Below are 57,671 nucleotides of genomic sequence, written 5' to 3'. Positions count from 1 at the left end.
GTCATTTTAGGTGCTATGATCCGGCAGCATTGAGCTGACAATCAAAGATAACGTTTGCTTATATACCGCATAGGCTGATTGTACATCTCCCAAGTGCCCACCCATGTACAGATGAATAGCGCCGTGGAGCGAGGCCCAGCATATACGCACAACAGATTCGGCATCATAATGGACTGGAATCAGTCCTTGCTCTTGCGCTTTGCTAATCGCCATCATAAATTGCCTCATGGCTGTTAAGGTGCCATGCATGCTTTCTTCATCCGGTTTGAAATCGGCAAAGGCTCCTCCGAACATCAACTTATAATAGCCGGAGTAATGCTGCCCGAATTGCCAAAAGGCTTCGCCTAAATTCAGTAAGTGCTGTACGGGATCATTCGTCTGCGGCGTTCCCTCGAACTTGTTAGCGAGATGCTTACAACCTTCCAAATACAACTGCTGTGCCAAACCCTCTTTATTGACAAACAAGCTATAAATAATTTTTGTAGAGCAATCCATTTCCTGGGCTACTCTACGTACCGTAACGGCTTCCGGGCCCTCTTCTTGCAAGAGCGTAGCCGCCGCATCAACAACCAACTTGCGGAGATTTTCATTATTTTGCAAGCGAGCTTCTTTGTAGGTTTTCAATATTCGTGTGTTCGTATTGGAAGGGATATCTTGGTCGCTCATACTCATCACCTTAGGTTATCGTGTTTTTGTCAGGAAACAAAGTTTCTGACTCTCTTACCAGAAATTCTAAACAGTTGTTAGAGAGATGTCAATGAGACCGAGAATGTGGGAAAGCGCAGGTTGACTTTCCCAAAAAGGCAGGTTACAATGAATCTCAAATGAAACACTGTTACCGGAAAAGATATGGTGATTCTTGAATTCACTGGGAATTTGGGATTACTTCTGACTAATAGGTAACATTGTTTCTATATAATAACATAGTGACTAAAAGGAGAGTAAAGTTATGACAATTCAAGGGAAATGGGCGCTTGTCACGGGAGCTTCTTCCGGTATTGGAGAGCAATTCGCTAGACAACTGGCCAAACAAGGCAGCCACTTGATACTCGTGGCTCGATCAACGAGTAAGCTTGAGAGCCTGGCAGATGAGCTTAGAAATAAGTATGGCATCAAAGCCGAGGTAATCTCTATAGATCTTGCGAAAGAGGGTGCACCCAGCGAGTTATATCGGCAATGTGAACTTTTGAAAGTGGATATCGAACTGCTAATCAATAATGCAGGCTTTGCTACACATGGTTTGTTCGAGCAAGTGTCAGGTGAGCGTCAACATGAAGAAGTTATGCTCAATGTCGCTGCTGTTGTAGATATGACGCACTTGTTCTTGCCAAATATGTTGCGCAAAAACTCAGGAGCAGTTATTAATGTGGCTTCAACCGCCGGATTTCAACCGCTTCCCTTTATGGCCGTATATGGGGCGACGAAAGCTTTCGTCTTGTCGTTTACGCAAGCGTTATGGTGGGAAAACCGCGACCGCGGCGTGAAATTCTTCGCACTTTGTCCCGGTTCGACGGACACCAGCTTCTTTAATGTTGTAGGAACGGAAGAAGCCTCTGTCGGAAAGAAAGATACGCCGGAAAGAGTCGTAGAGGTTGCACTTCGTGCGTTGAAGGAAGGGAAAATATACGTCGTTCCGGGTGTGCAGAATTATATCGGGGCGCAGTTATCGCGATTCATAACACGCAAGCAAGGTCTTCGACTTGTTGGAGGCATGCTTCGTCCACGCGGAGGATCCGGCAATACTAATAATTATAAGAATACAGGTAATCAATCTGATCTTGCAGGGAGGACAATTCGATGAAAGCTATACAACTGACAAACGGCTTCGGCTTTGAGGAATTAAACTTAACGGAACTCGACATACCAACGCCAGGCCCCCGTGAGGTGCTGATCCGCATGAAGGCAGCTTCTCTCAATTACCGGGATCTAGTGATCCTCATCGGATTAATGCCGATTGAAATCAAATTCCCCTTCATTCCATTATCAGACGGAGCGGGAGAAATTGTAGCCGTTGGCCAAGGAGTAACAAGGTTTCAGGTCGGACACCGAGTAGCGGGTAATTTGCAACAGCGATTTACTGCCGGCAACCCAAGACCGGGGGTATTAGAAGACAGTCTGGGAGGTCCGCTGAACGGAGTAGCGGCGGAGTACGTCGTTCTACATGAAGACGGAATCGTCCATATTCCCGATCACCTCTCTTATGAGGAGGCCGCCACCTTGCCGATCGCGGCATTAACCGCATGGAGCATGCTAATCGAATACGGTGGTTTGCAAGCGGGGGATACCGTGCTGCTGCAAGGAACAGGCGGGGTTTCTATCTTCGGGCTTCAATTCGCTCTTATGGCTGGAGCACGAGCGATCATCACATCGAGCAGCAACGACAAGCTGGAACGAGCAAAAGCTCTCGGTGCATGGCAAACGATCAATTATTCGGAAGTTCCCGATTGGGATAAAGCAGTGTTAGAACTGACTGGCGGCGTCGATCATGTTCTAGATGTTGGAGGAGCGGCAACGATGGCTAAATCCATAAATGCGCTTCGCATTGGAGGGACCTTGAGTATGGTCGGGTTCTTATCGGGCTTGACCATTCCGGAATATGATGTCACGGGCATCTTGCAGAAAGCCGCAACGGTTCGCGGCAGTCAAGTCGGCAACCGGGATCACTTTGAAAAGATGAATCGAGCGATTGCCCATCATCGTTTACATCCCGTCGTCGACCGTGTATTCCCTCTGGATCGAATTGGCGAAGCATTCGCGCTCTTGGCTGAAGGAAAGCAATATTTCGGAAAAATCGTAGTCCAAATTTAAATCTCACTTAAAAGACATAGGAGGCACTCTAATGCCAAATACACAAGTTCGTTCTGTTAAATCTCCTGAAGGCGTGAATCGCCCTAAACGCTCACCGCGTAAAGTGCGCATATTGGGGCTATCGCTGCTTGCAGTGCTCCTTCTTGGAGTCATTATTTTCTTGCTTATTCCTTCACCGATCGAACCGGCAAAATGGTCCGCGCCGACGGCCCCCTCTTTTGAGGAAGCGGGCCCTTGGAAACAGAACAACAAACTCAGCTCTGCTCAGCTTGTTACTGATGCCCCTAAATCCCCTGAATTCATTACCTTCGATAAGGAAGGCCAGCTATACACAGGAGATTCAGACGGGAAAATTTACAAGGTTGCTTTCGATGCAGAGGGCAGTCCACAAAAGGCCAAAGTGTTTGCAGACACCAAAGGAACGCCTAATGGGCTTATATTCGATGCCAATGGCAATTTGATCGTTACTGATGTCAAGAAGGGACTGCTATCTATAAACCCATCGGGGAGCATAGAGGTATTGGCCAATCAAGTAGACGGCAAGCCGATCTATTTAGCTAACGAGCTTGATATTGCCAAGGATGGTTCGATTTATTTTTCCGACACCTCGAACTATGGCCGTGTGACTTTCAGAGAAATTGCCGAGAACAAACCGCATGGACGTTTGCTGAAGTACGATCCATTGACCAAACAGACGACTGTTCTGCTAGAAGGCCTCTATTTTGCGAACGGGGTTGCCTTGTCTGCGGATGAAGATTTTGTGCTTGTGGCAGAATCATATCATTATCAGTTGACCAGATACTGGCTCAAGGGTTCCAAGAAGGGGACATCTGATATTTTCGCAGACAATCTCGCAGGCTTTCCCGACAATATTACACGTGATGAACAAGGTCATTTCTGGGTCGGGATCTTCACGACTCGTATTTCTTTCATAGATCAGATGCATCGTAGCCCATGGTTGGCCGGTATTATGGCCAAATTACCGGAGTCGCTGCTAAGCGGTGCAAGCGCACCGGCGAAGCATGGGCTTGCTGTGGAGCTCAATCCGCAAGGACAGCTTATTGAAAGTTGGCACGATCCGGAAGGCTCACTGTATGGTGTAACTACGGCTGCGAGCGATAACGGATATTTATATATAGGAACAGCACCTGGAGGTAGCCGAGGTGTTCATCGCGTGCTTCTAACCAAATGACTAATGGCGAAGAGCATATCACAAAGGAAGTCAACAAGTGGTACAGTCCGTATCCCAATGGAATACCAAAAACGGTAGAAGAATTCTTTCTACCGTTTTTTATATGATCCTTTATATTTTTGATATTTGATCAAATATCAAAAATGACGTTTACATGTTTAGCTCAGATATGACATTATATCAAATATCAAATGAATACATTTAAGAGGAGAAAAAATGATGAATATAACGCCAGAATCAGCATTAAATGAAACAACTTATTCACGGGTTCGCGATAAATTGCGCCAAGATATTTTATCAGGTGAATTTAAACCTGGCGTACGCTTGCGGATCGGCGATTTATCCAATCGTTACGGCGTTAGTCAGCTGCCGATTCGGGAAGCTCTTCAGCAGCTTCAAGGGGAAGGGCTCGTCAGTTTGCTGCCTCATAAAGGAGCAAGTGTGCGGGAAGTGAATGAGAAGTTCGTATCTGACATGTACGATATTCGAATGGCGATTGGCGATTGAAACGATGTTGGTTCAGAGTGGCGTACCTCACATGAAGGATAGCGATTACAACAGACTTGTCACCATTGAAGAGCAATACGAAAAGGCAGCCGAGGAAGGTGACTTGTTATTATGTCTAAAGGTTAATGAGAGCTTTCACAAAATCATCAATAACCTAGCGCAAAATCCCGAAGCAATTCGCATTATTGATCGACATTGTGGACTGATTGATACCATGCGCCAAATATTTGGTTCGAACCGAGGGACCGATATTAGTAACGATCATCGGATGCTGCTGGAAGCTTTGAAAAATCGAGATGCGGAAGCTGCTGCAAACATTACCAGAGATCACGTCATCAAGGCCAAAGAGGATTTGATTGCTAGAATGAAAGCAACGGGGAAACCATCTAAAACTTAGATGGCGTTTCGCTCAATAATTAAAACGCTTAGAATAGAAGGGGGTTGAGCGTGTTGTATGATCAAACGGTGACGAATTCCATCTATATTTTTCCTTACTCTCAACTTTTTCATTTGCAAAAAATCCAAGGAGGTTGAATGGACTTGGTTAAAAAGAAAATAATTATTTAAATTATAAGCGCATTCAAGACGTTGAGCCTGGTGTTGCCTATTACAACTTTTTCCACTGATTTTCGAAATATTGCCCATACCAGCATAAATGCTGCGACACCAGCAAGCGGAAAACTATACTACGATGATGTGAAAGCGGAAGCGTCGAACCAATCGCTGGGACCGGTTGTTTTTACGTTGAAAAGCAATAAATTTGCTAGCTGGTGGAATCTGGGGGACCCTGTAGTGTATCAATTGAACGCCGGAGCAGTAGCGAGTTCCGTTAATACCATTATTGGCGACGCTTACAATTCTGACAATAAATTGGTAGCACAAGTACCTGTATCGAGACAGACATTTCTCGATACAGGCTGGAGCTGGACGCCTCCAGAGCCGGGGTATTACGAAATTGCTTTTGCGTATCAACAGAACGGTTCTATGGAATTAACTGATCTGCCCGTCAAATATACGTATTCACAGACGGATCTTACTACGTTTTCACGTGAGCGATATTACCTTCGAATTCGTCGATGCAGCAGGAAATCATGGAACGGCAACGGCAACTGTGAACAATATTGCGGCAAAAAGTAAAGCAAAACCGGGTACAGTGGTACTATCCGATGACAATGGGTATGATACCGGACTTCTGGACGGTACTTACAATGTAACGATGAAACTGTGGCACGGAGAGAATGGTAGAATTTACAAGCTTTACGAGAATGATGTTTTAATTGATACGCAAATCCTTACTGACAATTCACCAAACGCACAAACGGTAGTATCCGCAGTTTATGGCAAAATGAATGGGGCCTATCGTTACTATGCTGAGCTTACCAATTCGTTCGGCACAACAACGAGCGGTATACATGTGGTAACGGTAACAAAAGCAGCGCCAGATAAACCAGTTCTGTCGGGCGATAACTGGGATGGCGACGGCAACTTCAAAGTCAGCATGAACATGTGGTGGGGAACTAATGGCGGGGCGTATCATTTATATGAGAACGGTGTTCTCATCTATACAGAAGCACTGACCAATCATACATCGAATGCCCAATCATCAGTAATGACCGTGACAAATAGAGCAATAGGCAACTATGAGTATCGAGCTGAGCTTGTTAACTATGCGGGAGCCACATTTAGCGATAAGATGATTGTAAATGTAACGAAGTAAGCTTGGTATAGGAAAACTAAAAAAACGGAGAACGCTTAGCATACGCGGCTCCGTTTTTTCTTTCTGTTTTATGTGGCAGTAATAAGAGTCCGGGTAATCGATCTAATCTTATATTAAATATAACCATGTATAAACATTAAACAGCACCTAGTTATAAAAGTAATCTGTGAGTTATAATACTACCTATATAAATCATTATGGCAACCGTTCAGTGGACGGTTGCCATTGCACATTGTTTTCGAAGGGGAGAGAGGAATGACAGTAAACAAAAGGCAGTTATTTTTCTCGCTTCGACTCAAGTTTTTACTTGTATTTACGTTGTTTATTGTGGTTCCTATTTTGTTAATGTTGTATCTTTACTTCGTTCAATCTGACAAAATATTTATGAGACAAATGACCGACACACAAACTCAGGTTCTAAAGCGGGTTACGGATCGAGCCGACGATATGCTGAATCGGACGTTAAATGTTTCGAATTTGCTCACGAACGACTATGATGTTTTGCAATTGCTAAGAAGTTCGGGGCAGCCAGATTTAGATGATTATCCAACCTTCCAGAGGGTAATTGGTCTACAGAGCAAGATGGACAACCTGATTTCCTATATTTTGGACAACCATGCCATTGTTGCGGTTTATGGATTTAATGGCAGCATCTATGCGACCAATCAAACCGAAGAGATTCTTAAAGTGATGCCGGATTATGTGAAACAAGCCAAAGAAAAAAATGGTGCTCCTGCTTGGGATGTGAACCCTTCTTTGAAAGTGAAAGGCCTTGAAGGGAACCAAGAAGGTGGTTTTATTACCATGGTCCGGTTAATTAAAGGTGAGACGACAAAGGGATATGGTTTAGTCTTTATCGCATTTCCAATCAAGGAAATGTTTCTCGTTTCCAATAGCGCAGAGGAGGATTCCCCTGCCCAATTCCTGATATCCGATAAAAACCGTCTGCTTTGGGGACAGGAGGAATTGTGGAACAAGACTGAATCGGGAGAGGAACGATCCACATTTGCACAAACCTTAAAAGCAACCGGTTGGCAATTGCGATGGATCCCCATGCAAGAACAATGGATGCAGCAGTTGAAAAACGTACGTTCCACAACGACATGGAGTGTCATCGTTTTATTCGCATTCTTTCTTCTCATCTATGTCTTCTTTACCTTACGTTTGATGAAGCCAATTCGTTCGCTTGTGCAGGCAATGGGCAAAGCATCATCCGGAAATTTCGAAAAGCCTGCGTTGGCGGGAGGAAACGATGAAATTGGACTGCTGAGCCATCACTTCAACCGTATGCTGTCAAGCTTGAAGGAGATGGTTAAGACGCTTCGAGAAGAACAGCAGCTTAAAGAGGAAGCAAGATTTCATGCTCTCCAGGCCCAAATTTCTCCCCATTTCTTGTTTAATGCACTCAATTCTATTAAGTGGCTGGCTTTATTCTCGGGTGCTAAAAACGTTGGGGATATGATTACTTCCTTAGGTATTATGCTCAGCTACAGTATGAAGCAGGAGAGCGAAGTTGTCACACTGCGAGATGAGCTTGATTTTATACAGCACTATTTTTCACTGCAAAAAATTCGGTTTAACGATAATATAGATTTGTTCATTCAGGTCGATGAAAGTTTGTTGTCTGCGCGCATGCTTAAATTCACCCTTCAACCTATTGTGGAAAACAGCATTATCCATGGTAACCGTATGCCTTTAATCATCCATATTGGGGCTTATCAGGAAGACGGTTTATTGTTTGTCACGATTTCAGATAATGGTCAAGGGCTGTCTGAGAGAATGCTTGCAGACGATGCTCTTGAGAAATCCGATCCCATCAGGCAAGGGAAATATAGTGGAATCGGACTTGAAAATGTTCAAAGTCGAATTCGCATGCATTTCGGGGAACCTCATGGGCTATTTATGCACAATGGCATGGAAGCCGGCGTGGAGACGGTTATCAAGCTGCCTTGGAACAGGATGGAGGATCCAGCATGACCAAGCTTTTATTAGTGGAAGATGAATTTCTGGTGAGGCTCGGACTCAAGACGTTTATTCCTTGGGAGGAATTCGGTTTTGAATTGATTGGCGAGGCGGTGGATGGATTAGATGCCCTTACCATTCTTGCGGAAAAGCCATGTGACCTGTTGATCACCGACATTTCTATGCCGAATATGGATGGAATCACGCTAATGGAACGGGTGAGGGAGCTATATCCGCACATCAAAATTTTAATTTTATCCAATTATAATGATTTTGGGTATGTAAGGCGGGCCTTACAGCTTGGCGCTTCCGACTATATATTGAAGCTGACAATGAGACCGGAAGATCTTCAATCCAAGCTGCAGCAAATGCAAGCGGAAATCGAGAACGATCGTAAAAAGCAGGAGGAAACGATACTTCTTAATCGGAAATCTGTTCAATTTCGCCAAGAAATAACCATTGAAAAGCATTTGCATGATCTCTTAACCATGCAATACTCGAAGAGGGAAGCTGATGATCTCTCAGAGGAATATGCGGATCTGCTTCCGGCATTTCCATGGACGGTTTCTGTGATGAGAATCGACCGATACGAGTCTGTTGTAGATGAGAATCGCTTTAAGAGTGAAAAGCTGCTGCGCTTTTCCGTAATGAATATACTTAGGGAAATTATGCGCAAATATAAGGCAGGACATATTGTGGAATTGGGTGGGGGGCGTTTCGGTATGATATCCGGTACGGGGGAGGAGCCCATGCTTGAGGAGATGAGGGAATGTATACAACGCTATCTCAAAATGTCTGTCTATTTCGGTACTTATTCCCCTGTTGAACGAGCATACGACCTGCATGAAGCATGTAAGTTTGCTGAAGAAGCGCTTTTGGAGAGGTTTTACAATGACTCGAATCGTGTCATTCGCTATAGAGAACGACTGTTCGTGAATCATGCTTTGCCCATTTCGTCACAGGATGAATGGCTCGATTTGATGGCTCGGCAAGACAAAGAAGCGCTTCAGAATGCTGTAAGGAATATGGCTGGCACCTATTTAGAAAACGGAGTACCCAGACCTTATCCAGATCTAGCAAGAGAACGTTGGCTGCATATTGTGCATCAATTCGAGGTGTTTCTTCAACATAAAGGTGGGGACCTTTACTCGATTGAGCCCTACGAAGGGAAGTATCCTCATCATGTCGTGAGGACATCTGAGTCCATACAAGAAATAAGCGAGTGGTTGATTGGTTGGATTTCCGTCTTCTTCGAGCATTTGCGCGCAAGCACGGTTCATCAGCCTCGACCCGAAATTAGAGCCGTTCAAAGAATGATCGAAGAAAAGTACAGCACTTCCTTTAAAATGTCCGACTTAGCAAAAGAAGTTAATTTTACGGAACCGTATTTAAGCTCCTTATTCAAGAAAGAAACAGGCGAAACGATGATCGATTACATGATCCGTATACGAATGAAGAAAGCCAGGGAAATGCTCAAGGATCCCAATGTTAAAATTTATGAAGTCGCGGACGCGATCGGCTATTCGGACCCTAATTATTTCGCTAAGTTGTTTAAAAAAATTGAAGGCATATACCCGCAAGAATATCGTAAGCGCTATATTCACTAAAAGTGGATAAAATAAGACAGGTAAGATCTTAAATGAATTCATTACGCAGGAATGATCACTTTGCTATGCTAATGATGTTCCAAACGGATGAAAACAAGTAAGAGAGGGGTTTTACCTGTATGAAGAAATCGATATATTCCACACTATCACTAACAATGGCATTTAGTTTGATGCTTTCCGGCTGTGCAAAAGGCGACAACCCAACAAGCTCATCTCCCGCTGCGGTGAACGCAGCAAGCTCCGCTGTTCCTGCGAAAGCCGTCAAACTTAAGCTGTGGGGCGGCATTCCTGAAGAGAGCGGACCCAAGGATGTGGTCACGAAGTGGAATAGCTCACATCCCGATATCCAAGTGGAGTATACACGCTATGTTAACGACGATAGCGGTAACACGAAGCTCGATACGGCGCTTATCAGCAACTCCGATGCTCCGGACATTTTCTTTAGCTATGGAGAAACGAATTACAATCGCCGAGCGAACGCTGGCGTCACCTATCCGTTGGATGATTTGATTAGCAAATATAAGCTTAATGTAGATGATATTATTGGTAAAGATAATGTCGTCCCATTCAAAGGGAAAACGCATTATTTACCTGCCATGAAGCTGTTATCTTCCGTTTTGATTAATCAAACGGCCTTGGAGAAAACGGGAGAGAAGATTCCGGCTCAAGGATGGACATGGGATGACTACATGGCGCTTGCCGAGAAGCTGCATACACCGGATCAGAAGGGCAGTTTTATTCAGGCTCCACAGGATAATATGGTACGTTTTGCCATCCTGGAGAATAAGCCAGTGGATTCCTATTATACCGCGGATGGATTGTCCACCTTCGACAGTCCTGCCGTCAAGAAGGGCTTGGAATATCAAAAAGCGTTGCAGGACAAAGGATTATCGGTCAAGTGGCCGGAAATTATCGCCAACAAGCTGCTTCCTCCCAATGAGCTGCTGACCGGTAAATCGGCAATGATCTTCGGAGGCACACATTTGCTAAGGAATGTGAAGGATACCAAGAGCTTCCCGCATGAGTTCAAAACTATATTTGCCCCTGTGCCCCAGTTGGAGAAAGGCGGCAAAGTGAATACAGCAGGCTTCAACGATTTCATGTCGATTAATAATACGTCCTCGAACAAAGACGAAGCCTTTCAATTTATCTCGTGGTACTTAACTGAAGGCAATCTTCTCATGATTCCAGGTGGTCGTTTGCCATCTTCCAAGAAAATTGATGTGGATAAAGTGGCTGAGCTTATGGTCGGGGATGCAGCAAACCTAATAAACGTGGATTCTCTGAAATCGCTAATCAAGGGCGATTATACGTTCCCAGTTCAAACGATTTCCACCGCTTTACCGGAAATGACCAAAATTATTAATGAAGAAACAGAGAAATATGTCATGGGTGTGCAGCCTTTGGACAAAGCCATTCAGAATATGAAGACAAGAGCGGATCAAGCGATTAAGGCTGAGAAAAAATAACGGTTGTGTTAGAAAAGGGACCTGGCGGACTTCGAATTGAAGTCTGCTAGGTCCTTTTTATAGTCAAAACGTAATACGTCGATGCAGGATCTCCTTGAACGGAAATAACGGCCATGTGAGGCATGCTCCAACTCCTAAGAATTGTTATATGAATGTACAAGTTTTGAATCTACTGGCTCCGTCTTTTGGCGTGATACAATTGAATGAATGACCAAATTCAATAACCCAAAACCAGCCGTGGTTATGGGCAAAGCGCCTCTTGCTTATGATAGAGGCTTTTTTGCCTATTCGAGAAACTCGGCGATTCTTTCGGAGACCGTATACATGCCTCCGTCATGTTTTGTATATTGAAGACATCCGACTACGTTTGGGAGTGAATCATTACGATGAAAATTTGGCGCCGCTTGCTACCGAACACCTTGAAGATCAGGCTTATTATGGCTTACATTACCCTCCTGATGGTTCCTTTGTGCTTCGCTATTTTTTATTTATTTCAGCATTTCGAATCCATTCGCCAGAAAGACATGATGGACCAAATGTCCGAGCGTATGCAGCAGGTTCATGTATCTTTGACGGATATGATGGCATTCGCCTATAAGGCGAACATCATGTTGAGCCAGGACGAAAGTTTGATCCAGATTATGGACAATCCGGAGAAGTATGATCCCTTTGAACGTAAGAAAGTGATCGAAAGCAAAATGTTTGGGATCAACAACAGCTTTTTCTTTCATCAGACGGAGCTGTATTTCCGGTTTATCGATCGTAAGGGCAATGTATACACGTCCTATGCTCCCAATGGCCAGTTGACCAATCGGTTGAAAGAATTGCAAGATTGGCAGAAAGAGCTGCAAAGCGGGTCTCATCCCTATCGCTGGATGGCCGATGATTGGAATGATGTGAGCGGGAGCCAAGGGAGCAAGCTTCTGAGCCTGTACACCATTCTGGATGACCAGCTGCGTGGAAATTATGGACTGGCGCGCATCAGCATCAACATTCAAGAATGGTTCCGCAGTACGTTAAAGGATAGTCCGGCCAACAAGGATCTGACCATCTTTTCCGGCCAAGGGGAGATCGTCCTGCAAAGCAAAGAAACGGCTTTCAACAACGTTATGATGCAAAGGATCATGTCTGCACAGGCGAAGGAAGGACATTTCGAGGACGAAAGTGCCTTGTCTCTTGTCAATTACAGCTATCTGGAGGAATTGGACTGGTATGTGGTCAGTCAAATGCCTTTAAGCGAGCTGCAGCAGGAGATCCAGCGGTTAAGGCTACTTGCTTTCCTCTTTCTGACCATTCTGGTCATCGCCTTCGTGCTGGTTACTATCTTCCTGTCGACTCGCATGACAGGGCCGCTGTATGTTCTGAAGCGGAGCATGGAGGAAGCATCGGACAAGAAGCTGAATGTCAAAATTACCATCGGCAAGGGTGCAACGGACGAGGTGCGCTCCCTTGGCGAAAGCTTCAACCGGATGATTGATGATGTCGTTGTGCTCATAAACAAGCTTAAGCTGGAGGAGCGGCAAAAGCAGGCAGTTCGATTCCAAATGCTGCTTTCCCAGATGAACCCGCATTTCCTGTTGAACACCTTGAATACGGTCAAATGGATGGCCAGAAAAGAAAAGCAGGAGGCGATCGCGGGCATCTGTACCTCTTTGGGGTTCATCTTGGAGGCAAGCTTAGGTTCAGATATTGAGCTGGTTACCCTCAAAGAGGAAATAAAACTATTGCGCTCCTACGAATCCATACAGTCGTTTCGCTTCCGGGATCATTTCACCATCCATTATGAAATGGATGAATCGGTTCAATACGCTCTGGTTCCCAAGCTTAGCCTCCAGCCTCTTGTGGAGAATGCCATCGTTCATGGTTTTGACGAGGACAAAGGCTGCTGCGCCATCTGGGTCAGAGCTAAAGCGGAAGGAAGCGAACTTATTCTGGAGGTGGAAGATAACGGCGTCGGCATGGAAGTGGCTGCCCGCAGGCCAGTTCGGCGAAGCGGACACGGGATCGGACTAAGCAACCTGAGAGAAAGGCTGCAGCTGCTTTTTAAGCGGGAGGGCTCCATGGAATTTGTATCCGGCGCGGAAGGGACCCTGGTCCGCGTCCAGCTGCCATTGTTGATTGCAACGCCTTATTCACAGGAAGGAGATGGTGGGCATGTGGACGGTTTTACTAGTGGAAGATGAAGGTTTTGTGCGGGAGGCACTCAGGGAAACGGTAGACTGGGAATGCCACGGCTTTCGTGTTGCGGGCGAGGCGGGTAACGGAAGGGAGGCTTTGGCGGCTATCCTGGAGCTTAAACCTGATGTTGTGATTGCCGATATTGTCATGCCAGGCATGGACGGGATTGAACTGTTGAAGGAAACACGGAAGGCGGGAATCCGCAGCCGGTTTATTATGCTGACGGCCATGAGCCATTTTGATTACGTCCGGGATGCCCTTCAATACGGCGCCTTCAACTATCTGTTAAAGCTGTCTTTAAACGATGAGGTGCTGTTGGAAAATCTTGCGCGGATCAAGGGGGAATTGCTTGAAGAACTTCGAGGTGCGGGAGAGGCGCTTTATCCTCTGTATCACCGTACCTGGTCGGGTATTCGGGGAACAGGCGCAACGGTACATGAGGATCCGGCTGGAACGGTTACGGCAGCGGAGAAATTCCGTAGTTTGTGGCTTGATGTGATTGCCGTGCTAAGCGGAGCGGTTCCTGCTGACGCCGATCAGGCGGGTATTCGGACGGAAGAGTATCTCTTGGTCCAATCCTTCTATGAAGGGGGACAGACAACCTTCTTTTGCTGGAGCTTTCAGATGAAGGCAGACCATGCCCGCTGGAACAAGCCGAACCGTCCTGCTGGACTAGCTGCCGGCAGCAGTTTGGCTCGTCTATCTCAGGATTGGCGGCGGGCGCTGAATCAGTTGAACGGCGATTGGTACGGCCGTGAAGCAAGCCAAGTGAAGGAACGACACAAGTTGCCGCCCGTCGCGGAGCTGGAAGCCGAGCTGATCCGCTGCTTTGAAGAACGCAATGAAACCAAATGCGCCGAGGTGGTAACTCGTCTGTGGGATATTATGGAATATTCCTCATTCTCTCATATGGAAGTGAAAATGCTGGCGTCCCATCTTCTTCATATCGTGGCAATGCTGGTAGGACGGAAGTCGGAGGATCATGAAGGAATCAACTCGGCTATAAGCCATGAATCGTTGCTGGCGCATGTGCTGCAAACCATTCGGGAGCATATCCGGCATCTGAAAGAGGAGCATGTCAGCTTTACGGACCATCCCGAGGTGAACCGGGTAATTCAATATATGCTGGAGCATTACAAGGAAAATATCAGGGTTGCGGATTTAGCCAAACTGGTAGCTATCAATGTGGACTACTTAAGCACCGTGTTTGGCAAAAAAACCGGATTGACGCCTATCGCGTATTTGCAAAATATCCGGATCGAACAGGCGAAACGCTTGCTGCTGCATGCCAAGCTTAGTGTGGAGGAGATCGCCTTTCAAACGGGCTTTGCCGACGATGCTTATTTCATCAAGGTATTCAAGCGCATGGTTGGACAAACGCCGAGTTCCTTCAGGCGGGAGAACAATATCTAAGTTTTGTACTATTAACCTGCAAGTTTCGCCTCTTAGAAGCAAAGGCCTTGCTTGATATAGTTGAGATGAATCAAACATCCGATTACAGGGAGGTTACAGGTAAGATGAGAAACAGAAAATGGATGACAGCAGGGCTGGCAGCACTTGTGGCAGTGCCTTTGGCACTTGCAGGCTGCGGTGTAAACGGGGGCAGCAATCAAGCGGAGGGGACGGCCTCGCCTACGGCAAGCACGGCGCCTAGTGCTGCAGCGAATAAGGATCCAATTAAGCTTACCATGTGGGGAGGCGTGCCGCCTGAGAATGGTCCTCAAGCTGTTGTAGACAACTGGAACAAGCAAAATCCGGATATCCAGGTGGAGTACGTGCGGTTCGTCAATGACGATGCCGGAAATCTAAAGCTGGATACGGCGCTTATTTCCAGCCAGCCCGTGGACATGTACATGAGCTATGATTTCAGCCTCTATGAGAAGCGGATCAAAGCGGGCAACGCTCTTGATCTGAGCAAGTTCACCGACTACAATGTCGACGAAAAAATGGGCACAGGCGCCTCCTTGTGGAAGGTGGATGGTAAGTATTACGGTGTTCCTACCCAGAAAGGCATGTCCTTTGTCTGGTTGAACAAGGATATGCTGGATGCCAAGGGTCTTAAGGTTCCCACGGACTGGGATATGGATGAATTCAGGGATTATGCCAATAAGCTGAAGGGGGACAAGGTGTGGGGAGCGGCGCAATCCGATTATTACTTCAATGTGCCCATCAATGGCTCCATGGTGAAACAAGATTTACAGCTGACTAAACCGGACGGCACCTCGGCCTTCGATAATCCGCTGACAGTCAAGGACCTTCAGGTGTATTCGGACATGATGTTCAAAGACAAGAGCATTATGCCGCATACGGAGCAGATCACCTCGAAGCCGGCCCTGGATCAGATGTTTGTGAAAGGGGAAGCGGCAATGCTGTTCTCCACCAACCAGATTTTTAGGACCACAAACAATCTGAAGGATTATCCCCGTACCTTTAAGGTAGCTGCAGCACCGGCTCCCAAGGTAAACAAGGATCAGAAAGACTATATCAACGCCGGAGGGCTGGGCGATGTGCTCTCCATCAATCCCCGTACCAAGAAGCCGGAAGCAGCCTGGAAATTTATGAAGTGGTATTCGGATATGGGGATGCTGCCGATGGCGGCAGGCGGAAGAGTGCCATCATCCAAGGACTTCCCCGCAGATGAGGCAATCGCTCTCATGTTCAAAGGCGTGGAGAATACCTATGACATTGATTCCATCAAGCGGGTTATGTTCGGAAGTCTTCCGCTTGGATTAAGCCGTCTGGACAAGAAAACAGGAATCGAGCAGCAGGTCATCTATGACAAGGTTTTCACTCAGAAGCTGACTCCCGAAGAAGGTGCGAAGGAACTGGCGCGTGTGCATAACGAGAACTTGCAAGCGGCCAAAAAATAGGAGACGGGAAAGCGAAAGGAGAGGCAGGAAGAAACGTGCCGGTCTTCTCCTTTGGCATAAACCCATATTAGAGAGAAAGGTGGTGGCCGATCGTGAACTGGATGAAAAGGCAGAGGTTGCTTGGCTATGTATTCATCGCCCCTAATCTTATCGGGATGATGATTTTCATGCTGATTCCAGCCCTGTTTTCCTTTTATTTGATGTTTACAGATTGGGTATTCGCTAGCGGGGAATCCCCGCATTTTATCGGATTGGACAATTTCAAGATGATGGTGAGAGACGATTTGTTTGCGGTATCGGTCAAGAACACGCTATTGGTGTTAATCCCTGTACCGATTTCGATTATGCTGGGTTTTCTGATCGCAGTCATGTTAAACAATCGCGTCTATCTCCAGAAGACGCTGCGGGCCTTCTTTTTCGCCCCCTATTTTACAAGCGGTATCGCCATTGCGTTCGTCTGGATGGTGCTGTTTCAGCCTGCAAACGGTCCCATTAATGCCTTCTTAAGATCCGTCGGCATAGCGGAGCCTCCCAAATGGTTCGCTTCTCCCGATACAGCGATGTATGCGGTGCTCATTATGATGATCGCAGGCGGCATCGGATACAACATGATTATTTATTTGGCCGCCCTGCAGGAAATATCCTCGGAGCAGCTGGAAGCCGCCAAGATGGATGGAGCGACGTTCGGGCAATTGCTGCGTCTTATTATTTTACCATTGGTCAGTCCGACAACGCTTTTTCTGATGATTACCGGTTGTATCGGATCCATCAAGGGCTTTGGCATGATCTATGCCATTACCCAGGGGGGGCCCGCCAACAGTACGACGGTATTCTCCATTTTCGCCTACAAGAAAGCATTCAATTTTTATGAAATGGGGTATGCGTCCGCCGTTTCGTGGAGCATGTTTCTGCTTATCTTATGCATTACGCTAATTCAGTGGGCAGGTCAGAAAAAATGGGTCCATTACTAGGGAAGGGGGAAAGACGCAACATGAATGCAAGAAGTACCAGAATGATCAAGGAGCGGCTGGGCAAAGGGTTGAATACCATTATCATGGCCCTGTTCAGCTTGCTTTTGCTGTTGCCAATGATCTGGATGATCAGCACCTCGTTTAAGAAACCAAAGGACGTCTTCACCTACCCTATTCAGTGGATTCCATTTGACCCGGTGTTGATCAATCACATCAAAGTCTGGACCACGGGAGACGGATTTCTCCTCTTTTATCTAAACTCTTTGAAGATATCGGTGTTTCTGATGATTGGAGCGCCGCTGCTCGCCGCATTGGCCGCATATGGATTCAGCCGCATTGAGTTCAAGGGCAGGAACGCGATTTTTCTACTGTATCTATGTCTGATGATGATTCCGCAGCAAGTGCTGTTTGTCCCTAAATTCATCATGTTTGAGTGGATGCATATTTACAATACCCATTGGGCGCTGATTCTCCCGGGCTTGTTTACGGTATTCGGCGTATTTATGATCCGGCAATTTTTCATGAGCATTCCGCATGAAATATCCGAGGCCGCCTTCATTGACGGGGCAGGGCATTTCCGGATTTTCGTGCAATTGTTCCTGCCACTCTCCAAACCCGTATTGGCCACCTTCGCGATCATTGATTTTACATGGACGTGGAACGATTATGAGAATGCGCTGATTTTCCTGCTGGACAAGAAGCTATACACGGTTCCGCTTGGCATGCAGAACTTCATGCTGGAAGCCGGTGTGGATTACAACTTGATGATGGCTGCCGCCACAGCAGGCGTCGTGCCCTTGCTCATCGTATTTTTTATAGGTCAGAAATATATTATTCAAGGCTTCTCAAGCTCGGCAGTTAAGGGATAATGGGCTATGACAAGCAATAACAGGAGGTAGACTATGGTCAAAAAGATGTGCCTATGTTTTTTATCCGCTATTCTTTTGCTTTCTACAGTCCAATTCACAGGGTTGAAATCCACTGTGGCCTATGCATCGGCCGATAGCAGCAGGATTATCCCCGTATGGTACATGAGCTATGCCGGCTTGCCGAATTTGGAATACCGCTTGGATTCTAATATATTCCACCAGGGAAGCCATTCGCTGAAAGTTGCCTATCAATCGAACAAAGTTTCCAACGTGTACATGAATATATCACAGACCGTAAATGTGAAGCCCAATACCCGTTATGATTTGAGCATGTGGGTTAAGGGAAGCAATATGAAAGGGGTAAGCTTCGGAGTCAACTGGGAACCCCGAACTAGTGTAGGATCGGGTTCCTTTGACTGGAAGAAGGCGACTACCAGCTATACCACCAAATCAAACGAAACAACGCTGACTTTTAGGATCTTGATTGAGGATAAATCGGAAGCCGTTTGGCTGGATGAATTGGCCCTCAAGGAGGCTAATCTGGAGCAAAACCTGCTTATCAATGGAGGTTTTGACAGTGTGCAGGAGATTACTCCCCTGAATGGTTTTGAAAATCTGTCCGTTTGGACCCCCACAGGGAACGGCGGAACTACCGTTGCCGAATCCGTGTATGATCGCTACACGGAAGGGGGACAGGCAGCCAAGCTTACCTTTACCAAAACTTCAAGTCAGGCGGATCAGATGTCCTATGTCTGGAGCATTGCGCCGGAGCTCGATTTGAGCCGGACTGCAACGGTTACGATGGACGTATATCCCCTCTCGCAAACCACATCCAGTAACGAACCGCTATACTTGAAAGTAAAAGATGCTTCTGGAGCGATCTCGGAGGTGCAGCTGCCCAAGCTTCTGGCTAACCAGTGGAATGGGGTGAAGCTCGACTTCGCAAATGCTGCTGTTCGGAACCGGATTATCGAGATTTCGCTGTATACGAAAACAGGGCCGAGCGCAACAGGCTGGGATAATCGGACCTCGGTCAGCTATGTTGTGGACCAACTGAATGCCGTCATCCTGAAACAGGTGAATTCGGTAATAGGCTCGCCTGAACCGGGAGGCGTGCTGCCCGGTTCATTGGTTGCCTTATCCACAGCTACGGAAGGCGCAACGATCTGGTACACCACAGACGGCAGCGATCCCGTCACCTCCGGAACGAAGCAGGCGTACACCGCTCCTTTCCCTGTTATGTCAGCTGTAACGGTGAAAGCATACGGCCAGAGGGATGGATACGAAGCCAGCACCGTCTCCGTGCTGCCGTATACACTGGGGACAGGGGTTGCCGGGGAAACGCTAGCATACTGGTCTGCATTCAAGGAGAAGCTGGGCAGCGGCACGCATGTTCCTATATTCCAGACGGAAGGCATTGCGATTGACGGCAGCCTGGGGGAATGGGAGCCGTATTCCGGCATTTCGCTGCCGATGGAAGGAACTGCTCAGAATCAGGTAACGGGCTGGACGGGAGCCGAGGATTTGTCCGCAGAGGCCAAATTCGCCTATGACGAAGATTATTTTTACGTTTCAGCTAAAGTTAGAGACAATGTACACTACGGCATCAACGGCGCCGATATGTGGAATGGCGACAGCGTTCAGATTGCATTCAGCGAAGGCGGCGTTTACGGAGCTGAGTACGGTTTCAATCTGTTAAACGGAGAGACGCAGGTGTGGCGCTGGAAAGACGGCAGCGCTGTTCTCGGCAAGGAAGCTGTAACGGCCAAGGCTGTCATGAACGTCAACGATACGTTATATGAGGCAAAAATTCCGTGGGAAGCCATTTTCGCAGCTAAACCCGCCGAAGGGCCGATCTCCTTCTCCATGCTGGTCAATGACAATGATGGCGGAGGAAGAAGGGGATGGCTGGAGTGGACCAGCGGCATCGGCAGGGTAAAAGACGGCAAGCAACTTGCCAGCCTCTATCGAGTGCCGGCGCAGGACCCGTGGAGCTTCTGGCTGGAGATGCGTGAGCAAGCCGAAACAGGAAAGGAAAACGCTTACAAATTAAATCTGGTTAATTACAGCAACGAAACCAGGATAATTACTCTTCATTCGGAACTTTTGGGTCTGGACGAAGAAGTGACAGTACCGGCGGGAATGGTCTTGACCAAGGCGGGTCATTACGTCATTGCCGGTCAAGGAAGTAACCGTGCCATTGTGACAGCGGTGGAGCAGGCGGCAGGCATAACGAGGCAATTCGCCAAGGCTATTGATGTGGTCATCAGTGCTGAACAGTTGAACAGCGATTTCGATGTCCTGGCTGCCAAGCTGCCGGCTTTGGAGAGTACGCTTGTGCAGGCGGAGGAGTTGGGCTTATCAACGGATTATGAACGAATTAATTATATGACGATCAAGGATTTCATCACGTACGGCAAGGAGGATGTTGGGCGGGGTGTTCTGACGCGAGCGGATTATGTCATGGATACCTTGGATTCGTTGTACGAAGAGGCTATGACCAATCTGCTAGGTTATCTGAACGGCACGTCAACGCCAAAAGCTGCGCCTCGCTATGTGACAGGGGAGTTGGAGCGGACGGAATACGGCTTTCAGGGGCTGACCCGGGTGAGAAGCACGGGAGAGGAAGCGGTGCGTCCGGTCTTTCTGAACGGGTACGGTCATTTCAATCAGGTGCGCAAGGATATCGCTAAGTTCCAGGACTTCGGAACGAATGTCATCCAAATTGAAATAGGACCTCACAGGGTGATTACCGAGAAGGAAGGGTACATCCCGCAATACATCTCCGGCGGAAATGCTAGCGGATCGGTGGAAGTGGATGCAACCGCGCACCACAGCGGCGGGCAGTCTTTGAAAATGATTAATACGTCTCCGAAACAAGCCAACATCTACAAATATGTTTCGCAGTCGATTCTAGTAAAGCCGAATACGACTTATCAGATCAAAGCTTGGGTGAAGGGCGACAACGTGAAAAACGCCTGGTTTCCAGGAAACGCAGGCTGGAACTTGCGCCAGGCGCTGCCAACGGGCACCTATGATTGGCGGGAGGTCAGCTACACGTATAAAACGGGATCGGCGGAAACCGCCTTCACCCTTGTGTTTTTGTCCGAAAATGAGCAGATTCTTTGGATGGACGATCTGAGCATGATCGAACTGGGCGGAAATGAGAATCTGGTTCAAAATGCCGGTTTCGAAGACACGATGGATTGGGGGGCGACGGACCCCGACAAGGAATATTTCGGAGCTACGGATTACCTGAAGGCGAACGTTGTTGAAGTGTTGAAAAATGCGGAAGCGAATCACATCGCGGTAAATTTGCTGCTCTCTCCTCACTATTTCCCGGATTGGTTACTAAAGAAAGATCCGGAGCTCAAGAGCGAAAGCGCAGGGAATATCAAATTCGTAATCGATCATCCGAAAGCAAAGCAAGTCATCGAGGATTACTTGCGGACCGTGATCCCGTTCGTCAAGGACTACAAGTCGCTGCTGACGGTTACGCTGTCGAATGAGCCGGTATACCAGACCAATCGCGACGCTTACCATCTCCCGTTGTGGCAGGACTACCTGAAGGAAGTATATGGAAACAGGCTGGCCGAGCTGAATCGGGTATATGGAACGGCTTATACCGCTTTTGAACAGATTCAGATGCCTTCGGCCATCGCCGCCAGGCCTGTTGTCTATGACTGGGTAACTTTTAACAACAAGGTATTCTCAGAGTGGCATCAATGGATGGCGGATATTGTTCATAGCATGGCTCCCAATCTGCCTGTCCAGTCCAAGACGATGGCGAAGCTGCAGGATAGTCTGAATTGGGGTGTGGACTACGAGCAGTTCTCGGCCTTCAGCCAAATCAATGGCAATGATGTATCAAACTACATCGCCGATGGGCCTGACGGATTTATCAAAGAACTCAGCTTCTATGACATGCAGCGTTCTTTCAATCAGGCGCCTGTTTTCAATTCGGAGCATCATTTCATTAAAGACGGAGACGACCTGTATATTCCCGAGCAGGCCAAGCGGGTAAGGGCCATCTTGTGGCAAGGCGCCGTTCATGGCAAAAGCGCATCCACTAACTGGGTGTGGGAACGCACCTATGATACTACCAGCGATTTTATGGGCAGTCTTCTCCACCGGCCTGATGTGGTGGCGGATGTCGGCAGAACCAATCTTGATCTCAACCGGCTGGCGGAAGAGGTGACGGCGTTGCAGAATGTGAAGCCTCAAGCCGCCATTCTATATTCCCTGGCCTCCAGCATCTACAACAATGCCAGCGAGGATACGCTGCGAAAAAGCTATGCAGCCCTGGCGTATAACGGACAACGAATCGGCTTTGTCAGTGAGAAGCAGGCCGCTCAAGGCGGATTGGACAGCTACAAGCTCTTGATTGTGCCAGCTGCTGCGCATGTAAGCGTGGATACCCTTGCCGCTGTAAAGGCATTCAGCGAGGCAGGCGGCAAGGTGTTGCTAGTCGGCGAAGAATCTCTTTCGCGCAACGAGCATGATCAACCGCTGCCTGATGAGCTTCATGATGCCGTCGTGAGCCGAGCGATCGTGTTGCCGACCGTATTTGGAGCGGGCAAGCTGGTATCGCCGAGCGTCGGGGAAATCCGGGCAGCGGTGCTTCCGGTGCTGGAACAGATGAACACGCTTCCTGTTCGTGTGACGGATGCCGTTACTGGTTCCCTGGTAACCGATGTGGGCTGGGAGACGGCGGCGCATAAGGGTCGGCTGCTGCTGAATCTGGTCAACTACAGTGGGGAAGCAAAGCGCGTCTCCGTGCAGCTTGAAGAACATCCAGCGGGCATCTCCAAAGATCTAATTGCGGATGTTTCCGTGAATGCTTCTGATCTGGAGCTCCAGCCGTATGCGCCGTACTTGTTGGATCTGGGCTCATCTGCCTCGGTTAATAAAAGTTTGCTGAGCGGAAGTCAGGACCGGGTTCTGGCAGATGGCATCAGTATGGCAACAATCAAGCTGGAGCTTAAAGACAAGGATGGAAACGCCGTTACCACAGGCGCCTCTGTTCAGCTTTCGGCTTCTCTTGGACAGTTAAGCCCGATTGTGGAGGAGAACGGAGTATATACGGCAACTCTTACTTCAACCGAAGCGGGTACAGCTCTTGTTGAGGTCAGTCTGGATGGCGTGCATTTGCCCCGAACAGTTCAGATTGTGTTTTACAAGCCAAGCCAGGAAAGCTCATCAACCTATGTTCCTCCCGGCAGTCTTACGACAGGCAAGCTGACTCTGGTTGCTGGAGAGGCAGGGGATGTGGGATTGGGTCAGGATGTGCGCCTGCACATTCCTGCCGGAAGTTTAAACACGTCCGTACGAATTGGCATTGAGAAGCTGTATGATATCAAAGGGCTGACAGTCCGTTCGCCGGGTACATTCTTAAGCACTGTCTATGAAATTACAAAGGATGTGGAAGGTCCCTTCACCCAAGCCGTGACCTTGACGCTGCAGTTTAAGCCCGAGAAGATTAAAGACGGCCAAAAGGCTGCTATCTTCTACTACAACGAAAAAGCACAGGAATGGGTGGAAATCGGCGGTGAGGTGAACGGGAACGACATCACCGTCCTAGTAGATCACTTTGCCAAGTTTGCCGTGTTTGCCATGGACAGAATGCCGGAGCATCCGGGCAATACCCATCATCCCGCAAATCTACCAACGGATATTGAGGGCCATTGGGCGGAGTCAGGCATCAGGGAGGCGTTAGCCCAAGGTTTGGTCAACGGATATGAGGATTACACCTTCAAACCAGACAGGTCGGTGACCAGGGAGGAATTCCTGGTGCTGTTGGTGCGGACTATGAAGCCTGCAGCAAGTGGCGGGAAGCTTGATTTTACGGATTCCGGCGCCATCAGCTCCTGGGCGAAGCAAGCTGTGGCCGATGCCGTATTTGGGGGATGGCTGGAAGGTTATGAGGATGGTAGCATGCGTCCCCAGTCGTTTATTTCACGCGCTGAAATGACAGTGCTGCTCATGCGCGCCACCGGTCAAGAAGGGACCGCAAGTCCGGCAACGGGTAAGGCTTTCTCGGATCATGCGAATATCCCACAATGGGCCGCCGGGTATGTATATGAAGCAGCCCGGAAGGGTGTTATAGAGGGGGATGGAGAACAGTTCCATCCAAGCGAACAAACAACACGGGCAGAAACGGTTACTGCCATTCTAAGGCTGATTTCCTTTAAGCGTTCAGCCGACACGGGAAGCAAGCTTACCCAGTAACTTGCCTATTCATCTCCGAGCTCAATATGGAAGAGACCTAGCCACAGGCTAGGTTTTTTTTTGCTCATTTGTTTTCATTCGTTTCCCTACATCTTAAAATCAACGCTGTAACAACCTAAATCACGCCATTCCACTCTGATTCACTACTGTTTATGATACGGGTATGGGTTGAATATAGCTAAATGAGGTGGCATCATGCGACGAGTGTCCAAACATAATATGAAGGAACAATTGGCGGGGTATTTGTTTATTTTGCCGAACTTTCTCGGCGTTTTTTTCTTCGTCATTCTACCTCTGCTTTTCAGTTTTATGCTGATATTTGCAGATTGGGATTACTTAAAGGGCTTTGCTGGGCTGAGTTTCGCTGGACTAGGAAATCTTGAAAAATTAGTGAATGACGTTTACTTATGGCATGCACTGAGGAACAATTTTATTTTGACAGGCGTAACGGTGCCCAGTGCAATGGCGATAGGTTTAGTTGTAGCTGTTTTGCTTAATCGACATGTCTATGCCAAGGGTTTATTACGAACTTTGTTTTTCCTGCCTTATGTCAGCAGCTTGGTTGCTGTCTCTGTGGTATGGAGCGTGCTTTACAATGCCCAGGATGGTCCCATCAATGCCTTCCTAAGATCACTAGGGATTGCCAATCCTCCTGAGTGGTTGGGGAGTACAGCATGGGCATTGCCAGCTATCATCATTATGGTCGTGTGGACTTACATCGGATACACGATGGTGCTGTATATGGCGGGATTGCAGGGGATTCCGAAAGATTTATATGAAGCGGCTTCGATTGACGGGGCGACAGGGATGAGGCAGTTTTTCAGTATCACAGTACCCATGCTGAAACCAACGACCTTTTTGATTGCTATTACACTGATTATTTCCACCTTCCAGGTTTTTGCGGTTGTGAATGTGATGACACAAGGCGGACCGGTCAACTCTACGATGGTTATTGCTTATCATATTTATCTCACTGCCTTCCAGAATTATAAAATGGGTTATGCGGCAGCAATGTCATGGGTTTTGTTCGTCATCATCTTTTCGATTACTTTGATTCAATGGCGCAGTCAGAAGAAGTGGCAGCAGCACTTTTAGTGGAGGAGTGGGTTCGTAGTGGTATCTTTGCGAAAATTAAGCGTAACGCTTGTCATGTTGGTTTTGGGTGTATTGGTCTTGATCCCGTTTATCTGGATGATTTCTTCGTCTTTCAAAATCCAAGCTGATTTATTCAAATACCCGATCAATTGGATTCCCCAAAATCCGATTCTCTCGAATTATGAAGAGGTTTGGGGTGGCAAATATAAATTTGCTTTGTTTTATTGGAACTCGGCCAAAATCACTTTCTTTACGGTTGTTGGCTCCATCATCACTAGCTCCCTGGCTGGGTTCGCGTTCGCTAAATTGAACTTTAAGGGAAGAGATCTAATCTTCCTGATGTACTTGGCTACGATGATCATACCTGCTCAGGTACTGCTTGTCCCTAGGTTTATCCTGTTCGATCGCGTTGGCTTGGTGAATACCCATTGGGCCGTCATTTTACCGGGAATTTTTACCGTATTCGGAACGTTCCTGATGCGGCAATTTTTCAGTACAATTCCGAATGAGCTGCTTGAAGCGGCAAAAGCGGATGGAGCGGGATTCTTCCGGATCTATTGGCAAATTTGCTTGCCATTAACGAAGCCTGCCATCGTGACACTTCTCATATTGACCTTTACATGGCACTGGAATGAATATGAGAATCCGTTGATCTTCCTGCGTTCGAGTGAATTGTTCACACTACCGATAGGTCTTTCCAGTTTTGTAGATGAGTACGGTGCAAATTATTCGCTGATTATGGCTGCTTCGGTATCGGCGCTGCTTCCTCTCATCATCGTCGTAGCCATCTTCCAAAGATTCTTTGTTGAAGGCATTGCCAGCAGCGGCCTGAAAGGGTAACAGCAGCGAAATTTAATAAAGGAGTGATATCCGTGAATGATTGTACAAACGATTTTGATATTGTGATTGTTGGGGCAGGCGTAGGTGGCATTTGTGCAGCTTTAGCTGCTTCTAGATTAAACAGTAAAGTGTTGCTTATTGAAAAAATGAGTGAGATTGGCGGAACAGGCGTCCATGCCGCTATAGCTTTAGTATGCAAGTTTCGTGATCATGATGGAAGATGTGTGAACATGGGGATTCATAAGGAATTATTCCCGCAGGCCTACCAGAATACGGGCTTGACCTTTGACGAGGAAACAGTATCCAGCTATGACGAACAGGAATTAAAAGAAACCTATCATCGATTAATTCAAAAAGAGAAAAATCTAACCGTATGGACGGACTGCGAAGTGGACGCTGTACAGGTGGAAGATGGGAATATTCGTTCAGTGACGATCACTGGTTCTAAGCAAACGCGTGTATGTGGTCGCGTGTTTCTGGACGGGACGGCTGATGGGAATTTATCTGCATTGGCAGGAGCTGAGTTTCAAAAGGGGCGAGATAAAGATGGAAAGATGCAGATGGCGACGGTTACTTTCAAGCTGACTGGATTCGACGCCTCGCTGTTCAAAGTAAAGGATGTCACAAGCTGGGGCTGCTTTTTTTGGCTGGAAGAGACACTCAAGCCCTATTATATTACGATGAAACAGAGAACGAACAGCACGAATATGCGTCAGGGCGTATTAGCATTTCCTTATCCAGATGGGAAGGCATTCCTGTTTAATTCGACTGCGATAAGCGATGTTGATCCCACGATTCCAGGATCCGTTGAACGTGCCTTTGAAATCGGAAAAGCTCAAGTATATGAACTAGTTGAAGCAATCAGGGAACATCCTGCCTTTCGGGAGGCGAAGATCGAAACTATTTTCACCAAGTTAGGGGTTCGTGAAGGCCGCAGAGTTATCGGCGACTATATGTTAACCGGAGAAGACTGTCTGCAAGTACGCAAGTTTGATGATATGGTGGCGGCGTGTGCTTATGATGTGGATGTCCATGATCCGGATGGAAATAAAAATCACCAAGAGTATATGACGATTTTGCCGAGCCCAGGGTATTATCATATTCCTTATCGCAGTCTTATTGCGAAAGGATTTGGCAATCTGCTATTAAGCTCGCGCTGTATTAGTGGTTCTTTTGAGGCCCACGCTTCTTACCGTGTCATGTCAGGGATTAGCGCTATTGGTGAAGCAGCAGGAACCGCAGCAGCCTTAACCGTCAAATCTGGCTTCAACGATGTTCGTATGATTTCTGCCGAAGAGATTCGTTATATTCTCCAAACTCGGGGCCAATTCGTAGAAGGTCCTGTTAAGGAAACACATGTGTTGAATCAGTAATGGAAAAAGGTATGTACGTGGCGCTAAATAAGGAAGGAGGTGACTTTTATAGACGAGGTGTCGAGTGTTTTTTAAAAACGATTTACATTTGAAGGGAGATGTAAGGCAATGAAAAGAGTGATAAGTCGTCTAAGTTCTGCATGTGTGGTGTTTGCTCTACTAGCAACGTATGGGTTCACCCTGATCTCAGGAAACCAAGTGGCTTATGCGGCAGCATTAACCATCGAACAAACTACAGTAGGGAACATTTTCTATGAAAATGACACCAAGAGCTTCAAAATCAATACGGATGGCGACTCGATTGATTGGGTTTATTCCGATTATTGGAATAACACCGTACAGTCTGGAAGCCAAGCTGTAAGTGATGGAACGACCCTGCTAACCGTTAATCCTGGGAAAAAGGGATGGTTCAACTTAGTGATTACAGCCAAGCAGAACGGGAACGTTATTGCCTCCAAAGATACCTCGTTTGCGGTCGTTTCCAGTTTCGATCTGAGCCAAGTGGCGGATTCGCATTTTTCTGTACAAACGCATGCTGCTCGAACCGATCTTATTGCTCAAGATTCTGCTGCGCTGATACCGATTGCCAAGAAAATGGGGGTTAAGTATGTCAGGGATGCCTTGCGCTGGGGGGACATCGAGGATACGACGAAGGGGATTTATAACTTCAAATCTTTCCATGATGATTTCATGTCGCGTGTGGCGGCGAATGATCTCAAACCTTATATCACTCTGGCGTTATATAATAATTTCTATGACGAAGGAAATGCACCCACAAGCTTGGAGGGGAGAATGGCATTTGCTGAATATGGGAAGCAAGTATTGAGCAGATATCCCCAGATCGGACAGGTGGAGGTTTGGAACGAACCGGACATTCCTTCGTTTGGGAAGGGACTTAGCACTGAGGCAGAGAAAGCGGATTTTTACTTCAATTTGTTGAAAACCTCCTACGAACAAATCCATCCCCTTTTTCCGAATGTGAAAATAACAGGATTTGTCTTTGGTGAACTGGGTTCAGACTCATTTTTGGAAGCGCTTTATCAAAAGGGTGCGCTGAATTATATGGATGAGTATTCGTTTCATTCGTATACGAGGAATCCAGAGGATTTCGTTAAAGATATCAATAGGCACAGAAATATGATGAAAATGTATAACAACAACCAAACCATTCCTATTAATCTTTCGGAGACAGGATTTAGTAACTTTAATTTCGATGAGCATGTCCAAGCCAACTATGTAGCTCGAAGAATTGTCACTGCTTTGGCAAATGGGATCGAAAAAATTAATATTTATAATTTGCAAAATAAATCTACGGTTCCGAATGAATTTGAGGGAACGTTCGGCTTGATTCGGAATCCTGAGGATGCCAAAGGTGCTTATGTTCCGAAGCCGGCCTATGCCGCTTATGCGACTATGACCCGTGAATTAACGGGAGCGGATTTCCAAATAACGGAGGATGTTGGACCTGGCGTTTATAGTCATAAGTTTCATAATGCAACAGAAGATATTCGGGTCATGTACGCTCCTGCGGGAGCCGATCTCAAACTCTATACTAGCAGCCCCCTGCAAGTCACAGACATTATGGGAAATATGTTAACTTATACGCCAACGAATGGCTATGTGCGGCTGAGGCTAGACGAGAATCCGATTTATGTCAAAGGTATGTTGGAGGCTCCTTATATCGAAGAGATCCCGCCGACGATTACCAATCCGATCACTCTGTATAGTGGTTACAGCATGGGAGGCTATGCGGAAGTCAATGGGCCGCTTGGTACAGCGACTAACAAATGGGTAACGTCATCCGTGCTCAAAGGCTATAACGGCGGCATTTCGCGAGCGATTACGAACCCAACGGGCGCATCGGCCAAGTGGACACCGAATGTGTCTGCGTCCGGACGGTATCGGGTTTCAACGTATCTTCCTGGAACGCCCGCCACTCCGGTGAATACCACGAAGATGGCTGCGTATTCAATCTATATCAACGGAGTAAAACAGGAAACGAAAGCTGTTGATCAATTCTCTCAGCAGGGATCTTGGCAGGTGTTGGGTACCTATGAGTTTCCAAGGGGAACAAGCAGTTATATCCTGCTCGAAGACACGAGTCCCACTCACGATCGTCCGCTTCGGGCGGATGTCATCAAGCTAGAGGCGATTCCTGCAACAGGAATCGCTATGGATACCGATTCACTGAACATGAGTGTAGGAGATACGCATGCCTTCACGGCTGTGTTTACGCCTGCTGGGGCTACTGACCAAACGCTGGTTTGGAGCAGTTCGAACAGTCAAGTCGTGACTGTTGATGCCGAGGGGCATGCGAATGCGACAGGAGTTGGAGAAGCGGTGATTCGTGCCACGAATCCGTTAACTTCCCTGTATGCCGAAGCGAAGATCCAAGTAACGATGCCCGTCATACAGCAGGTTACAATCTATAGTAGCTATGGCACAAACGGAGGATACACAGAAGTGGGGGGGCCTCTGGGAACCGCTACGAATAAGTGGGTGACTTCTACGGTTCTCCAAGGTTATAACGGCGGCATTTCGCGAGCGATTACGAATCCAACGGGCGCGTCGGCCAAATGGACGCCGACAATCACCCAGCCCGGACGATATAGGGTATCGGTTTATTTGCCAGGAACGCCTGCAACTCCGGCGTATACGACGAAAGCAGCCGAATACTCAATTTATACGGATGGCGTAAAGAGGGATTCTAAGATCGTCGATCAATCTACGCTGCAAGGCTCATGGCAGGTACTGGGCAGCTATGATTTGCCGCGAGGAAGTGCCAGCTACATCACGGTCGAGGATGCGAATTCAGCACATGACAGTCCGCTTCGTGCGGATGTGGCCAAGTTCGAGTTTATCCCCCCTACGGGCATCAGCTTGAATACCCAGGCGCTTGATTTGCAAATAGGAGATACGCATCTATTTTCGGCGGGGATAACGCCGAGCGATGCAACGGATCAATATCTGCTTTGGAGCAGCACGAACAGCGATGTGGCAGTCATTGATGCCCAAGGTCAGCTGAATGCTCTGACTGTAGGCAGTGCTGTGATCCGTGTCACGAATCCATTGACCTCCCTTTATGCCGAGACTGAGGTGAAAGTGACGCTGAATGATAAGACACCTCCAGCAGATGCAACCTTATCGGCAGATGTGATGTCACCAACCAATACCGATGTCATCGTCACGATCAGTTATCCGGCTGATGCAGTGGCAAATGAATACAAAATAGGAACAAACGGCACATGGACAGTGTACACAGACCCTGTTGTTGTTTCCGCAAATAACACGGTGTACGCAAGAGGAACCGATGCCGCAGGCAACGTATCCAATGTAACTCATTATGTAGTCAGTAATATCGATCATGCTTTACCAACTGCAACAGTGGCATATAGCGTGGTAAACGCACAAAGTGTGATTGCCACAATTACACCGAGTGAAGCGGTAACGATTACGAATAATGGGGGTTCAAACAGCTATACGTTCAACTTTAACGGCAGCTTTACCTTCGATTTCGTCGATGCAGCAGGAAATCATGGCACGGCAACGGCAACTGTGAACAATATTGCAGCAAAAAGTAAAGCTAAACCGGGTACAGTGGTACTATCGGATGACAATGGGTATGATACAGCGCTACACGACGGTAGTTACAATGTAACGATGAACATGTGGTACGGAGAAAACGGTAGAATTTATAAACTTTACGAGAATGATGTATTAATCGATACGCAAATTCTCACGGATAATTCACCAAACGCACAAACGGTAGTAACCGCAGTTTACGGCAAAAAGAATGGGACCTATCGTTACTTTGCGGAGCTTACTAATGCATTCGGCACAACGACGAGCAGTACGCACGTTGTAACAGTCACGAAAGCAGCGCCGGATAAACCGGTTCTATCCCACGATAACTGGGATGGTGATGGCAATTTTAAAGTTAGCATGAACATGTGGTGGGGAACCAATGGCGGGGTGTATCATTTATATGAGAACGGTGTTCTTATCTATACAGAAGCACTGACCAATCATACACCTAATGCCCAATCATCAGTAATGACCGTGACAAATAGAGCAATAGGCAACTATGAGTATCGAGCTGAGCTTGTCAACTATGCCGGAGCCACATCCAGTGATACGATGATTGTAAAAGTAACGAAGTAAGCTTAATATAGGAACCTAAGAGCTGAGTGGATGAGAACGATCCATTCGGCTCTTTTTATTTCTTTTTGGTAAGAACATATTGACAATTAGCACGCGAGTGGTATTATATTCCAGCTAGTGTCGATTTATATGAATTTGGGAGGTATGTATTTGCAAGAACAACTGTCAACGGCGAACAAAAAGGCATGGGAAACGAAAGCTTATCAGGCATGGGCTCATACTTATGGAACACCAGAAGAACTTGCAGAAAAACTGAAGCTAGAACATAAGCATTATTTGCGCTACTGGTTAAAGTACATGGGTGATCCAGCGGGAAAGCGTATAATTAACCTACTTGGCTCACACGGTCGAAAGGCAATTGCATTAGCATTGTTAGGTGCAGAAGTGACGGTGGTGGACATATCGGAAGAAAATCGATTGTACGCGATGCAAGTTGCTGCTGCTACTGGTGTCAAAATTGACTATATCTGTTCTGATGTTTTGGATATCCCGAACGAAGAAACACTAGGCCAATTTGATATCGTGTTGATGGAGTTTGGTGTATTGCATTATTTTACAGACCTCCATGCTATTTTCAGCGTTGTCAGTCGTAGACTAGGGAAAGATGGTCGGTTTATTTTGACTGACTTTCATCCTTTCGCACGTGCATGGCTAAACACATACAACTTGCCGCAGCCAGCCGGTAACTACTTCGATGATCGTATTAAAGAGGGGGAAGTAGCCTTTGCGAAATTACTGCCTGAGGATGAGCGTTCTGATTTAGGCAAGGTTTTAGTACGAGGTTGGACCGTCGGTGAGATTATAACTGCGATTAGCACAGCAGGACTATGTATGCGAACATTTGAAGAGATCGCCAGTAAGGCAGATCCAAGATTTCCAGAGTTCTACACGCTTGTTGCTGATAAACTGGATATGGAGTTATCTCCGTTGTATCGTTGAAACCCACAGCCAATTGCTGTGGGTTTTTTACGTTATTAGTCATTATATTTTCACCACTAAACAGTGTTGCTATTCGCAAAATATTCACGCGTATCTTTGCGGGATTGAGGAGTTAACACGCGATCAAGTTCTTCGTTTAACCAAGTAAGCGACTTGTTACGGAGAACATTGCGCATACTATCTTCAGCTTCGCGCATGGTTAAGTTAATCAAACAGGGAGAAGCTTTAGCGCATGCGGCATAGTCTTCATCACGGCAAAGATAGCTATTATTCTTGATGTTCTTGCATTGAAAAATCGGAGTAGCACCTTCAACAGCTTCAACTACATCCCAAAAAGAAATATCCGCAGGCGACTTGGCTAATTTATAGCCTCCTTTTACACCAGGGACAGAGATTACGATGCCAGCTTTGGTTAATTTACTAAAAATCTTCGAAAGATAGGTTTCCGAAACGCCTTGAAAAGCGGACAGCTCTTTAATTCCTATGGTTGAATCAGGAGGAATATCAATGAGATATACCAAGCAATGCAGTCCATATTCGACGCCAATACTATACTGCATCCCAACACCTGCTTTCAGTTCTATATAAAAGTTGCTATTAAATATCTTAGGTTGATTTAAACCCCTTGTCAAATAGGGGGATTTGGTGTTTTCAGCTAAAAGACCCATGATTTATCGTTGACAGTAATTAGCGAAATGGTTATATTGTAGATATAGTTAATCGTCGATTAATGTTGTCGACGATATGACTAAGCGATTTCTTGTATCAACTAAAAATAAAGGAGTGTATTCACACATGGAAATCAGATTCGACTATACGAAAGCACAACCTGAAGCTTTTCAAACACTTTTAAAATTGGAAGGATACGTAAGGAAGAGTGGTCTTGACCACACATTGTTGGAGTTGATTAAAATCCGCGCTTCGCAAATTAATGGATGTGCTTTCTGCTTGGATATGCATACCAAAGATGCGCGTGCGATGGGGGAGACAGAGCAACGATTGTATATGCTCAATGCATGGCGTGAGGCTCCTTTCTATTCAGAAGCAGAGCGGGCCGCGTTAGCATTAACGGAGGCTGTGACCAAAATTTCGGAGGCTGGCGTTCCGCAAGAATTATATGCGCAAGTTCGCAATCATTTCGATGAAGGCCAATTTACCAATTTAATTATGGCGATTAATGCGATCAACAGTTGGAATCGAATTGCGATTTCAACGGGTATGGTACCAGGAGATTATCAACCAGCGGCTCATAAATAATGAGTTATCACATACTTCTATTTGATTTAGATGATACGTTGTTAGATTTTGGCGCTAATGAAAAAGATTCATTAAACAAATTGTTCCAGCAACATGGATATACGCTATCGGATGAGTTGTTTCGTGTATATAATTCCGTCAACAAACAGCTATGGACTGACTATGAAAATGGCAAAATTGCTTTAGATGATGTGCTAAACGCAAGATTTTCAGAAACGATGTTAAAGCTGGGACATGTTGTGGATGGCGTTGAATGGGAAAATAGGTACAGGGAACTGCTAGGCAATGGAAATCAGCTTATGGAAGGTGCTTTAGAATTATGTCAGAGCCTATCCGCATCCCATAGACTGTTTATTATCACCAATGGCATCACCCAAACTCAGATCAAGCGATTGAAGCTGTCAGGCTTATATGAATTTTTTGAAGGCATTTATGATTCTCAAAGCATTGGATTTGCGAAGCCAGCAAAGGAATTTTTCGACTATGTGATGAGTCAGATTAAAGATTTTAATAAAAAAGATGCACTGATTATCGGAGATTCATTAAATACCGATATACAAGGTGGAATTCTGTCAGGCATTGATACCTGCTGGATGAATACGAAGTCACAGAAATACTCTACAGAAATTCAAAGCACGTACACGATCAAAAGTTTAGTGGAATTATATGAGATATGCTCCCTTGCCAAACTTTATGAAGAGAAACTATAACTTAATTACCCTTGAATCAGAGGCTGTCGAGTAAATCGGCAGCCTTTTCTCAACTAAACGGATAGTTACACAAACAGCAAGTGTAGCTTCTTGCATCATGTATCCAAAAAAATAAGTAAAAATATTATGCATTCTGGTTAATATATTTTCTTATCTGTATTTCGTAATCCATATATAATAACGACAACACGACATGATGTAGTTTCTTAATGAAATATTCAATTGGAAGGGAGTCAAATTAAAGCGCTTACAATATAATCTGGTAAGGGCAAAGTATTAATTAAAATTCCATACTCGTTTTAATAAAAAGGAGTGAGCGTTTGTGATACAAAGTAAAAATTTGCAGAAAAGCATGGCTGTTATTCTTGCATTGTTCATGGTAGTATCTTTTTTTCCAACGAAGCCTGCTTTTGCAGTGGATTCTCCCATTAAGGTAGTGACCATCGATGGTGATGCTGCCGATACGAACCCAGCCAATACATTTAAAGGTTATGGTGTGGTATCCGGTAATAATACTTCCCGTTTACTTTTAGATTATAAGGAAGAACATCCTGCGCAATATTGGGAAATTATGAATGGATTATTCAATCAAGATACAGGTGCTGGCATCAATGACATCAAGATTGAGATGGGCAACGACTCCAACACGTCATCTGGAACGGAGCCAGCTACGAAGCGCTCTGACGATGAGCTTGCTAATGTTCGGCGTGGTGCAGGGTTCGTATTTGCAGCTGATGCGAAGACCATCAACCCGAATATGAAAGTTAGTATACTCCGCTGGACCCAGCCAAGTTGGGTTCAACCATGGAGCGATGGAAATACGGATCCAACACTACCTGCTACACTGGCTTCCTATGAGCGAATGTACAAATGGTACAAGGATACCGCAATTGCGATTCAGGATACATATGGCTATTTGCTCGATTACATCAACCCAGATCGTAATGAAACAGGCACACCCAATGTGAATTTCATTAAATGGTTTGCAAAACGTATGCGGGCAGATGCTACTTTCCCTAACTACGATAAGATTAAAATTATCGCTTCTGATGAGAACACAACGCTTAACATACCAACAAGAATGCTAGCGGATGCCGACCTCATGAATGCGGTTGACGTAATGGCATACCACTATAACTTGGCAACTAGCGCTGACTATTTAAAGGTCAATGATCAGAACCAAAAAGAAGTTTGGTACAGTGAAGGCGTGGCACCACAAACGGCAGCCAAATATCGTGCTAATTCGGATAGCGTTTTCGGCGGTGTTGCTAGTGCGCTAGATATTGCTGGTCGTTTCATTGCGATGTATACACAAGGAAAACGTACGCATTATATGTTCCAACCTGCTGTAAGCGCATTCTATAGCGGCGCTCCCTACAGCAGCAAGGAAATTATATCAGCCAAAGATCCATGGTCAGGTTACTATACACCGGATGTGGGCATTAACACGACGATGCAATTTACCCAATTTGCCGCTAATAACTGGATGTATATTCCGAATGCGAGCTTTGGTGTTGTTGGAAACAGAGGAAATAGCGAAATGGACGGCAACTTTACAGATGCTGAATATAATCGGTTATCCTTAGTAAGCCCGGATAAGAAAGATTTCTCTGTAGTTATGGTCAATGACAGCGATCGTGTTGCTAATTACCAATTTGATGTGAAAAAGAATATTAGCAATGCGGGCAATCCACTGCAAGTGTGGGAGACACGTGGACCTGACGCTGGACAAGCGTACGATGCGAATTGGTATCAACAGCTTAATAATGTTACAGCTACGGATAATGGTGATGTCTATTCCTACAAGTTAACTGTGAAGCCCCACTCTATGGTTAGCTTGACGAGCACGATCACTAATCCAAACACGGGGCATGCCCGTACACCTTATGTGCGAAACAATCAAATCCCAGCACAAAGCGTATTGGATGTTGCTGGCAGCAACCCGGCTATCCTGTATGAAGATGATTTTGAGTATAGTAACTATCCTGCCCAAAATGGTTTAAGCTACCTTGAACGCCGTGGGGGCACTCCTCGTTATACAGCAGATCAAGGAGGAGCTTTCGAGGTTTACGGAGGCATTGGCACGAACGGATCTAATGGCTTGAAGCAGATGATCTATTCGGGTAATAAACCAGGCACTTGGGCTACGACGCCTTTCTCCTATACGGTGCTTGGCGATGAGCGATGGGCGAATTATGAAACTTCGATTGATTTCAAAATGGATTTGGATGGAACGCATACGGGTGAGAACTATGTTGCTTTAGGTTTGCGACATACATTGAATGGGACGACATCTGATTCAGAGTCAGGGTATAAAATCCGAGTATATGCGGATGGCACTTGGCGTCTGATTCGCTTCACGGCAACAGTGGCATCTGGCAGTATAGATAACTTCGATGCTAGTGCGTGGCACCATATCTCGATAAAAGCAGCAGAGAAATTTATTACGGCTACGATGGACGGCAAGGTCATCACGAGCTACGCCGATACGGCTAGTGGCGCACCACTTTCTGGGCAAGTCATGATTCAGAGCAGTGTTCGCCAGTCGATCTTTGACAATTTGAAGGTAGAAGCTGTTAATGGCTATGTACCTTATGCAACAGATCGTGTGGACGATCTTGATTCCCGTGTATCCTATCATGAAGGCAGCATGCCATGGGGGCATAGTCTATCAGGTGGTGCAGGTCGAATTAACCGGACAATTACAACTAGCGGAACGACGATTCTACCAAGCAATACCACGAAAATTGAAGGTACTCCGAATCGGTGGTACTTGGTAAGAAATGAAGGCAACACATCAGCATGGAGTTCTAACGCTTCTAATGCGTGGGCAGGGGAGAATGGCAGCTACGCTTCATTCACCTTTAGCGGAACAAGCATTGCGGTCTACGGAATTCAGCAGGGAACAAGTCCTGTAGCAAGAATGGATGTTTATCTGGACGATGCACCAGGCTATACCAATGACGTCTCTAAGCGGGTTCTACAAAACTTTAAATTCAATAACGGCTCCGCCGAGCAGCAAATCTACGCAGTAACGGGTCTTGCACCTGGCACACATACAATAAAAATTGTTAAAACTGCTGCAGCCTCCGGCGCAGGTAACTACATTTCCATTTCGAAAGCAGTAGTTACGGCTGACAACACAGCTCCTACTTATTTGGAACTGCCTTTCACAGGGACAGGGTTTAATCTAGTAGGTGATACAGGCAGCGGGACACTCGACATGTATGTGGATAATACACTTGTTGATTCGAATGTTGTCATACCTGCAGTTACTATAAACCGTTCGAACACCTACTCGTATCGTGGACTGTCTAATGGACCTCACACATTGAAGGTCGTGATGAAGGATGGAACCATCTCCATAGACGCCATTGATATTATGGGAGCTATCTATGGTACGGTTTCCAAAACAGCCCTTACTTCTTTGATATCGCAGGCAAGCAGCTATATCGAGGCAGATTATATGACTACCGAGTGGGCAGCATTTACGAACGCATTGACTGAAGCGCAAGTTGTGCTGGCTGATGCTGGGGCAAGCCAGTATGCGATCGATTCTGCAACAACGAAACTTCAGACTGCTTCAGATGCGCTAAGATTGAAAAAACAACCTGTAACAGTAACCGGTGCCTATGCTACAGTTGTTGCTACTAAAGTAGGCGAGGCGGTCGCGGGTCTGCCAACAAGCATTAAAGTTACACTTGCTGATGGTACGACAAACGTGGACGCTAACATTAACTGGGTCAACAACACAGCTAGTAGATTCATGGCTCCATATTCCATGACATCCATCAAAGGGGAGGTCGTTGGTGGTAAGAACCTCTTTGTAAATGTTCAAGTGGAGGTAATTCCTAGCGATTTGGTGTACTTTATTGACACTGGTGTCACGGGTGATGTAACGCCACCTTATACAGCTATCAAAAATTTGATGGGTGTAGGTTTGATCAACGAAAAAGCCGATCAAGCATCGACAAGTGATACGGTTTGGGGGCATACGCCAACAGATGCGAATTACAAGTACAAAACTATCGCAGGTGCGGTTGTCGCAACAGACAAAAGTCAAACAGGTGTCTATGGTTCGGACACGAAGAATAACCCGCTCGTGTATGTACTTCCTTTAACAGCAGGTAAGTACACGATTACATCTTTTCATCGGGACTGGTGGAACAATACTTCCCGTACGATGGACATTACCTTGAGCTATCAGGATGCCGGGGGACAACTCGTAACCAAGAATGTACGAAGCGGCTTAGTTGCAGGACCTGATGGCACATCCGTTTCCTACGACTTTAACCTTCCTATAGATGGAACGGTTAAATATACGGTGAATAACACGTATACCGGGAATCAAGCTGCACTCATTAGCTATCTGGGTGTAGCGAAGAAAATCGTAAATCCAGCGGACCAACAAGCTGTTGATACCGCGAAAAGCATCATTGATGCAGCTAGCTTTGACGTTAACAAGACGATAGTCAACAACGAGAATGGTGTTAAACAATGGATAAGTCAAACCATTAATGGCTTAGCTGGCTTGAATATGACTGGTGTTACAGTAGGTGAAGTTACGTATGTATCCTTCCAAGCCGCTAATGGCAATACGGATGGCAGCTTTACTTTCAATGTTCCACTCTCCAAAGGGAATGCGGATGCAACGAGCGTAGCTGACGGTACGATTATAGCACTAGATTCAACCAAACCTGTTATTTCCCTAGTTGGAGATGCTGTGGTAAACCTTGCCATTGGTTCAGATTATGTAGATGCTGGAGCTACGGCATTAGACGATCGAGATGGCAATATCACAGGGAATATCGTGACAACAGTTACCAGCAATGTCTATAACGGAACGTCCGTCAATACTTCAGTAGCGGGAACTTACACGTATCACTATAATGTGAGTGATGCTGCAGGTAACGCAGCTGTGGAAGTAACGCGGCAAGTGAAGGTATCGGAAAATCCGGATACAACAAAGCCAATCCTTACATTAAACGGTGAGGCGATCATTCAATTAGTACATGGTGCAAGTTATACAGATGCTGGAGCTGCGGCTACAGATGATCGAGATGGCAATATTACGGGGAATATCGTGACGACGATCACCAACACTATGAATAGTGGTGTGTACAACGGAACGAACATCGATACAACCGTAGCGGGAACGTATACGTATCACTATAATGTGAGTGATGCTGCAGGTAACGCAGCTGTGGAAGTAACGCGACAAGTGATTGTATCCGAAAGCCCTGATGTAACAAATCCAATCATTACGTTAAATGGTGATGCAATCATTCATTTAGTATATGGTGCAAGTTACACAGATGCTGGAGCTACGGCTGCAGATGACCGAGATGGCAATATCACGGGGAATATCGTGACGACGATCACCAACACTATGAATAGTGGTGTGTACAACGGAACGACCCTTGATACAACTGTAGCGGGAACGTATACGTATCACTACAATGTGAGTGATGCTGCAGGTAACGCAGCTGCGGAAGTAACACGCACAGTCACTGTAGCCAACCAAGAGCAACCGTCGACGCCGGATCCAGAAACACCAGAAGTTCCAACAACACCAGAAGTTCCAGTAATTCCAACAACACCAGAACCGACGTCGACTCAAATTTTAAATGAATCTGATATACCGGCTGCAGTTGCGGGTACGATTACAGCTCAGTTGAAAGATGGCAAAGACACCGTACTGCTGCCAAGTCATATAACTGATCTTGTTGGAGATAACAGACTTCAATTAGTGCAAAAAGATGTTACAATCGAATTCTCCAAGGAAGCACTCAAAAATATCCAAGGAGCTGTTACTGGCCCGCAAGCTGATGGTGCACAAATTAGTTTTTCAGCAACGGTTGCCTCTAAAGATATTGTGACAAATCTCATTAATAATCAGGCTACCAACGGTTCTGCTCGTTTAGCCACGGCAAGTGATGTGTATGATTTTAACTTAAATGTTGTTACAACGGACGGAACTCAAATACCTGTAACAACGTTTGAAGAACCTTTGGTACTCTCATTTAAAGTGAATCCGAATGCCGATCCTAATTTGTTAGGCGTGTATTATATTGCGGCAGACGGAACCATTCAATATGTAGGTGGAACTTTAGTTAATGGCGTGATGACCGTCAAGGTAACACATTTCAGTCAATATGTTGTGCTTGAATATAACAAAACATTTTCAGATGTAGGTACAACCTCATGGGCTAGCGGCGTTATTAAGAAAATGGCGGCAAAGCATATCATTGATGGTGTCAGTGAAACGGAATTTAACCCTGAAGGAAACGTGACACGGGCACAATTTGCAGCTATGCTTGCACGTACTTTAGGCTTGAAAGCTGTTAGCAGCGCTCAATTTAAGGATGTAAATCCTGGGGCATGGTATGCCGAGGCGATTGCTGAAGTTAGTGAAGCAGGTATCGTATTTGGACGCAGTTCGGATACATTTGCACCTGACGATGCCGTTACACGTGAAGAAATGGCGGTTATGACCGTTCGTGCCTATGAAATTGTAAAAGGCAAAAAAGTATCTGTGACGAACACCAACTCGTTTAGTGATCATGCTCAAATCCAGGAGTGGGCACAAAACGCAGTAAGTGCTGCACAAGCAGTTGGTTTAATTCAAGGACGCAATGCGAATCAATTTGCTCCACAAGAGCTGATGACGCGTGCTGAAAGTGCACAAGTAATTTCTAATCTTTTGAACTAAATGCAGAAATAAATTAGTCATAACGAAGGACATGTACAGCAGGGATTCCCTGTGAGTACATGTCCTTTTCGCGTAAGTCCCTAACAATGAGTAATCTCACAAATCTGTGTTAAAAAATGTTCAATGGAGAGCCACATCAGGAACAACCCTCCTGAAACAATAAACGCAGCTCCCGCAATAGCGATCCATATATGCGACTTTGATCTTCCGATTTTGTTTTTATGATCGGTATCCCATTCATCCGCAGGTTTTATATAGCTCCCTCCTTTTCCTCATCGACCGAACTCACCCCGTACCGCGCCAAAGCCTTCGTTGCCGACTCCAGCATACGTCTTTTCATAAAATCCCCCTCAATAACACGAACACGCTTTCCGAGAAAGCGGATCTTGGAGAGGAGATACTCCGTTTCGTCGCCAAGAATAACTACCCTGACTCTATAGATATCATTCTCTGTATCATACGCAACGTCTTTTTCAAAACTGGAGAGGGCATATAGAATACGCGAAAGCTCTCTATTGTAATCACGAACGACTTCAAGGACGGCTTCGCCTTTCCGAGCGTCGAGAGCGCTCTTAATTTTCACCTGGATGCTGTCTGCATCCATAGTCTGCAAAGCCTCTGCAGTGATACTTGTAATCTTATCTAGTTTAGTACGCATGATCATGTGATGCCGAAAATCATACCAGAGCAGGTACCATTCCCTTTTGACCATGGAATATTCTAATTTATAGGGCAGCCCGGATTGGTCTGCATGTATGCGTCCGCGTTTAATCTCATAAGTTAAGCGTATTCCACTTCTCTCCGTAATAAGCCTACGTAAAGTTCGCAGGAGCGAGTGGTAGACCTGTTTCTCTCTACTGCGGGCTTTTTCAATGAGATGGTCAGAGGTATCCATGACCGGATCTTGTTCCAGGATAGCGCGCAGCTTACCCAACGTATCAGGTGTGAAAGCCTCATCTGCCGCAGGATGACCGAGCATCGTCTTGAGCCACGCTCTCTCGTGCGAAGTGACCATGAACGTACCGGAATCCTCTAGCCGGGAAATAATTTGGTAATTAAAAATCTTCTCAAACAGATTCATAATAAGCCTGAATCTCCTTCCATTCGGCGATCATTTCCCTGCGGAACTGAACAGGCTCGAGTATTTCACAGCTAGACCCGAAGCTGCGCAGCCAAGGCTTAATTTCTGTTGTTCCGTTAACTAGGATCTCATAGATAAAAGAATGCTCATCCTCCTGCACGATTTGTCCCCATTGGCCCTGCAGCAGCACCCGCTCCCGAACAAAGTTAGGCGCAGAACCTTCTGGATTGTAAAATCGGGCACGAACCGTCACAGGTTGCCCCGTGTCAATCAGCCAGCTATACTGAATTTTCGCATGAAGCTCGTTCATCTTGTTCTCAAAGATATCTTCGTCAACGGATTCATCTTCTTCGATTTGCGTGATCCCTTCCAACCGATATTTCCGGATTCCCTCTCTGCCATTTGCAAGAAGATACCAACGCCCGTATTGATGATCGTAGACGACCTTCAAGGGGAGCGTTTTCTCCACTTTTCCGTTCGTATCCCGCTCGAATAACGGGTTGGTGTTCTTGGAGGCGTAGCTTTTTTCAGACTTGGGTGAAAAATATAAGAAACGAACCTTACGACGGTTACGGATCGCACTCAGGATCGTGAACAAATGCGCTTCATCTAAGATGCGGGAATAATAGTGGTATTTATATAAAAAAGGCTCAATCGCCAGCTTCTCAGATTGTTGTCGAAGAATATGCTTCTTCAAGCCATCGCGCAGCAAGTAGCCCTGAACAGAAGGGACCTGCGTGTTCGCCATGACATCAATGAAATCATATACATCATAAAGCTCATCGTCCGTCAGTCTGTGGATCAAATCGTTTTGGATGCGATAGCGATAGGGACGAGCACCTGTTTGCCTTGAAATGACACCAACTTCTTCCAAATACTTTAGATCAGAACGGATCGTTTTCTCATCGGGTAAGGATAGATCGGAAGACTGACTGGTGCAACAGATGTCTAACAGTTCCATGGCTGTTAAAGCTTGTTCGTTCATCGCGGCCAGCAGCAATGAGATTCTCTGAGATTCAGATTCCTTCAATGACTTAGCTCGAAACAAGAATAGGAGCATCGGATCGGTGGACTCGTAGTAGCTGAAGCGAATCGTTTCGGCAAACTCCTTGCGCTCCTCCTGCGGTAAGTGCTGGTACGTGGAGCTTACGATTTCTTTTAACCGTCGGATCGTCTTGTCAAAAGTATGGATAGAAATACCCAGTCTCTCTGAGAACTGCTGTCGGTTGTAGGCACCACTCGTCAGCACGAGCATGCGCAGAAACTGGATTTCTTTATCAAAGCTTTCCTTAGCCACGCTACTCCTCCGTTCAATTTACATCATATTTCCATTGTAACAGGGGATGGAATTGGGCGAAATGGTAAACTTTCTCTGTAGTCGTAATACTTTTGCCATGTTCGAAGGGTTAGAAATGAGCGAAAATAAGTACATAAGAGGGTTACATGTACCAAAGGAGGAAGTCAAATGTTAGATGTTCATCAACAAATCCTAGAAGAATTGAAACGGATCGAGAAGGAAGAAGGCGTCCGCATCTTGTATGCCTGTGAATCGGGCAGTCGAGCATGGGGATTCCCCTCTAAGGATAGCGATTATGACGTAAGATTCATATATATAAGATCCGTGGAGTGGTATCTGTCCATTTATGAAAAACGGGATGTCATCGAGCGACCGATCAGCGATATGTTGGATATCAATGGCTGGGACTTGAAGAAGGCTTTGAATTTGTTTCGTAAATCGAATCCGCCTTTACTAGAGTGGTTACAGTCTCCCATACCGTATATGGAGAATTTTACGATAGCGGAGCAAATCCGTCGCATTTCGCCACTCACTTTTTCGCCGAAATCATGTATGCACCACTATTTGCACATGGCGAAGGGGAATTATCGGGAATATTTGCAGGGTGATCATGTCAAAATCAAAAAGTATTTCTATGTCCTGCGCCCGATCTTGGCCTGTGAATGGATTGAGCGAAACAACACCATGCCGCCTATTGAGTTTCAGGTACTTGTAGATAGCTTAGTGCCAGCGGGCAGTCCGCTGAAGGCGGCTATTCAAGAGCTGCTTGTTCGTAAAATAGCAGGTGACGAGATGGATTATGAGCCAAGAATCAATCCGATTAATGAGTTTTTAGAGGCGAGAATCGCCTACTATGATCAAACCGCATCCACGATGCAGGTTGGTGAGGGTGGTCAGGACGGGCAGTTGGATGAGTTATTTCGGACGGCATTGAAGGACGTATGGGGATAGGGTTTACAATTTTGGAATATAGGAGCTGAACAACATGGCTTATCAAAATATTAACGGTGTACGCGTCTGGGGGCAGCCTGATGAGGGCGCATTGTCACAAGCAAAAACATGTTCAGAAACAGGAAGAGTCGTTCAGACGCTTCTTATGGCTGATCATCATAAAGGGTATAGCCAGCCGATCGGCGGGGTTGTTGTATACGATGGTCAATTATCGCCATCAGGCGTAGGTTATGATATTGCTTGCGGGAATAAAGCCGTAAGAACGAATCTAATGGCTACTGATATAAAGCCTCGTATGGCAGGCATGATGGAACAAATTGCACGCAAAATTTCCTTCGGTATCGGGCGTGTGAATAATGAAAAAGTTGATCATGATTTGTTTGATGATCCGGATTGGGAAGTTTACAAAGCAATTGGTAAACAAGAGCACGACAAGTTGAAGGCATTAGCTCGTGATCAACTCGGTACAGTCGGTAGTGGGAATCACTTCGTAGACGTGTTTGAGGAAATGAGCACGGGCCGAGTGTGGGTGGCGAATCATTTTGGCAGCCGCGGGTTCGGTCATAAGACAGCGAGTGGTTTCATCAATCTGACGGCTGGCCGCGACTTTCTGGGCAACGCACCAGGTGAAAAGATGGATCAACCGCCGATTCTTTTGGATTTGTCGAGCGAGCTAGGAGACATGTATTACAGAGCCATGAAGCTGGCAGGGCGGTATGCCTATGCGGGGCGAGACTATGTGATGGAGCAAGTGTTGACTATTTTAGGAGCAGAAGCGGATTTCGCGGTGCATAATCATCACAATTTTGCGTGGAAAGAGAAGCATGATGGTCAAGAGACAGTAGTAGTACGTAAAGGGGCTACGCCTTCTGCGCCTGGGCAACTGGGTTTTATCGGGGGGAGCATGTGCGATATTTCCGTGATTGTTAGAGGAAAAGATACCGAGGAGAATCGGGACGCTTTCTACAGCACGGTGCATGGCGCCGGTAGGGTGATGAGTCGGACGCAAGCTGCAGGCAAAATGAACTGGAGAAACCGCACCCGAAGCGGCGGACAAATTTCACCAGAGCGCATGATGAATGCGGTCAAGGATTACGGCGTGGAGCTGCGTGGAGCAGGTACGGACGAGAGCCCTTTTGTTTATCGGAAGCTGGAAGATGTGCTGGGCGCGCATGAGGAGACGATTGAGGTGCTGCACGTGTTGAAGCCGATCGGTGTTTGTATGGCAGGAGCGGATGAGTTTGATCCGTATAAGGATTAGGAAGAAGGCCGTGGGGAAACGGCTGGAATTCTCACTGTATCGATGAAAAACACGCTTACAGTGGGACGCCGGGCAAAAAACGGCTGAAATCCATGCTGTAACGATGAAAAACACGCTTAGAGTGGGAAGCCGGGCAAAAAATGGCTGAAATCCAAGCTGTAGTGATGAAAAACATCACTACAGCAGCTGGAATGGAACGAATCGCCCTCTCACTAACGAAAAAAGGCAGTCCCCCAAGTAGCAACCTACTTCGGGGACTGCCTTTACTCATTCAACGCATCCTCTAGTTCCCACGTATCGCCAATACCGCTCACCTTGTAACAAGAACCCTCTAGCGAAATGCAAGCTTCCAGTTCCAGCTGGGGAAAAGTTAACAACCAGCTCTCCTCATTATTCTCATAGCGAATAGGGAGCACCTCATGAAGGTGCCGGATGAAATCGAAAACATTCGTGTCATCGCCTGTCCCACGCTTGAAATCAACCCAATGACCTGTGACTTTTCGATCGTTCACCGCGGTGAGGAGATCAATGAGCCAAGAAGGAGCAGACCCTGCTTCATCAAGCTCGTTCTCCGTAATGTGCTCTGCTAGAGCTCGCTTATTAATCTGCTGAGACCCGCCCGCAGTCAATACTACTGCCAGCTCATTTAACACCTGACTCAATTTGTTCACTGCAGATGGCTCCATGCCCTCATCCTCCTAGCTTACTGGAAACATCGTATTGATTTTCAATTTGCCATTGTCTGGCTGAATATCTAACTGGACCTGATCGCAAGTGACCTCAGTGCCATCGCGGAGATAGCCGACCCCTGCACCTGGCACGCTGATGATGCTACCCATGCCGACGAGTTTTTGTTTCGGTGCATTTTTACTCACCAAAGTACTGTAAGCACTGGTGAACGCGGCCTTATGTTTATCATCCGAAACGAATTTGGATGCAGCCTTGCCCGTTGGTACTTTACTCACCCGACCTGAAGGTGCCGTACCGCTTTTCAATCGTTCGCGTTGCTGTTCTTCCGTAGTATGCGCCCCGTGATCGGCATAGGAATGTCCACCACCAGCATCATAGGTAGTCGGATCATTGGCATCCAATCCGTCGTATAGGGTGGCAGCCACCTTTTGAATCGTATCCGAAGAGGTTGATGCTTCTCCACTTACTAAACTATCGTTGTCCGATCTCTTCATTTGCATACGTTCTCCGCCCAAATCAGATGCTTTCGCTCCCATATGATCGGCTTCGGATTCTAATCCGTGATCATCATTAATGGCGACCCCACCAGTTTGCTGCGTAGGCGCTACTCTGCCTTGACGCTGCTGGACGACATGCCAAGCCTCATGCGGCAAATGCTGTTCTTGACCAGGTCCTACATGGATGTCATTCCCCTGCGCATAAGCTAAGGCTTGCAACTGAGCAGGCTTATCGGAATTGTAATGGACCTTAACCGAATCCATGGACATACCAGATAGGTTTTCAACACCTGATTTCAAGTTATCGGGCATGCCCGTGTTATTCTTTTTGGTCTGAATAGGCTTCTCGGATTGTGTTGGTGTTGGAGATTGAGATCTAAATAATTGAGCGACGGCGCGATTTCCGATGGTTCTCTGTAGTTGTGCGATATGTGAAGTGGAAAAAGGGGACATGCGATCCGCTGATCCAGTTTGTTTAACTGAGTTGTTCGTTTTGGTCTGCTTATCGTGTTGTTCGGACGATTGGTTATTTTTCAATTGTGACAGATAACTCATGAATAAATTCACCGCCTTAGATAAATAGCCCAACTTTCAACAAATTTCCTTTAGTTTCCTTTTTATTTTAAGGTAAAAGATACCATTCGACAACAGTTCTAAAGTTGTGTTTATACGAGTGAGGATGCGCTGCTGCTCAGTATCGTTTCCATCATCATACATAGGCTTTTCTTGTTCAGTGATAATCGGCAATTATATGTGTTTTTTCGGCAAAATACGACAGGAGTCCTTTGGGGAAAGAGCACAATTGTAGATATCTCAGAATTTTCAGAACGTAGCAAATACTCCCTTGAGCAACGCCCCTAACTAGCTAATATAAATATATTATGAAATAGTCCAAAAGAAGCAGGAATTTCTCAGAGAATGTCGAAAATCTAGTTGTTTTCACATTTACATCACACTTTTTTTACAATTCGTTCACAATTATGTTTACAGATATGGAGTTGTTAGCAGAGTGTATCTTATCGACCGAATGAATCGAATCTATCAGCGATACAAAGATTACGAATGGGTCTATATTCTCCCCCTTGTCGTGCTTTCACTAAAGAGGAAATTAGAGTACTTTTTCTTTATCCTGCACTCGGAGAAGGGACTTCCGAAATCGGAGGATTCGCAGTGGTATCTGAATTACGCCCACTCCCTGTTAACAGATTTCAAGCTTGGCTTACAGATGAATGATCTTCTTTACTTGGGCTATAACCTCATTCTCGCCATATTAATCGGTGTGTTTAAGGAAGAATATATCGTTGTTTTTATACAGGCTGTAACAACTGCATCGTGTGTGATCTTGGTTTACCTCATCACGCTTCGCTTATTTAACCGAATTACCGCAATTGTAGCCTCGTATTTCTATGCAACATCTTGGCACATTACAGTTTGGTCGATGTACATTCTTTCGGATAGTTTATTTATGAATTTAGTCCTGCTGAATGTTTTCCTTCTTCTAAAAGCTCTTGAGAATAACAATAAAATCATAGGTTCGTTATTCCTCATATCTTCGCTCCTCATGCTCGTATTCCGGCCAACGGGTGTCCTGACACTTGCATTTATTATCATCTATATCGTGCTGAATATGAAGCGAGATCAGCCTATCGCTTTCTTCAAAAGGCATAGATATAAGTTTGTATGCGCTTTACTATTCGTTTTCGCAGCTATGGGCTTTCTTATACTTGCGGACAAATTGAATCCACTTCTCACCTCTCTTCAATATAATGCGAAGTTGGTTTTATACAATATTTATGCCAAAGGGTGGATTTATGATAATCCTTCAGGTCATGACTACGCCTATCGTCCCGATTATCGCATTGATATTTTCGGCAGTTTGATTCTGAGCTTTCTTATTCATAATTGGGATCATGTGTTGTTGTTATATGGCAGAAGAGCGATCGCGTTTATCGGCTGGTGGGTATGGAAGACGGATATACGGAGTCTGGCTGGGATGATTAAATTTTGCAAGGATATCATCCCGACCCTTCTATTTCTATTCGGAACTTACGCTGCCATCAGGAACAACATATTCCGAAAAACATCGATTGTTTGGTTAGTTATTGCGTCGATATTCCTATTTTGTATGGTGTTGTTCATAGATAGTATGTATCGCTATAAGCTGCCTGCTTTACCCTTTATTTGTATCGTCTGCGGGTATGGTGTCGAGAGACTGATCCGCATAATCCTATTCTTCATTAACAAATTTGGGGGGAAGTTGCTTCAATGGAACAGAAACAAGCACTCATTGTGATCCCGGCCTATAATGAGCAGAACAATATTCTAAAAGTAATCAGGGATGTACGTGAGAATCTTCCTAGCTACGATATTCTCGTTATTAATGATTGCTCGAAGGACAACACGTCTGCGATCGCCAAGCAAGCAGGAGATGGCGTCAAAGTTGTGGACCTCTCCTATAATTTAGGGATTGGCGGCGCGGTGCAAACGGGCTTCAAATATGCCGAGAAGAATGGATATTCGTATATGGTGCAAATTGACGGTGACGGTCAGCACCTCCCTAGTGAGGTGAATAAGCTATTTGCGTATATGACGCAAACGGAGTCTGATATGGTCATCGGCTCAAGGTTTCTAGATATTAAATCGTTCCAAACGACGTGGACAAGGCGACTTGGCATTAAAGTGTTCTATTATTTATTTCGCTTATTAATCCAGACGAAGATTACCGATGGGACCTCAGGGTTTCGTATGTATAATCGCAAGAGCATAGAGCTGTTAAGCCAATTCTATCCTGACGATTACCCAGAACCAGACGCTATTATTTTGATCAGCAAACATGGACTTCGCATCGGCGAAATCGGCGTTGAAATGAGAGAACGTGAACACGGTGTCTCATCCATAACTCCGATCCAAAGTCCCTATTATATGACCAAAGTGATTATGTCGATCTTATTCTCTTTTACAAGGACAAGGACGAGGTGGTAGGGATGCTAACGAGTGAACATCATCTGTATAGTGTGCAATTAATGGGTGTCGTCTTCAGTTTAATTCTCATGAGTACTGTATTTATGATGGTAAGGGCTAGAAGACTTCGAGAGAAATATGCACTTGTATGGTTTGTGATTGGCATATTTACGTTGATTATGTCCATGTTCACCAATTTGATGGAGTGGTTCTCTAAACTACTGGGCATCGATTATGCGCCATCTGCATTTTTTGCCATTCTGATCGCTTCTGCCTATCTGCTCCTGCTGAATACCAGTATAAGTATCTCAGGTTTAAAACTACATAACAAAGCGCTTACCCAAGAACTGGGATTAACGAAGTTAAGGCTAGAGGAGCTTGAGAAGAAAAGCATTGAGGAGGAAAAATCATCAAATATATCATGCTAGTTGCCAGTGTACTCATGACCGTTGTGGCGAGTACCTTGCTTAAAATAGGTGGTCGAGCTGTCAATTTCGAAGGCGGGATTATGGCTATCGCGATAGGTTACATGACGACACCGTTGATTATAACCGGCTTTGCTTTTTATGCGCTGGCGGCCTTCATCTGGATTTATTGCCTGTCTCAATTTGACCTCAGCTATGTGACTTTCGTGTCGAGTATTCAATATATTTTTATGATTCTCGTTTCGATTATGATTTTCCATGAACAAATTAGCGCCATGAAGTGGGCGGGATGCGTGTTTATTATGATTGGTGTCATTTTATGGTTGAGAGGATAGTCTGCATGTACCGTTGTTTGCCCTATACCGAAGACATGAAGGAAGACTGGGACAGGCTGGCATGGTCTCAGGGGACCATTTTTCATACGTTGTCATTTAGACAGATTCTGCTCGAGACGTTTGGTTATCAATGCTTGTATCATGCTGTGGTTGATCAAAATGGCCAGATCTGCGCGTTAATTCCATTAACGAGCGGTCGCAACTTAGGACTCAAGCAGGTAGGCGTTTCGCTGCCCTTTGTCAATTATACAGATGTGTGTGCCCTGAATGAAGAAGTCTCGCAATTTGCGATTGCTGCAATCGGGCTGCTGAAGGAAAAATATCGTCTCCATTACATCGAGTTGAGATTTAAGAACGGGACGATTTCAGGCGAAGGCAAGCAACTATCTCAGATGTTGACGCAATTGGATTCTGCCCATGGTCAACGAAATGAGATCAATCACACCTTCGTGCTGCCATTAACCAATGAGGATGAGGTTCTATCCCTCTCCACTCGCAATAATCGAAACCATATCCGGAAGGTTTACAAGAACAACTGGTTTCAGGTTTCTTATGATAAAGGGAATCTAGCACGGTTTCATAAGGTGTATGTTCGGCGGATGAAGCAGTTGGGTTCACCCGCGCAGGATATTCGCTTTTTCCAAAGATTCCTCGACTATTTACCCGATCATGCGGTGCTGCAGACTGTCCTAGATGCAGAGACAGGTGAGGTAGCTGGTGGGATGCTGCTCTTAATAAGTCCGGGAGACTCCACACTTTATTATCCTTATGGTGCGAATCTGACGGAGTTCAACCACAAATATCTGAACAACTTTATGTACTGGGAAGCCGTGAAATTGGGGATACGAAGCGGGCTGAAGCAGCTTGATCTGGGTCGTTCACAAGCCGGTTCAGGCACGTATAAGTACAAAGAACAATGGGGGGCTGCTGCCGAGCAGCTCACATATGTCGTGATGGGCAGCACCAATAAAGAGGCAGGGCCACCAGATAAAGAAAAGCTTCGCTTTTTCATCGAACTCTGGAAGATCATGCCTAACATGGTGACAGAGCCAGTAGGTAAGCAGCTCATTAAGTATCTAATGCCGTAACGAACAAACTATAGGAGTCACTACAAACGGGGGAAATAGCGCATGGCTAATCTTAGCTGGAAGCAGTATTTTGACAAGAGGGCAGAAGTTCATGGAGCTTCCGTACAATCCTCTGACTACTATAATGAGGAAAGTTTCTTTCTGCAGCGAAATCATACATTAGGTTGGCTTGGAGAGCTTAACGACAAAGAAATTTTGGATGCCGGCTGTGGCGTAGGTGCATTTAGTGAGCCTCTTGTTGGGTCAAATACGGTCTATGGGGTGGATTTTTCGGAGAGAAGCCTTGCCTTTGCTGCGGAAAGAGGTCTTCGTACATCGTCGGATGACCTAACAGCGCTACACTTTGAAGAGGGGAAGTTCGACCTGGTGCTGTGTATTGGTGTTATTCAACTGATCGAACAGTATCGGGCGGTTATTGCGGAATTGGCTAGGGTGACGAAGCCGGGAGGGACGCTGCTCATTGAAACTTTGCACCGCAAGTCATGGCAGAGGAAATTGCTCCGATTGTTCGAGAAAACCAAAAAATTCGATCGCATGTACGCTATGGATGAATTAAAGAAAGTGTTCATAGAGCACGGATTTGAGCATATAGAGTTCTTAAAGATTTATCATCCCTTCCCCTACGTTTCGAAAGGAAGCGCAGAGTGGAACGTGCACGATCGGTTGTGCACATCATTCGCCATCAAGGGGAGTAAGAAGCATGTATAATCCTTCCAAACAGATCACGAATCTACTCACCTTTGACATTGAAGAATGGTTTCATGCGAATTATGACCACGTGACACCAGATCGCACGAAGGGTTCTAGTTTCCGAGCCCATATGGATACCTTGCTTCAGATGTGCAGCGATGCGGGGTGCAAAGCGACTTTTTTCACACTTGGCTGTATTGGAGAGGATTACCCGGATATTGTGAAGGCCATCGCGCGTGAAGGTCATGATGTCGCCTCGCATGGGTATGCCCATGAATTAGCTTATAAGCAAACCAGGGAAGAATTTCGAGCGGATGTCCAGAAATCTCTTGATATTCTCGAGAATCTAACAGGAACGAAGGTACTCGGATATCGGGCGCCGTCATGGTCGATCGTTGAAAGCAACTTCCACTACCTTGAAGTATTAGAAGAGCTGGGCCTCGTGTATGACGCTAGTATCTTTCCTGTCAAAACGTTTCTTTATGGGATCCCTTCAGCAAAGACGGAGATTCATAAACCAATCGTGAATGGTAGGGAACTTAATCTCTACGAGGTTCCGATGTCTGTGATGCGCGTTGCTGGTAGAAATGTAGGATATTCCGGCGGTTTTTATTTCAGATTTTTCCCCGAATTCATTATTCGCAAAGCCATTCAATCAGCCAATCGCCGAGGGAAGAGTTCCATTGTTTATCTGCATCCGCGCGAAATTGATGTGAGGGAACATAAGCTGGAGCTTCCCAGCAAGGAGCATTTTATTCATTACTACAATATCAAAGGTACCCAAACTAAGCTTGCAAACATGTTGGAGGCATTCTCTTTTACGTCCATTTCGGAGCATTTGAACAATCAGTATAAATGATGAATATATAAGGTATCCGTTAGAAGAAATAGTTACAAGTTGCTCAGACATACATTAAGGAGTACATTTATGTATTGAAATGGCTGCTCATGTAGGAGTAAAGGAGAACGAAATCTATGACGTATACCTCTAATCGAAATAAATTAACGGACGTTAGCCGCACTCTGGCTAGAGTTGCAATAGGAGAAGAAGCTGCCCATCTTGTTATTCAAAATGGTACCTTAGTCAATGTGCATTCCGGCGAGCTGATTGCTCATATGGATGTCGCGATTGCTGCGGGACGAATTGCTTTCATCGGAAAAGCTGATCATACCATTGGGGATAAGACGGTCGTAATCGATGCGAAAGGGCAATACATGGTGCCAGGCCTGCTGGATGGCCACATGCATGTGGAAAGCACGATGCTTTCCGTGACGGAATTCGCTAAAGCGGCGATCGTCAAAGGGACGACGGGGATTTTCATGGACCCGCATGAGATTGCGAATGTGTTCGGCTCAGAAGGGGTTAGACTCATGCATGAAGAGGGGCAGCAGCTGCCGCTCAAAGTGTTCACGACCTTCCCTTCCTGTGTGCCAGCAACGAATGATTTGGAAGATGGCGGCGCTACCTTAGAAGTCGCTGATATTCAAGCGGGACTCCAGTGGGACAATGTGGTGGGACTAGGTGAAGTGATGAACTTCCCAGGTGTTGTGTTCGGAGATCCCAAAATGTTCGGAGAAATCGAAGCTACACTGCAAAGTGGGAAGACCGTTACGGGGCATTTCCCGAGTGACGATGATCGTATGCTGCAAGCCTATATCGCATCTGGCGTTACGTCGGATCACGAGACGGTAACTCGAGAGCAAGGGCTGCATAAAGTTCGCATGGGGATGCATCTCATGATTCGGGAAGGCTCTGCGTGGCATGATGTCAAAGAGGTCATCAAGATTGTCACCGAGGATGGTGTTCATACATCCAATATCTCGCTCGTTACCGATGATGTGAATCCGCAAACGCTCGTGGAGAAAGGGCATCTCAACCATGTGGCACGACGCGCGATGGAAGAAGGCGTTCAACCAGTCACGGCGATCCAAATGGTCACGATCAATGTGGCGCGTTATTTTAAGCTGGAGCATGATGTGGGATCAATCACACCTGGGAAATGTGCAGACATCCTATTGATAGAAGATCTGCAGAAGATGGAGCCTTCCATGGTCATTACGGATGGTCAAATCATTGCGGAGCAAGGGGAACTGGCTGTCGAATTCCCTGTGTTTACGTACCCGGCTCATATCCGCAATTCGATGAACGTGAAGCGGGAGCTGACGGCGGAGGACTTTAAGCTTAGGGCGGCTACGGAGCAGGAGAAGACGAACGTCAATGTGATCCGTGTGATCGAAAATAGTGCCAGAACCGAGAAGATGACGGCAGAGCTCGCCATTCAACAAGGCATCATCCTGCCGGATGTCGAGCAAGACATTGTTCGCTTAGCTTGTATCGAGCGGCATCAAGGCACAGGTCAAATTTCACTTGCTTTTGCCCATGGCTTTGGCGTGAAGTCTGGCGCGGTAGCCTCTACGGTGGCCCATGACAGTCACAATCTGCTCGTGATGGGAATAGATGAAGCGGATATGGCGTTCGCGGCGAATGAGCTTGTGAAGCTCGGCGGCGGCATGATTGTTGTGGAAAATGGCAAAGTGCTGGCCCAGGTTCAGATGACCATCGCAGGCCTCATGTCAGAGAAAACACTGCCTGAAGTCGTCAAAGAAGTCGCCGAGATGGACAAAGCGTGGCAACACATAGGCTGTTCCATGAACGCGCCGTTCATGACGTTTTCCCTCATCGCCTTGCCTGTGATTCCCGAAATTCGCATTTCGAATCGCGGGCTGGTGGATGTGACTCAGTTTAAGCTGATTGATGTGGAGATCGTCTAACAAATCCATACAATTCGAATCTTTCTGAACATTAGAGCATTATGCTAATGTTCTTTTTTCTATGGCGTTTCCAGTATTTATAATGGATTTCAAGAAATAGGGCAAACTGAAACGAACTTATCACATCAAGGTGGTGTACGCACATTGTTGACTGATTTGAAGCGTTTATTAATAGGCCAGCCCTTGAAGTCCCATGAATTAGGCGAGCAGAAGTTAAATAAAAAGAAAGCGTTGGCGATTCTTTCCTCCGATGCACTCTCCTCGGTAGCTTACGGTCCAGAGCAAATTCTAATTGTCTTAATAACGATTAGCGCTGCGGCGTTCTGGTACACCATCCCTATCGCTTGCGGTGTTCTGTTTCTCTTAGTAGCTCTCATATTGTCCTATCGACAAATCATATTCGCATACCCACAAGGGGGCGGCGCCTATGTCGTCTCCAAAGAGAACCTCGGCATGAACGCCGGGTTGTTTGCGGGCGGATCCTTATTGGTCGATTACATACTGACTGTAGCGGTTAGTATTTCCGCGGGTACTGATGCGATCACGTCAGCTTTTCCAAGCTTACACAGTTACACAGTACCGATTGCACTGGCACTCGTCTTATTTATCACGATCCTCAATCTGCGCGGAATCACGGAATCGGCCTCCATTTTGGCATATCCCGTGTATTTGTTTGTGGTCGCGTTGTTTATCCTGATAGGTATTGGCTTGTTTAAGATTCTTACAGGTCAAATTTCTCCCGATTTGCATACGCCGTTGGGGACTCCCGTTGCGGGCATTTCCTTATTCATCTTGTTAAGAGCCTTCTCCTCAGGCAGCTCGGCATTAACGGGGGTCGAGGCGATATCCAATGCGATTCCCAATTTTAAGACACCTGCCCCGAACAATGCTTCCAAAACATTAATGGCCATGGGTATGTTATTAGCGATTCTGTTCGCAGGTATCATCTATTTGGCCTACTACTACGGCATTGCGCCGCGAGAGAAGGAAACTGTCGTTTCTCAGATTGCGACGGTGACATTTGGCCGAGGTCTGATGTATTATATCGTCCAAGGCACAACCGCGATGATTCTTGTGCTCGCCGCGAATACGGGCTATTCCGCATTTCCACTGCTCGCGGTGAATTTGGCCAAAGATAAATTTATCGCCAAAATGTTTACGATGCGCGGCGACAGATTGGGCTATTCGAACGGGATTATCTTCCTAGCTGTGACCTCTATGCTATTAATTATCGTGTTCAAGGGGCAGACCGAACAGCTCATACCGCTCTATGCTGTCGGGGTGTTCATTCCATTTACACTGGCTCAGACAGGCATGCTGGTGAAGTGGTTTCGGGAGAAACCGAGAGGTTGGCTGCTCAAATTAACGGTTAACTTGGTTGGGGCCTTCATGAGCTTCATCGTCATGATGATCTTCTTTATCACCAAGTTTGGACAAGTGTGGAGTGTGCTCATTTTCCTGCCGCTTATCGTGTTCATTTTTCATCAAATCAAAAAGCATTACGATGCGATCGCTGAACAATTGCGACTCTCTTCTTGTGAACCTGCCCTCCCGATTGAAGGGAATGTCATGATTGTGCCTGTAGCCGGCTTCACACATGTGGTGGAGAATTCGTTGAACTACGCCAAGTCGCTGTCACCCGATCAAATTATTGCGGTGTATGTGGCTTTTGAACGGGACGATGAGAAAAAGTTCGAGGAGAAATGGCAGAAGTGGCAACCCGATGTGCGCTTAGTTACGCTGCATACCCATTATCGAAGCATTGTCCACCCGCTGACCAAATTCATCGATACCGTGGAACATAAAGCATCGGAGTCTAATTTCCGGGTAACCGTGATCATCCCACAGTTTATTCCCAAGAAGAATTGGCATAATATTTTGCACAATCAATCGAGCTTGCTGATAAGGGCGTTTCTGCTGTATAAGCGGAACTTGGTTGTGACGACCGTGCCTTATCATTTGAAAAAGTAGCGCGGGCGCTTGGAGGGATGTAAGTCGATTATTTCTACTTACATAGTAGGAAAGCGCCTGCGGCAAGTGTGTAAGTCGATTATTTCGGCTTACACTGCCTGGATTCCACCCTCGGCACACCCACTAGTCCGAAAAAATTGAACTAATCTCTCTGCCGCCAGCAATAAAGGTACATTAGTCCGAAATC

At 46.2% G+C, this 57,671-nt stretch carries 41 protein-coding genes; 35 read left to right on the top strand and 6 right to left on the bottom strand.

Features of this window, described 5'->3' with window-relative positions; translation table 11 throughout:
• Window positions 1–6: 6 nt before the first annotated feature.
• Window positions 7–666, bottom strand: coding sequence for a TetR/AcrR family transcriptional regulator (locus GC096_RS16430; protein WP_171631640.1), 660 nt, complete (start codon window positions 664–666; stop codon window positions 7–9).
• Window positions 667–949: 283 nt separating this feature from the next.
• On the opposite strand from GC096_RS16430, the gene GC096_RS16425 reads away from it, so the two are divergent.
• From GC096_RS16425 to GC096_RS16325, 21 genes are all read left to right on the top strand, one after another.
• Window positions 950–1,801: an SDR family NAD(P)-dependent oxidoreductase gene (locus GC096_RS16425; RefSeq protein ID WP_171631639.1), complete on the top strand. Its 852-nt coding sequence runs from the start codon at window positions 950–952 to the stop codon at window positions 1,799–1,801.
• The gene (locus GC096_RS16420; protein WP_171631638.1) at window positions 1,798–2,808 is read left to right on the top strand and encodes a zinc-dependent alcohol dehydrogenase family protein; all 1,011 of its coding nucleotides are present in this window, start codon (window positions 1,798–1,800) and stop codon (window positions 2,806–2,808) included. Before GC096_RS16425 ends, GC096_RS16420 begins: the two co-directional genes overlap by 4 nt.
• Before the next feature lie 31 nt (window positions 2,809–2,839).
• Entirely contained in the window at window positions 2,840–4,000 is a 1,161-nt protein-coding gene (locus tag GC096_RS16415; protein WP_171631636.1) for an SMP-30/gluconolactonase/LRE family protein, read from the top strand.
• A 216-nt stretch (window positions 4,001–4,216) separates the two neighbouring features.
• On the top strand, window positions 4,217–4,507 hold the full coding sequence (locus GC096_RS16410) for a GntR family transcriptional regulator (RefSeq protein WP_171631635.1): 291 nt from the start codon (window positions 4,217–4,219) through the stop codon (window positions 4,505–4,507).
• Window positions 4,455–4,904: a GntR family transcriptional regulator gene (locus GC096_RS16405; protein WP_171631633.1), complete on the top strand. Its 450-nt coding sequence runs from the start codon at window positions 4,455–4,457 to the stop codon at window positions 4,902–4,904. The genes GC096_RS16410 and GC096_RS16405 overlap by 53 nt, the downstream gene beginning before the upstream one ends.
• A gap of 200 nt (window positions 4,905–5,104) precedes the next feature.
• Complete coding sequence (locus tag GC096_RS16400) at window positions 5,105–5,644, top strand: carbohydrate-binding protein (RefSeq protein WP_171631632.1); 540 nt, start codon at window positions 5,105–5,107, stop codon at window positions 5,642–5,644.
• Window positions 5,556–6,224: an early set domain-containing protein gene (locus GC096_RS16395; RefSeq protein ID WP_171631631.1), complete on the top strand. Its 669-nt coding sequence runs from the start codon at window positions 5,556–5,558 to the stop codon at window positions 6,222–6,224. Before GC096_RS16400 ends, GC096_RS16395 begins: the two co-directional genes overlap by 89 nt.
• 255 nt (window positions 6,225–6,479) lie before the next feature.
• A complete protein-coding gene (locus GC096_RS16390) occupies window positions 6,480–8,201 on the top strand; it encodes a histidine kinase (RefSeq protein WP_171631629.1) in 1,722 nt (573 codons plus the stop codon).
• Window positions 8,198–9,793, top strand: coding sequence for a response regulator (locus GC096_RS16385; protein ID WP_171631628.1), 1,596 nt, complete (start codon window positions 8,198–8,200; stop codon window positions 9,791–9,793). Before GC096_RS16390 ends, GC096_RS16385 begins: the two co-directional genes overlap by 4 nt.
• A 119-nt stretch (window positions 9,794–9,912) precedes the next feature.
• Entirely contained in the window at window positions 9,913–11,262 is a 1,350-nt protein-coding gene (locus tag GC096_RS16380) for an ABC transporter substrate-binding protein (protein WP_171631626.1), read from the top strand.
• A gap of 386 nt (window positions 11,263–11,648) precedes the next feature.
• Window positions 11,649–13,445 carry a cache domain-containing sensor histidine kinase gene (locus GC096_RS16375; RefSeq protein WP_171631625.1) on the top strand — a complete coding sequence of 599 codons (1,797 nt, stop codon included), beginning with the start codon at window positions 11,649–11,651 and terminating at the stop codon, window positions 13,443–13,445.
• A complete protein-coding gene (locus tag GC096_RS16370) occupies window positions 13,417–14,853 on the top strand; it encodes a helix-turn-helix domain-containing protein (RefSeq protein ID WP_171631624.1) in 1,437 nt (478 codons plus the stop codon). The genes GC096_RS16375 and GC096_RS16370 overlap by 29 nt, the downstream gene beginning before the upstream one ends.
• Before the next feature lie 104 nt (window positions 14,854–14,957).
• Entirely contained in the window at window positions 14,958–16,310 is a 1,353-nt protein-coding gene (locus tag GC096_RS16365; RefSeq protein WP_171631622.1) for an ABC transporter substrate-binding protein, read from the top strand.
• A gap of 101 nt (window positions 16,311–16,411) precedes the next feature.
• Window positions 16,412–17,281 (top strand): carbohydrate ABC transporter permease, encoded by an 870-nt coding sequence (locus GC096_RS16360; protein ID WP_171631650.1) that lies wholly within the window; start codon window positions 16,412–16,414, stop codon window positions 17,279–17,281.
• A 20-nt stretch (window positions 17,282–17,301) separates the two neighbouring features.
• On the top strand, window positions 17,302–18,150 hold the full coding sequence (locus tag GC096_RS16355; protein WP_246302786.1) for a carbohydrate ABC transporter permease: 849 nt from the start codon (window positions 17,302–17,304) through the stop codon (window positions 18,148–18,150).
• 33 nt (window positions 18,151–18,183) lie between these two features.
• Window positions 18,184–24,378, top strand: coding sequence for an S-layer homology domain-containing protein (locus GC096_RS16350; RefSeq protein ID WP_171631621.1), 6,195 nt, complete (start codon window positions 18,184–18,186; stop codon window positions 24,376–24,378).
• A 195-nt stretch (window positions 24,379–24,573) separates the two neighbouring features.
• Window positions 24,574–25,473: a carbohydrate ABC transporter permease gene (locus tag GC096_RS16345; RefSeq protein ID WP_216626151.1), complete on the top strand. Its 900-nt coding sequence runs from the start codon at window positions 24,574–24,576 to the stop codon at window positions 25,471–25,473.
• Between the two features lie 18 nt (window positions 25,474–25,491).
• Window positions 25,492–26,313, top strand: coding sequence for a carbohydrate ABC transporter permease (locus GC096_RS16340; RefSeq protein ID WP_235550334.1), 822 nt, complete (start codon window positions 25,492–25,494; stop codon window positions 26,311–26,313).
• A 32-nt stretch (window positions 26,314–26,345) separates the two neighbouring features.
• Window positions 26,346–27,686 (top strand): FAD-dependent oxidoreductase, encoded by a 1,341-nt coding sequence (locus GC096_RS16335; protein WP_171631619.1) that lies wholly within the window; start codon window positions 26,346–26,348, stop codon window positions 27,684–27,686.
• Between the two features lie 108 nt (window positions 27,687–27,794).
• Window positions 27,795–31,847, top strand: a complete 4,053-nt coding sequence (locus tag GC096_RS16330) for a golvesin C-terminal-like domain-containing protein (RefSeq protein ID WP_171631618.1) — start codon at window positions 27,795–27,797, stop codon at window positions 31,845–31,847.
• A 150-nt stretch (window positions 31,848–31,997) separates the two neighbouring features.
• Window positions 31,998–32,786, top strand: a complete 789-nt coding sequence (locus tag GC096_RS16325; RefSeq protein ID WP_171631617.1) for a class I SAM-dependent methyltransferase — start codon at window positions 31,998–32,000, stop codon at window positions 32,784–32,786.
• Window positions 32,787–32,842: 56 nt separating this feature from the next.
• Here GC096_RS16325 and GC096_RS16320 read toward each other — a convergent pair whose 3' ends face one another.
• Window positions 32,843–33,346: an Rrf2 family transcriptional regulator gene (locus tag GC096_RS16320; RefSeq protein WP_171631646.1), complete on the bottom strand. Its 504-nt coding sequence runs from the start codon at window positions 33,344–33,346 to the stop codon at window positions 32,843–32,845.
• A gap of 235 nt (window positions 33,347–33,581) precedes the next feature.
• Between GC096_RS16320 and GC096_RS16315 the strand changes: the two genes are divergently transcribed.
• The 3 genes from GC096_RS16315 (at window position 33,582) to GC096_RS16305 (ending at window position 41,465) form a co-directional block, all read left to right on the top strand.
• Window positions 33,582–34,043 carry a carboxymuconolactone decarboxylase family protein gene (locus GC096_RS16315; protein WP_171631616.1) on the top strand — a complete coding sequence of 154 codons (462 nt, stop codon included), beginning with the start codon at window positions 33,582–33,584 and terminating at the stop codon, window positions 34,041–34,043.
• On the top strand, window positions 34,043–34,753 hold the full coding sequence (locus GC096_RS16310) for a YjjG family noncanonical pyrimidine nucleotidase (RefSeq protein ID WP_171631614.1): 711 nt from the start codon (window positions 34,043–34,045) through the stop codon (window positions 34,751–34,753). Before GC096_RS16315 ends, GC096_RS16310 begins: the two co-directional genes overlap by 1 nt.
• A 322-nt stretch (window positions 34,754–35,075) precedes the next feature.
• Window positions 35,076–41,465: an S-layer homology domain-containing protein gene (locus GC096_RS16305; protein ID WP_171631613.1), complete on the top strand. Its 6,390-nt coding sequence runs from the start codon at window positions 35,076–35,078 to the stop codon at window positions 41,463–41,465.
• A 250-nt stretch (window positions 41,466–41,715) separates the two neighbouring features.
• On the opposite strand, the gene GC096_RS16300 is transcribed toward GC096_RS16305, so the two are convergent.
• Window positions 41,716–42,546, bottom strand: a complete 831-nt coding sequence (locus GC096_RS16300; RefSeq protein WP_171631611.1) for a WYL domain-containing protein — start codon at window positions 42,544–42,546, stop codon at window positions 41,716–41,718.
• A complete protein-coding gene (locus GC096_RS16295) occupies window positions 42,533–43,843 on the bottom strand; it encodes a helix-turn-helix transcriptional regulator (RefSeq protein ID WP_171631610.1) in 1,311 nt (436 codons plus the stop codon). Before GC096_RS16295 ends, GC096_RS16300 begins: the two co-directional genes overlap by 14 nt.
• Window positions 43,844–44,011: 168 nt before the next feature.
• Here GC096_RS16295 and GC096_RS16290 point away from each other — a divergent pair, with 168 nt between their 5' ends.
• Together GC096_RS16290 and GC096_RS16285 are read left to right on the top strand one after the other, a co-directional pair.
• A complete protein-coding gene (locus GC096_RS16290; RefSeq protein WP_171631609.1) occupies window positions 44,012–44,794 on the top strand; it encodes a nucleotidyltransferase domain-containing protein in 783 nt (260 codons plus the stop codon).
• 34 nt (window positions 44,795–44,828) lie between these two features.
• On the top strand, window positions 44,829–46,055 hold the full coding sequence (locus GC096_RS16285; protein WP_171631607.1) for an RtcB family protein: 1,227 nt from the start codon (window positions 44,829–44,831) through the stop codon (window positions 46,053–46,055).
• Window positions 46,056–46,318: 263 nt separating this feature from the next.
• Here the strand turns inward: GC096_RS16285 and GC096_RS16280 are convergent, their stop codons facing one another.
• Window positions 46,319–46,741: a hypothetical protein gene (locus GC096_RS16280; protein ID WP_171631606.1), complete on the bottom strand. Its 423-nt coding sequence runs from the start codon at window positions 46,739–46,741 to the stop codon at window positions 46,319–46,321.
• Window positions 46,742–46,753: 12 nt separating this feature from the next.
• Window positions 46,754–47,797: an eCIS core domain-containing protein gene (locus tag GC096_RS16275; protein ID WP_171631605.1), complete on the bottom strand. Its 1,044-nt coding sequence runs from the start codon at window positions 47,795–47,797 to the stop codon at window positions 46,754–46,756.
• Window positions 47,798–48,251: 454 nt separating this feature from the next.
• On the opposite strand from GC096_RS16275, the gene GC096_RS16270 reads away from it, so the two are divergent.
• The 9 genes from GC096_RS16270 to kimA all read left to right on the top strand — a co-directional run bounded on the left by GC096_RS16270 (window position 48,252) and on the right by kimA (window position 57,484).
• Window positions 48,252–49,535, top strand: a complete 1,284-nt coding sequence (locus tag GC096_RS16270) for a glycosyltransferase family 39 protein (RefSeq protein ID WP_171631604.1) — start codon at window positions 48,252–48,254, stop codon at window positions 49,533–49,535.
• On the top strand, window positions 49,508–50,224 hold the full coding sequence (locus GC096_RS16265; protein ID WP_171631602.1) for a glycosyltransferase family 2 protein: 717 nt from the start codon (window positions 49,508–49,510) through the stop codon (window positions 50,222–50,224). Before GC096_RS16270 ends, GC096_RS16265 begins: the two co-directional genes overlap by 28 nt.
• A gap of 2 nt (window positions 50,225–50,226) precedes the next feature.
• Window positions 50,227–50,631, top strand: a complete 405-nt coding sequence (locus tag GC096_RS16260; protein WP_171631601.1) for a DUF2304 domain-containing protein — start codon at window positions 50,227–50,229, stop codon at window positions 50,629–50,631.
• 35 nt (window positions 50,632–50,666) lie between these two features.
• Window positions 50,667–50,963 (top strand): EamA family transporter, encoded by a 297-nt coding sequence (locus tag GC096_RS16255; RefSeq protein WP_171631600.1) that lies wholly within the window; start codon window positions 50,667–50,669, stop codon window positions 50,961–50,963.
• 5 nt (window positions 50,964–50,968) lie between these two features.
• Window positions 50,969–52,051, top strand: coding sequence for a GNAT family N-acetyltransferase (locus GC096_RS16250; RefSeq protein ID WP_171631598.1), 1,083 nt, complete (start codon window positions 50,969–50,971; stop codon window positions 52,049–52,051).
• A gap of 42 nt (window positions 52,052–52,093) precedes the next feature.
• Entirely contained in the window at window positions 52,094–52,759 is a 666-nt protein-coding gene (locus GC096_RS16245) for a class I SAM-dependent methyltransferase (RefSeq protein ID WP_171631597.1), read from the top strand.
• Entirely contained in the window at window positions 52,752–53,600 is an 849-nt protein-coding gene (locus GC096_RS16240; RefSeq protein WP_171631596.1) for a DUF3473 domain-containing protein, read from the top strand. Before GC096_RS16245 ends, GC096_RS16240 begins: the two co-directional genes overlap by 8 nt.
• Before the next feature lie 116 nt (window positions 53,601–53,716).
• Entirely contained in the window at window positions 53,717–55,513 is a 1,797-nt protein-coding gene (gene ade / locus GC096_RS16235; protein ID WP_171631595.1) for an adenine deaminase, read from the top strand.
• 144 nt (window positions 55,514–55,657) lie between these two features.
• The gene (gene kimA, locus GC096_RS16230) at window positions 55,658–57,484 is read left to right on the top strand and encodes a potassium transporter KimA (RefSeq protein WP_171631594.1); all 1,827 of its coding nucleotides are present in this window, start codon (window positions 55,658–55,660) and stop codon (window positions 57,482–57,484) included.
• The last annotated feature ends 187 nt before the right edge of the window (window positions 57,485–57,671 follow it).

This window comes from Paenibacillus plantarum (assembly GCF_013141695.1).
GTDB classification, from domain to species: domain Bacteria; phylum Bacillota; class Bacilli; order Paenibacillales; family NBRC-103111; genus Paenibacillus_E; species Paenibacillus_E plantarum.
The sequence above is the reverse complement of the archived record's forward strand: the minus strand, read 5'-3'. Positions and strand labels throughout refer to the sequence as shown.

What these genes read in the sequence shown, in the direction of transcription:
- GC096_RS16430 (WP_171631640.1), bottom strand. Translation starts at nt 666, where the DNA reads ATGAGCGACCAAGATATCCCTTCCAATACGAACACACGAATATTGAAA.
- GC096_RS16425 (WP_171631639.1), top strand. Translation starts at nt 950, where the DNA reads ATGACAATTCAAGGGAAATGGGCGCTTGTCACGGGAGCTTCTTCCGGT.
- GC096_RS16420 (WP_171631638.1), top strand. Translation starts at nt 1,798, where the DNA reads ATGAAAGCTATACAACTGACAAACGGCTTCGGCTTTGAGGAATTAAAC.
- GC096_RS16415 (WP_171631636.1), top strand. Translation starts at nt 2,840, where the DNA reads ATGCCAAATACACAAGTTCGTTCTGTTAAATCTCCTGAAGGCGTGAAT.
- GC096_RS16410 (WP_171631635.1), top strand. Translation starts at nt 4,217, where the DNA reads ATGATGAATATAACGCCAGAATCAGCATTAAATGAAACAACTTATTCA.
- GC096_RS16405 (WP_171631633.1), top strand. Translation starts at nt 4,455, where the DNA reads ATGAGAAGTTCGTATCTGACATGTACGATATTCGAATGGCGATTGGCG.
- GC096_RS16390 (WP_171631629.1), top strand. Translation starts at nt 6,480, where the DNA reads ATGACAGTAAACAAAAGGCAGTTATTTTTCTCGCTTCGACTCAAGTTT.
- GC096_RS16385 (WP_171631628.1), top strand. Translation starts at nt 8,198, where the DNA reads ATGACCAAGCTTTTATTAGTGGAAGATGAATTTCTGGTGAGGCTCGGA.
- GC096_RS16380 (WP_171631626.1), top strand. Translation starts at nt 9,913, where the DNA reads ATGAAGAAATCGATATATTCCACACTATCACTAACAATGGCATTTAGT.
- GC096_RS16375 (WP_171631625.1), top strand. Translation starts at nt 11,649, where the DNA reads ATGAAAATTTGGCGCCGCTTGCTACCGAACACCTTGAAGATCAGGCTT.
- GC096_RS16370 (WP_171631624.1), top strand. Translation starts at nt 13,417, where the DNA reads ATGTGGACGGTTTTACTAGTGGAAGATGAAGGTTTTGTGCGGGAGGCA.
- GC096_RS16365 (WP_171631622.1), top strand. Translation starts at nt 14,958, where the DNA reads ATGAGAAACAGAAAATGGATGACAGCAGGGCTGGCAGCACTTGTGGCA.
- GC096_RS16360 (WP_171631650.1), top strand. Translation starts at nt 16,412, where the DNA reads ATGAAAAGGCAGAGGTTGCTTGGCTATGTATTCATCGCCCCTAATCTT.
- GC096_RS16355 (WP_246302786.1), top strand. Translation starts at nt 17,302, where the DNA reads ATGAATGCAAGAAGTACCAGAATGATCAAGGAGCGGCTGGGCAAAGGG.
- GC096_RS16350 (WP_171631621.1), top strand. Translation starts at nt 18,184, where the DNA reads ATGGTCAAAAAGATGTGCCTATGTTTTTTATCCGCTATTCTTTTGCTT.
- GC096_RS16345 (WP_216626151.1), top strand. Translation starts at nt 24,574, where the DNA reads ATGCGACGAGTGTCCAAACATAATATGAAGGAACAATTGGCGGGGTAT.
- GC096_RS16330 (WP_171631618.1), top strand. Translation starts at nt 27,795, where the DNA reads ATGAAAAGAGTGATAAGTCGTCTAAGTTCTGCATGTGTGGTGTTTGCT.
- GC096_RS16320 (WP_171631646.1), bottom strand. Translation starts at nt 33,346, where the DNA reads ATGCAGTATAGTATTGGCGTCGAATATGGACTGCATTGCTTGGTATAT.
- GC096_RS16315 (WP_171631616.1), top strand. Translation starts at nt 33,582, where the DNA reads ATGGAAATCAGATTCGACTATACGAAAGCACAACCTGAAGCTTTTCAA.
- GC096_RS16310 (WP_171631614.1), top strand. Translation starts at nt 34,043, where the DNA reads ATGAGTTATCACATACTTCTATTTGATTTAGATGATACGTTGTTAGAT.
- GC096_RS16300 (WP_171631611.1), bottom strand. Translation starts at nt 42,546, where the DNA reads ATGAATCTGTTTGAGAAGATTTTTAATTACCAAATTATTTCCCGGCTA.
- GC096_RS16290 (WP_171631609.1), top strand. Translation starts at nt 44,012, where the DNA reads ATGTTAGATGTTCATCAACAAATCCTAGAAGAATTGAAACGGATCGAG.
- GC096_RS16285 (WP_171631607.1), top strand. Translation starts at nt 44,829, where the DNA reads ATGGCTTATCAAAATATTAACGGTGTACGCGTCTGGGGGCAGCCTGAT.
- GC096_RS16280 (WP_171631606.1), bottom strand. Translation starts at nt 46,741, where the DNA reads ATGGAGCCATCTGCAGTGAACAAATTGAGTCAGGTGTTAAATGAGCTG.
- GC096_RS16275 (WP_171631605.1), bottom strand. Translation starts at nt 47,797, where the DNA reads ATGAGTTATCTGTCACAATTGAAAAATAACCAATCGTCCGAACAACAC.
- GC096_RS16265 (WP_171631602.1), top strand. Translation starts at nt 49,508, where the DNA reads ATGGAACAGAAACAAGCACTCATTGTGATCCCGGCCTATAATGAGCAG.
- GC096_RS16260 (WP_171631601.1), top strand. Translation starts at nt 50,227, where the DNA reads ATGCTAACGAGTGAACATCATCTGTATAGTGTGCAATTAATGGGTGTC.
- GC096_RS16250 (WP_171631598.1), top strand. Translation starts at nt 50,969, where the DNA reads ATGTACCGTTGTTTGCCCTATACCGAAGACATGAAGGAAGACTGGGAC.
- GC096_RS16245 (WP_171631597.1), top strand. Translation starts at nt 52,094, where the DNA reads ATGGCTAATCTTAGCTGGAAGCAGTATTTTGACAAGAGGGCAGAAGTT.
- GC096_RS16240 (WP_171631596.1), top strand. Translation starts at nt 52,752, where the DNA reads ATGTATAATCCTTCCAAACAGATCACGAATCTACTCACCTTTGACATT.
- ade (WP_171631595.1), top strand. Translation starts at nt 53,717, where the DNA reads ATGACGTATACCTCTAATCGAAATAAATTAACGGACGTTAGCCGCACT.